We start from the raw sequence: 57671 nt of genomic DNA, 5'->3' as shown, positions 1-57671 counted from the left end.
ATCGATTTACCTGCTCATTCGTCTGGAAACACTGATCAGAGGTCTCAAAGAATCAATCGACACCCTGATTATTCTCAGCAATGTCGAATCAGCTGAATTGAGAAGACTTAAAAAAGAAAAAGAGCTTTAAATTAAGGGGCAGCCCCTGAATAAACAGGGACTGCAGGAGTGATTAGCAAATTTGATCAAATATGATAAAATAAAGTCTCAATTCATTATTAGTAAATTTAGTTTTACAGATCCTTACATCTTTTTTACACCTGTTTTCATCCTGGGGACAGTCAATACAAAAACAGCGATTTTTTCTTCTCAGATCAGTAAACTTTTCTACCAGTTTTTGCAGCCTTTTTGATTTTCTAAAATTACCAAAGCAGTCAGTAAAAACTTCGTAGTCAGGTAGAAAAGGATCACTGTTGATTTCTCTTGCTCCGGGAACTTTTTCTATTTCTTCTGCTTTCTGCCAGAGCAGCTGATATAATTCTTCCTCGCTATATTTTTCTTTGCGCATTTACTCCACTTCCTTTTCTTTTGGGATTAAGAGCAGTTTTTCCTTAAAAGGCCGGGGTAGATAAGCAGTATCCTTTCTTTTAAAATTAACCTCCTGATAAATTTTGATAAACTGATTTTTAACATAACTTGTCTCCTGACTGTGGCAGAGGGCGGTAAAACCACCAAAGTTGCGGACAGCTTCTCTAACTGCAGGCGGCAGAGATTCCATAGCCTCCCCAGGGTTATAGTAGCCAAATTTACGCACAGCTTTTAAAGCCAGATACCATGCTTCTCCGGCTGTGATTTTAGCTGACTCTGGTTGTTTTAGTATTTCTATTGCCTTAACTATTTCGCCGGGAGTGGGGGGCCATTGCGGCTGATTGATAATCAATTTTTTCACCGCTGCCACCACCAGCTGGTACTGATATGATTTCAGGAGATCATACCAGACCTCCACCATCATTGTCGAACTGTCATCATCGGCCTTTGGAAACTTAAAGCGGTTATTATAGCAGTTGTTTAAATAACTCAGGATTTTAATGATTTCACTTTTCTTCATTGCTGTTTTCCTCCTCTTTTGCTGCCAGATACAGTTCCTTTAGGAGATTATTTTTTTGACTGGGAGCATTAAATTTAGAACTTTTAAGTTTGTTTTCCAGTTTAATTACCTGTTTTCTTAATTTTTTAGCACTTAAGATATTGTTTTTCCAGAACTGATCCTGTTGGCTGAAGCAGATAATTGCTTCTATTTCTGCAAAGCTGTAGCCTTTATTTTCCTTAGCCTTTGCTCCTACCGGACCGAGTCGGTGGAGTTTTTCCATTTCTTTTGTCCACTTTAGAAAAAGCCTGTCGGCAGGATCTTTTTTGGGAACAGCAGCCCGGGGATTATTAGCAGCTATCAGCTCAATTAAATAGGAAGCGAGTTCAGCTGCCTTTTTAAAATTATCATCTGAGTTTATCTGTTCTAAAAATTCTGCCTCCTCCTTTTTTCCAGACTCTGTTTTTATTTGAGCTTGAGTTTGAGTTAGAGTTGGAGATAGAGCTGGAGCTTGAGAGTTACTTTTATTTGTCGAAAGCCCATCCAGACTGTTTGTCTGCAGCCCCTTATTTCTATCTGCAGTAAGCCCCTTGCTTTTTCTGGTTGAGAAGCCCTTTTTTAAGAATCTTTTCTTTTTGCTTTCTGCTTTAAGATAGCTGTAAAATTTAGGATTATATAGTTCTGCCTGTTCAATAAAATCCTGCAGCAGCGGGGAGGTCGGCAGAGCCTCCAGTTTGTTTAATGCTGACTTGTAGTGGTTAATATTATTTAGAGGTTGATACTTTAAAGCATTGATGATCAAAATAATGGAGTTGTCTTTATCGTATTTAATAAAGTTCTCAGCACTGAGTTTATTAACCCCCTCCAGAATTTCTTCCTTTTTTAAGCACATATCTTCTGCCATGTAACTTAAAGGCAGGTGATAAAGTCCTTCGGAAATACTGTGCTGATTGCTTAATAAATAGAGGGCGATCATCCGCGTTTTAAAATCCCAGTTTTTAACCTTTTCATCAATCCAAAAATTATCCTGAATCCTGTTATAACCCATTTAAATCATCCTTTCTGTTTATTAAGAATTTTATCACAATTTAAAATAAAAATATGGAGTCCTCCTTTCTGCAAATTTCATATTAGATATTATAGCATTTGCTGGAAAATTTTTTAACAGTATTTTGTAATTATTTATAGATAGTAAATATTATAATGTGTAGGGGAGGCCAGAGATTGCCACATCTTTTCACTATTATTGTCGAATCAATTGAATTAAGAAAGAAATTGCAATATAATATAATTAGTTATAAGCAGGGAGCAATTTAAATCGGGGGTTGAGTTTAAAATGATTGAATATCTTTTAAAATTATATAAAAAGCCGAGGTTAATTATCATTGACCTGGCTTTAGTTAATCTGGCAGTACTATTTTCCTTTATTTTGCGTTTTGATGAAGCCTGGATGCAGTATTTTAGAATTGAATATTTGCTGGCAATTACAGTTATCTCATTTTTTGTCCTCTATTTTTCAGCACTCTATAATAAGATGTGGCAGTATGCCAGCATGTCCGAGCTTTATTCTATTTTTAAAGCCACAATAGTAATCAATATAATATTTGTAATCTATATCTATTTCTTTAGAGTTTCTTTTCCCCGCAGCATAATCGCCATTAATTTAATGTCGGATATCTTTTTGCTCGGAGGAATGAGGTTTGGACTTCGCCTGCTCAAAGATCATTTAAACCGCAATCAGACTCATAAATCTCAGAGCAGAGTTTTAATTATTGGAGCCGGTGATGCTGCAGAAATGATAATTAGAGAAATGCAGAAACATCCGGAAATTGGCAAAAGAATTGTGGGGCTTGTCGATGATGATCCGGCCAAGCAGTCTCTGGAGATTCACGGGAATCGGGTGCTTGGTAAATCTTCAAAAATACCGCAGTTGATCGAGGAATACGATGTTGATGAAGTAATAATCGCTATTCCCTCTGCCGATGGTAAGACAATTAAGCGTTTTTATGAGCTGAGCAATAAAAAAGAGGTCAAGGTGGAAATTGTACCTGGAGTTTATGAAATTCTAAAAGGTGATGTTTCCTTAAATCAGATCCGGGAAGTAAAGGTAGAAGACCTGCTGCGCCGGGATCAGGTGGATTTGATTACTGATGAAATTTCTGATTATCTGCAGGACAAAACTGTGCTGGTCAGTGGTGGTGGGGGCTCAATCGGTTCTGAACTCTGCCGTCAGGTTGCCAAGTTTAATCCGAAAAAAATAATTATTTTTGATATTAATGAAAATACTACCTATTTTTTAGAAAGAGATTTGCGCGATAAATATCCTAATTTAGATTTAGTCTCCATCATCGGAAGCATCAGGGACAAAAATAAGCTGGAGAAAGTTTTTGGCGATCATTCTCCAGATGTGGTCTTCCATGCGGCAGCTCATAAACATGTACCCTTAATGGAGACCAGTCCGGAAGAGGCTATTAAGAACAATATATTGGGAACCAGAAATCTGGCAGAAACAGCAGCTAAATTTAAAATTGATCGTTTTGTTCTAATTTCAACAGATAAGGCAGTTAACCCAACTAATGTGATGGGAGCTTCCAAAAGGGCAGCTGAAATGGTTGTCCAGACTATAAACAAAAAATCTGAGACCAAGTTTATGGCAGTCCGCTTCGGTAATGTTCTGGGCAGTCAGGGAAGTGTAATCCCCTTATTTAAAAAACAGATTGCTGATGGTGGTCCGCTGACAGTGACTCATAAGGATATAACCCGCTACTTTATGACTATTCCTGAGGCCTCTCAGCTTGTGATCCAGGCTGGTGCTTTAGGTAAGGGAGGAGAAGTTTTTGTCCTGGACATGGGAGAGCCGGTCAAGATTATGGAGCTTGCTGAAGATTTAATTTCGCTTTCTGGTTTAACTCCCTATGAAGATATTGATATTGAGGTGATCGGACTGCGCCCGGGAGAAAAACTTTACGAAGAGCTTTTATGTGATACTGAAGATAATCTGCCCACAGAACATGAGCGGATTTTTATCAATAATTTAGAAGCTGTAGACCAGGAGTTTTTAAATAAACATCTGAAGCGCCTGACAAAACTTGCAGAAAAGTCTGCTGGTAGTGAGATAGTTGCAGCTCTGGTTGATTTGGTAGAAACCTATCAGCCGAGGCGAGATAATGTCAAAAAGATTGATTTTAAAAAGGATAAAAAGAGCTCTTAATTCTGTGCCAACTTAGATCAGAAGCCGCATTTTTCCTGCCCAACTGGCCAAATATCATTTGCCAATTACTAAGAAAATCGATATACTATAAGTATCTGGAGAATACGAAGAAAGGCAGGTGGATCAGATGTCAGAAGCTGAAATTTTAGAGACACTTGTGGCCCGTTTTGACCAGCTTGATAAACGTTTTGATCAAGTTGAAAATAAACTAGATAAACACGATCAGCGTTTCGACCAGGTTGATAAAAATTTTGATCAAGTTAAAAACAAATTAAACAAACATGATCAGAGTTTCGATCAGGTTGATAAACGTTTTGATAAGTTGGTTAATATTCTTGAAGAGCAGAATATTGAACTGTATAATATCAAATCAACTCTTAAAAAGCACGATGAGAGATTTGATGAAATGGGACATACTATTAAAAAGATTCATAATCAAACTGCTCGCCTGAGTATTGGCCAGAGTGAACTGAATATGAAAATTGATAAGCTTAAAAATTCAACGGCAGAAAAAAACGAGGAAAATATCAACAGTATGTAACGTTGCTTAAGTATTAAGAAAGAAATAGCAAGAGCAGTTCTCATTTTTTTGCAGAGGCTGCTCTTTTTTTATCTGGTAACAGAGCTAGTAAAAGCAAATATCAAAACTGAAATTGATAGTATAAGTAAAGAAAAGCCCTCTAATGAGGGCTTTGATTTATTAATTAGTTATATTTTACTTTTATCTTTTTTCTGAAAGTGCGGTAATTTGGGGATAGTGTTTATAATAATCCGTTTTTCTTAAGAGCTTTAACTCTTCGTTTTGCCTCCAGATAAATATTTTGCCTGCTGCCGACAATAATCAACAAACATACTTTATTATCTTCTAAAATTTTAAAAATTGCTCTATATTGTCCATTAGATAAAGTGAACTTAAAACTTCTTAATCCTTTGAGATTTCCAGATAAAGATTTACTTTTTTTAATTGGATCATTTTCTAAAGAAATAATTTGTTTAATAGCATTTTCTTTTTGATGTTTAAGTCTTTTTAAGTCATCTTTTATTAAATGAATAATCTCAACAGAATAATTATTCATCTAATTTAATCCCCTCTTCTTCAGCAAAATCTCTCAGATTTTGTGTATTCCCTTTTTCATATTCACTTTCTGCATATGCTGTTAATTCTACAAGTGGATCTTTAATTGCCCTGGTTAATTCTACTCTTCCGGGGCTGAGATTCATAAAAAGTACATCTCCTGATTCAATATCTGCAGCTTTTCTAGCTTCTTTGGGGATTGTTATTCTGCCTCTTGAGTCCACTTTGACAACTAATTTATCACTCATTTTATCACCACCCTGTATTTTATGGGTTTTACCCACATTTATATTATATAATATGAAGAACTTTATAGCAACTCATAATAGAAACTGTTATAATTTTTCTGTAATAGGAGGAATTTTGGTTTGTAGTTTTTTGATTTACAATTTTTATTCTCCAGTCCAAAACACTTTTGTTGGAGAAGACCTGAAGGTTATGCTATAATTAAAATTAATAATGAATAGATCAAAAATTTTAAAATATAAGATCAATTAGCTGCACAGGAGGTTAAAATATGTTACAGCAAAATTTAGGCGATTACTTATCGACTCTACCCAAAAAGGAACTAACTGAAATCAGACAGTACTGGCAGTTTGGCGGAATCAGTCAGTTAAACAAGTCTGAATTAATAGAGGCTCTCGTTGAAAGAATTAAAGCTCAGCTTAAAGACTGGCTTAAGTATCAGCTTCCCAGAAATATTGATTTTTTAGCGAGGGTAATTGAAAAACAGAAGCAGAAGAAGAGAGTGAAAGTAACTTTTAAAGAAGTTTTACCACAGGCTTTAAATAACTTTTATTATCGGGGAATTCTTGACCTGATAGATGATGAAGAGGAAACTACTGTCAGAATCCCGGTTGATTTAGCAGCACAAATTGAAGAAATTACAAATGACTCTGAGTTTAAAAAACGGCTTCAGAAAAATAAAGAAATCATGACTTTTGTCAGTGGTTTGCTGGTTTATTATGGTGCCTTAAGCGCAAGTGAAATTTATGATTTTTATGAAAAATATTATGATAACTCTGGAAAAGATGTAAATTATCTTTATTTGCGAAAGCTAGTAGATGAAATATATCTCTCAACTGATAGAATTGAACGCTACGGTTATTATTATCTTGATCCCGGAGTTATTAGCCCGGAAGAAATAATTGATGAAATCGAGATGAGGCAGAATGTAGATTATTATTTACCTCGAAAAAAGGACATTCTCTATGCCGGCAGCAATGAAGAGGAAAAGTTGAATTTTGTGCAGCGTAAATTCAAAAAAATGTTAATCAAAGATTTTTCAATTCCAGAAGTTGAGGCTGAAGATATGCTCTGGACCATGAAGCTGGATATAAAAAATGATTTTAGTACTATGTCGATGCTGCAGGATTTTGCCATTGATTATGAGTTTGAAAATGAAAAGCAAACCCAGAAGTTTGTGAAGCAGCTGAATGAGCTGCACAATAACACCCGGATGTGGATTCTGAAAGGCCATACTCCAGAGGAGCTGTTTGAAGAAGAGAGAAAGCACCTGCAGCCCCTGCCAAAAAATGAAAGAGATGGTTCCGTCGGTGAACAGACAGTTGTCAAAGGCGAAAAAGTTGGCCGAAATGATCCCTGTCCCTGTGGCAGCGGCAAGAAATATAAGAAGTGCTGCCTGGGTAAGGATAGCTGAGGATTTATGAAGGTTGGAGATTAATGTTTGGTTAGAGGAAGGTGTAGAAATGGAATATGGACCAAACCCAGATAAAATATATCCGAATGATGCTTTAAAAAAATATTTGTTATATTAAAAATGTAATAACTCGCAAAGATATTATTGTTGGAGATTATACCTATTACGATGACAAAAATGAACCAGAAAAATTCGAAGAGCATGTTACTCATCATTATGATTTCTTGGGTGATAAGTTGATTATTGGTAAATTTTGTGCAATTGCAAAAGGTATAGAGTTTATTATGAATGGTGCAAATCATCGAATGAATTCTGTTACAACTTATCCATTTAATATTATGGGTAATGGGTGGGAAAAATCCACTCCTTCACTTGATGACTTGCCATTTAAAGGTGATACAGTTGTTGGAAACGATGTTTGGATTGGACAAAATGTAACTATTATGCCTGGAGTTCAAATAGGTGATGGAGCAATTATTGCAGCAAATTCTGTTGTAACAAAGGATGTTTTGCCATATCATATAGTTGGTGGAAATCCATGCAGAATTATAAGGAAAAGATTTGATGATGAGTTGATTGATTATCTTTTGAACTTAAAATGGTGGGATTGGCCAGCAAAAAAAATATTTTCAAATTTAGAAATACTTTGTAGTTCTGATCTGAAAAAAATTAAATCTATTAAGTAATTTAATTTGTATAGTCATTAATCTTATTTCATAGTTAGAGTGAATAATGTCATTTATGAAGTTTTTAACTAAAGTATGGTACTGCACATAAATAGTGCATTGGCGCTGATTGGGTATGATGTTGGGCTGTAAAATAGCCGTCGCCCGTTGAGACATGGCTTTTGTCACATCTCTTGCAGTTGTTTAAGCTGAAAATGCTGATAAATAGCAAGCGATGTGCCAAACTAAAGAATAAGGACAGCCATGTCGCAAATGTTCGGGACGTTTTATAAAATTTGATTTAACAAATAATTAAAGAGGAGCCTAATTATGATAAAACCAGAAAGTTTAAAAAAAGGAGATAAAATAGCAACGATAAGTTTATCATCAGGGCTGGCAGGAGATAAAGAATTCAGATGTAGATATGAAATAGGGAAAAAAAGACTAGAGAATTTATTTGGACTAAAAGTCGTAGAAATGCCTAATAGTTTAAAAGGGAGTAAATATTTAAGCAATAACCCCAAAGCAAGAGCTGAGGATATGATAAATGCATTTAAAAATAAAGAAATAAAAGCTATATTTTCTAACATAGGTGGTGATGATACCCTTAGATTACTTCCCTACATAGATTTTGACGTTATAAAAAATAATCCTAAAATATTTATGGGTTATTCAGATACAACAGTAAATCATTTTATGTGCTATAAGGCTGGGTTGACAAGTTATTATGGCCCCAGTGTTCTAGCAGAATTTGCTGAGAATGTTGAAATGCATGATTATACAGTCAAATGGATTAAAAAAGTTTTATTTAATAATAAAACTATAGGAGAAATTGAAAGTAGTAACTACTGGACTTCTCAAATGTTACCATGGGAGAATAGAGAAAATAGTAAAATTAAAAGAGAATTGAATAAAGAAAAAAGAGGCTATGAATTACTTCAAGGTGAGGGTGTAGTTAAGGGGGAATTAATAGGTGGTTGTATAGAGGTTTTAGACTGGTTGAGAGGAACAATTTTATGGCCTGATTTAGAAGCATGGGAAAATAAAATACTATTTCTGGAGACTAGTGAAGAAAAGCCTACACCTATAGAAATTAGAAGATATTTGAGATCTTTAGATGCAATTGGTATATTTGAAAGATTAAATGCTTTGATCATAGCCAAGCCGCAAGCTGAGAAATATTATGAAGAATATAAAGAAGAATATTTAAAAGTAATAAGAGATGAAGCAAAGAGAGATGATCTTCCAATAATGTATAATATGAATTTTGGACATACAGCACCAATGTTTATATTACCATATGGAGTAGAGGCAGAAATAGATTGTGATAATAATAAATTTCGAATTAATGAAGCAGGAACATCAGGTTTATAAGCTTTAAAAGTCAGCAAACTTTATAATATGACAGGGGATTAGTGTCATACCTTCTGTTATAAAACTTGCAATTTAATAAAAAAGGAAGATCAAATTGAGAATCAGGAGAAGCAGTAAAGATGATATTAATAAGTTAGTGGATTTATGGTATGAAGTATCATTAGAAGCTCATAATTTTGTTGATAAAAAATATTGGAAATCAGCAAAAGCAGATATGAAGGAAAAATATATTCCAAATTCTGAAACATATGTTATAGAAAATAATAATGAGTTATCTGGATTTATTTCAATGCTGGATAACTATTTAGCTGCAATTTTTGTCGATGCCAGATTTCAAAGCAGAGGTTTTGGTAAAGAGTTATTAAATCATGTAAAAAAGGATAGAGATTATATAGAATTAAAAGTTTTTAAAAAAAATATTAGAGCTTATAATTTTTATTCAAAAAATGGGTTTGAAATAAAAGAAGAATTGGTAGATAAAAAACTAAAAGAAGAAGAATATTTAATGATCTGGAAAAAGTAATAGATTACTGCTAGTTGTCATATAAGATGAGATTGACGTTATGCCTTTTGTCATCTGGATTGCAGCCAAACCAAACCAGATGTAACAAACTAAGCTTCACGCCAGTAAATATACAAGAACAAATCCAGGGATGTTTAATTTTTTAGTTTAGTTCAAAATAATAATATGTAACAATAATAACTGGCTAAATGAGCAAAAGCAAAGGATTGAGGGTTGATTATTATGGATAGTAAATTAAATAAAAGGTTGAGCAGTTTAAAGAAATTCAAAAAAGCACTGAAAGATCACTTTATAAAAAAAGATGCTGAATGGATAGATATTAATGTAACTCCTCTAGGCAGAATAGATTTAACTATTGTTAGTAATAAATTTGAAGATGATGAATCAGAATCTTTAAAATTTATAGAGAGCTCTTTTCAGAAACTTGATGATTTCTACCATAAAGGATTTACTACCTTTTATAGTGTTGAAGATGCTGATTTTTCTGGAATCAAAAAACCCTCAACTAAAAAAGATGGATTTTCTGACTGGGAGAGCATGATAAAATCATTAGAAGCTGATGCCAAAATTAAAGATAAAAAAGTAAAAAATGATTTGCCTCACCTTATATCTTTTTATTCGTATAAAGGTGGAGTTGGGAGAACTCTTGCTTTAGTTCAGACCGCTTATCTTTTAGCTAAAAAAGGCAAAAATGTATTAATGCTCGACTTAGACATTGAAGCTCCAAGTTTATATGATATTTTCTCTAATAAAATTGAACTGGACAAAGGGATTGTTGATTATCTTTATGAACAGGAATTTGCCGGCGAAGAGAAAGATATAAATATTGATGATATTGTTAGTAATATCCAGGTAGATGAAACACTTGCCGGTAATTTGTATACTATCCCTGCTGGAATAATGTCTGCAGAGTATATTTATAAATTAACTCAGTTAAAACCTAAATTTCTTTCCCGGAGAGACTATTTAACTGTTCTATTAGAAAAATTGCAAAAAAGATTAGAGATAGATATTGTACTTATTGATTCTCGAACTGGTATCAATGATTGGGGAGCTTTTTCTATTTTAGATATTGCGGATGAAGTATTCTTTTTTACTTATCCAAATAGGGAAAACATAACTGGAACTCGAACAATAGTTGATTTAATGAAAAATATGCAGTTGAAGAAATTTACAGTTGTTTTTTCTAGAGTTGAAGCTGATGAGGGTCTTGATTATGCAGAAGAATTATTTGAAGAATTAAGGCTTGAGCAGGAATTCATCTCGATCGTGTATAATCCAAGATTAGCTGTAATTAAGGATTTTCCTAATGATAAATTCTTAAGTGAGTATCAGGAGATTGCAGATTTTATTTTAGAAAAAGATCAATTAGAGATTAATAAAACATATATTACAGATTATATTGATAAAAAAGAAGTGTTAAAGCAGCTGTTAGATAATATAAGTAAGGAATTTTATATAACTGAGGCCGAAAAAAAGGTAATGAGTAATAAATACAATTTTATAGCTGCTGACTCTCAAATAATAGAAAAACGATTTTCGAGATTAATAGATAATTTCAATAAAATTACCCCCATGCGAGAGGAAAAGGGGAGCTCTTTATTAGCTTTAGTAGAAAACAAACTCGTTTTTATTGAGGATAATAACTTTCTTGCTGAAAATCAATTTGAAGATTTATTTGATGTATTAAGTTATTTTTATTATGTAACTTTACAGGTATTGAAATCAGATGATTCAAAAATGGTTTTTACAGCTGATAACTTTATTCAGGAGGATTATTCTAGAATAAAAAGTGAGTTTATAGAGCTTGATTTCGATGATCGGATTCAAAAAATTAAAGATTTGACTCTGGTTGCAGAAGATTCAGATGATATTTTTTATTTAAATGAAACTGGAAACAGGATCAATAATGTAAGAAGAGAAATAAATTTGGTTATTAATCTAAATATTTTCGGAAATAATTATTTAACCGCTGAAAAAATTAATATATTAAATTCGGCAGTTGAATTTATTAGAGAACACTTTTCGAAGCTTAATCTGAAAATAATTGTATCTGATAGATATTATAAAAACAATCTGGAATTATTTACAGATTTACTTGGAGTTTATCAGCTTGAATGGAAAAAAGATGATCTAAAAAGGCTGATATTAGATTACTTACTTTCGGTTTCCAGTAATCTGGAAGATTACTTATATGCTATTAATCGGACCAATAAAGTTTCTACTTTTGAAGAAAAACTGGCTGAATTTAAAAGAAAAGAAAATGAAGAAAATAAGAATCAAGTTAGTGAAAAGTTCAATCTGAACAATTATTTTGCCAACAGTGTAGAAATCAGAACAGACTATCTGTTAAATTTATTCTGGGGAATTAGAATTAATCCTGAAATTTATTCTAAAAAGGTTATAGATTATTTTTATGATTTACTAGAATCAAAAAATATGATGAACCCTATCTCAGTAGCAGAAATTTTAAGTGAAACAATAAAATTAGAAATTGAGAATAACTTAAAGAGCAAAAAGTCACTTATTAGTAGAGATAGTTTAGGCTGTGTTTTTGAAAGATATTAGATGAAACTTAATAAATATTTTTTTGAAAATAAGGATTGAAGGAAATTAGATTACGGTCCTAAAATGATTAAGTAAAATAAAATTGAGTGAGATAATACTCCTGGAGTTATTTATTAGCTGCCAGGAGTATTTTTTTGTTTTGGAAATTAGTATTCCAAAAGAGTAAAATCGTATACAAATAAAGCTATAAAATTAAGTTTACATCATTAATCGTACATGATATAATCAAATTGTATACAATTTGGAGGTGATAAAATTTGGAACACACTTTAGAAATTTTGAAAATTATTGAAGGCGCTTTGAAGTCAGATCAAGATAAGGTTGTTAACTATACGAAATTGCTCAGTAATAAACTTGAAAAAGAAGGAGAAAATAAAGTTGCTGATAAATTAAAAAAAGCTCTTTCTTCTAACAATACTAAAAAACATATGACGGCGCAAAATTTAGATTCAATTATGAATGTTCCGGTTGATCAGGAGTCAAGATTATCTATGGCTGATGTAATAATGCCAGAAGAAATTTCTGGGGACATAGTTTTAAATAAATTAGAAAAAGAAAAAATAGAAGAATTCATTTTAGCTTATGAAAAAAGTGATTTACTTGCTGCTTCTGGTTTAGAGTTTCCAAATACATTATTATTTTATGGCCCACCTGGATGTGGAAAAACAAAATTAGCTCACTATCTTTCATTAAAAACAGGGCTTCCATTATTAGTTGCCCGACTGGATAGTCTTATTTCTTCTTATTTAGGTAATACAGCTAAAAATATTAGATATTTATTTGAATATGTAGAGACAACTCCCTGTATATTATTTTTAGATGAATTTGATGCACTGGCCAAACTGCGAGATGATAAAAATGAGCTGGGTGAATTAAAAAGGGTTGTTAACAGTCTGCTGCAGAATATTGATTTTCTTAATGAAGGTCACATCTTAATTGCTGCCACTAATCATGAACAATTACTAGATCCTGCTGTCTGGAGACGATTTGACTACACTTTAAATATCAAAAAACCTTCTTTTGAATCTAGAAAAGAACTAATAAGACTTTTTTTAGGAACAGACAAGTTAAATAAAATGGATTATGAGCTCTTAGCTCATATTTTTAAAGATTTAACTGGAGCCCAGATTGAGGATATCTGTAATAGTTCTTTAAGGGATAGTATTATTAGGGATAATAAATTTAATGTTAAAATTTTAGTTAAAAGATTTTTTTCTTATATAGATTTTTTTGATTCAGAGACTGATCTTTCTGATAGAGAGAGGGCAAAAAAAATATCTATTTATTTAAGGAATATTGATGATAAAATTTTTAGTTATTCTAAAATTGCTAAATTGCTTGGATATTCAAAGGCATATATTGGTCAGTTAATCCGGGAAGGTAGTGAGAATAGTGAGTGATAAGAATGAAAGATTGCCGATTAAAGTAGTTTTTTCTAGAAAACAGGATAAAACAAAAAATACCGGGGGAGGTCAGACTAAGTTTTTTGGGGAAGTGACACCAGAGCTTAGAAAAAGCCTGTCGGATAAATTTGTTAGTCTTAATAAATATTATTCAAAAAATTTCAAAGAATTTCCTGAAGTACCCTGTGTCGGTAAAATAAAAATAAAGAATAAAGCAATTGCTAAATCTCATAAACCCAATAAAATATTTAACCCTGATACTTGTCCTATTATTGGCAGTAATACATTTGATGAAATTTTTATTAAGTTAACTAAGACTGGAATTGATACGGTTATTAGTGAAATGAAGAATAATAGTACTGAAAAATTTAAGTCTAACTTAACGGTTATTGATAATATATTACCTTATACTTCTGAAGACATTTTTTCTGAGTTTTCTAAAGAAGAAATGTATAAACAAATAAACTCAGGAAGACCAGTAAAATTAAAATTATTTAATTTTGATAATCAACAGGATAATAAAAATTCACACCAAAATTTTTATAGGCTTTTAGAAAAATATAACCTTATTGATAATTTGGAAGAAATAAGTTTCAGTGATTTATTTAAAACCTTCAAAGTAAATAATTGCGACAAAAATAGTCTGGATAATATAGCTGGATTTAGTGCGCTTAAAACTATTTCTCCTATTAGAACTATCAATACTGCGCCAATCAAAAGTTATTCAGTCAAAAGTATTGATCCTTCAGAATATAAGAAGCCTGGTAAAAGTGAATACCCCGTTATCGGTGTTGTTGATAGTGGGATAAAGGCAGACCATCCTTTATTAGAGCCCTGGATATATGCAAGAGAAAGTTTTGTGCCGGAAGAATATCAAAATAATCAACATGGTACTTTTGTAGCGGGGTTAATTCAGTATGGAGATATTTTTAATAATTTTAAAAATAGAAGTAATCAAAAGTTTAAATTTTTGGATGTTGTTGTTATTCCAAATGATGATCCTCAATATGGTAAAGTAGATCATTTAACAGAAGACCAATTTATAGAGATTATGAATGAAGTTGTCCCTAAGTATTCAAATGAAGTTAAGATCTGGAATTTATCATTAGGTTCCAGTATTATGTGCAAGAATGATGAAATTAGTGATTTAGCTGTTTTTTTAGATGAATTATCGGATAAATATGAGGTTAAATTTATTTTATCAAGCGGCAATTATAATACTCCTCCATTTAGAAGTTGGCCCCCTGTTAAAGATCTGGGTGAAAATGATAGAATTACTTCTCCAGCTGATTCAATAAGATCTCTCACAGTTGGTTCTATTGCTCACAAAGATTCCGATAATTCAATTGTAAAAAAACATGAACCTTCTCCATTTAGTCGACGTGGACCTGGAGCAAACTATGTAATTAAGCCTGAGGTAGTAGATTATGGAGGTAACTTAGATAGTGAATGGAGCTGTAATAATTTAGGTGTTTTTTCTCTTGGCGAAGATTGTTCTATCTTTGAAAATATTGGTACCAGTTTTTCTACCCCTTTAGTTACTAATACTTATGCTGCTATAAATAATAGTTTGGACAACCAGGATTTATTGACTTCAAAAGCTTTATTAATACATTCTGCTAGACTTTCCAATTCGGTTAAGATTAATAAAGATGAAGAAAATAAATACTATGGTTTCGGACACCCTAATATATTACCAGCTGATATTTTAAGCTGCAGAAATGATAAGGTTACCTTAATTTTTAATGAGCTTATCAAAAAGGGAGAGCATCTTGAACTTTATGATTTTCCATATCCCGAGTCATTATTGAGAAATAATAAGTGGTATGGTGAAATATATATGACTTTAGCGTATGATCCTCCCTTAGATCCGAATTTTGGTCAGGAATATTGTAGGGTTAATATCAATGCTTCTTTAGGAACTTATAAAGAAATTAATGAAAATGGTGAGTTGAAATTTGATTATTCCGGTGAAGTACCATTAGAAAAAAATTGGGACAGCAAATATGAAAAAGAGAGAATTCAAAATGGTTTTAAATGGTCGCCTATAAAATCATATTATAGAAAAATTCCCAGGGGTATAAAAAATCAGGACTGGAAATTAAGAGTAGATTTTCTGAACAGGAATGAAAATAATACTGCAAAACAAAGATTTGTTCTTGTCATAACAATTATTGATCCTGAGGGAGCAGACATATATACTGATGTAGTTAATCAACTAAGACAGAATGCATTTACTTTTAATAATTTAAAATTGAAACAGCAGGTAAGACAGCGATATTAATCAGGGAGTTTGATAAATATTATTTGCATTGGCTTAAAAATAAAGATATAATAAATACAGGTAATTACCAATCTGGAAACCATTAATTTGTTAGATAGAGGAGAATACCAATGGCAAATAAATCTGGAGTTTATTATAAAGAAGTAATAGAAGATATAATGGATAAGATAAATTCAAAAGAATTAAAAGTAGGCGATAAACTGCCATCTGAAAGGGAATTGTGCGATTTATATTCTGTCAGCAGGACTACAATTAGAAAAGCAATTGATGTACTTGTAACAGAAGGTTATCTTAATAAAGAAGCGGGAAAAGGAACCTTTGTTAAAAATAATAAAGGCTCGCTTAGTAATAATGAACAGTTAACTGGTAATGTCTTGTTTGTTCGCTGTGTACACAGTGATAATAAGGATAATTTCTCTAATGGAAATGACATTTTTTATCCGGCCTTATTAATGGGGATCGAGCAATCTGCAGCAGATAATGGTTACCACTGTATCTATAAAACAATAGACGAAAAAAGTATTGACCAGGAAGAAATTGATCAGCTTTTAGCAAAAGTAGAAGGTATTATCTGGGGTGGGGAGCTGCATAACAAAGAATTCTTAAATCATCTACTGGATATTAACATTCCCCTGCTTTTAGTAAGTCCCTCGATAACAGTGGACAATGTAGATACTGTAAATATTGAGGATAAAAAAGGGGCAACAAAAGCTGTAGAATATCTTATCGAAAAAGGACATCAAAATATAGCCTTTATTGCTGGAGATGCAAATAGTTTTCCCTCACAGCAGAGAAAAGAAGGTTATTTAAATGCAATGCAGAAAGCGGGATTAGAAAGCAATCAACTGGTAATTACTGCAGAAGGTTGGGATTTTGATGCTGGCTATCAGGCTATGAAAAAAGTTGTGAAGAGTAATAAGGAAATAACAGCCATTTTTGCAGCTTCTGATCTCCTGGCAATGGGCGCTATAAGTCAGGCTAAAGAAGAAAATATTAAGATTCCTGAAGATCTATCAATCATTGGTTTTGATGATGTAGATTTGGCCAGACAGTTAAAACCTAAATTAACTACTTTAAAAGTTATGAAAGAGGAAATGGGAAGAGTTGCTGGAAAGCTGCTTTTTGAATCAATACTTGAAGGACGAAATTATTCCTTAAATGTTACTTTACCGGTAGAACTAATAGAAAGAGAATCAGTAAAAGAAATACTATAAAATAAAAATTCTAAAATATAATATCATATAAACTTTAACCTGCATATTTTTATGCAGGTCTTTTTTTTGAAAAAATATTTGCAATAATTAAAAAGAGGTTATATAATATAAATACAGGTAATTACCAATTGTATAATTATTGACTTATAACCTATATAACAAATATAGGTAATTACCAGTAGTGAAAATAATAATTAAGGGGGGATATTTAAACTTTTGTTTAATAATCAGGTTATCAACAACTTTAGAGAGGGGACTAAAATGAAAAAAATTATTTTTTTTACATTAATATTACTTCTTTTAAGTATTAGTGTTTCTGCTCAAACAGTAGAATTAACTTTTTGGAATGGATTTACCGGGCCGGATAGAGAATATGTAGAAGGAATTGTCAATAAATTTAACGAAGAACATCAGGATATTGAAGTTAAGATGGAAATTATGCCCTGGGACAGCTTTTTTCAGAAACTTTTGCCATCACTGGCTGTAGGTCAGGGACCAGATATTGCTGGAATGGGACGCGAACATTTATCCAGGTTTGCTGATGCTGGAGTAATTGCCCACATAGATGATTTTTATAATGATTACTTAGCTAAAGAAAATTTACCACCTTCCTTATATGAAGCTATGCGGTGGGAAGATAAAGTTTATGCTGCACCTATGACTCTGGCAACAGCTGGGTTTTATTATAATAAAGAGCTTTTTGCAGAAGCAGGTCTGGGAGAAGAACCACCTGAAAATTGGGATCAGCTTTTTGAATATGCACGCAAATTAACCAAAGATACTACTGGAGATGGAAAGATAGATCAGTATGGTTTTATCTTTCCGATAAAAGGTTATCTTGAAGCCTGGTCAATAGTTATCTGGGGTAATAATGGTCGAGTCTTAGAAGATGGAGAAATCAAAATCAACGAAGCGAAAGCAGTTGAGACAATTAAAAGACTTACAGATGCTATGAAAGAAGACAAAATATCTCCCTTTGTAATTAATGGAGTCGAAGGAGACCAGCTGTTTGCTTCCGGTAAAGCAGCAATGTATTTTAATGGACCCTGGGCTTATCCTCAGTTTGAAAATGCAGGTATAGATTTTGGTGTGGCAGCTGCTCCTGAAAACCCAGCCGGAGAAAGTGTTAATTGGGCTGGCGGTACCGCAATGGTTTTAAACAAAAACAGTCTAGATAAAAAAGAAGCGGCCTACAAGTTTTTTGAGTACTGGAATTCAAAAGAATCTCAAATATATTTTTCTATAAATACTGGTTCACCTCCCACCAGAACCGATATTCCAGAAGCTGAGTTTTCTCAAAAAGCTGTAATTAATACTTTTTCTGAGATTTCAGAGAAGTCCAGATTCCCTCTTAATAAAGAACCCGAATTTTCTACAATAATCAGTGATGTTATACATCCAGCTTTAGAAAGAATATTATATGATGAAGCTACAGCACAGGAATCTTTAGATCAAGCGGCAGAAGAATTAGAAAAATTTATAGAATAAATGTTAAAAAGAGAAGGGGGAGATCTCCCCCTTCTGTTTTAAAAGTTAGGAGGATGAGGAATGCAGCTATTAAAAAAGATTAAAAATAGCTATAAACTGAGAAGAAAGCTGATGGCATATCTTTTTATATTACCAAGTTTAACAATTTTTATTCTATTTATCTTATATCCGATAGTTTATTCGTTTATTATGAGTTTCTATGACTGGAATATACTTTCCACAGAGGCTTCCTATATTGGTCTGGATAATTATAATAACATGTTAAATGACAGCCGTTTCTGGAATGCTTTAAAAAACACTTTTTATTTTTCTTTTGGTTTTGTCCCGATTGGAATTATCATTTCTTTAATTTTAGCCTTATTTGTTAATAGAAAAATTAAAGGGAAAAATATATTTCGGACCATCTATTTTCTACCTGTAATTGCTCCAATGTCAATCATAGCAATAATCTGGACCTTTCTTTTAAATCCTGATATCGGGATGATATCTTACTATTTTTCATTAATCGGATTAGAGAATACTGCCTGGCTGAGGGATCCAGATCTGGCAATGCCGGCGGTTATTATGGTCAGCATCTGGAAAGAAATGGGCTTTAACATGGTTGTTTTTCTTGCCGGTTTGCAGAGTATTGACGAAAGTTATTATGAAGCTGCAAGAATTGATGGCGCTACTAAGTTGGAACAGTTTTTTTATGTTACTTTACCACTTTTAAAATCTACTACCGCTTTTGTAGTTATTATGACGGTAATAAAATCACTGCAGGTCTTTGATCAGGTTTATGTAATGACAGGTGGTGGACCACTATTCTCGACAGAAACTCTGGTCCAGTATATTTATAAATTGGGTTTTGTGAACTTTAATATGGGTTATGGATCGACAGTTGCTTATGCTCTTTTTATCTTATTATTGTTTGTAACCATTATCCAGCTTAGATATTTTAAAGGTGAGGAATAAATATTAAAAAGTAGGTGTTAAAAAGTTGAAGCTAACTAATTCATTAATTTATATATTTTTATTTATAATTGCTGTAGTAACTTTATTTCCATTTATCTGGATGTTTTTTACTTCATTTAAGGTGGAAGCAGATATCTTAGCCTATCCTCCTTCCTTAATACCGAGAACATTTTCTTTAAGATCTTATTTAGAAATCTGGAATAGCATACCCTTTTTCAGACTTTTTGTCAATACGGTTATTTTTTCTGTAGGAGTTACTTTTATTTCTGTTATATTGGATTCGATGGCAGCCTATGCTTTTGCCAGAATAGATTTTCCCTTTAAAAATATATTATTTATAATTGTTCTGGTTACTCTGATGATTCCGTTTCAGGTCATTTTAATTCCATTATTTAAATTACTTTATGAGTTAAACTGGCTGAATACATATCTGGGATTGATTGTTCCCCGTGCCAGCAGTGCTTTTGGGATCTTTCTGCTGCGACAATTTTTCGTAAAAATACCATATGCTCTCGAAGATGCTGCCAGGATTGATGGCTGTTCGGAATTCACGATATTTAGAAAAATTATTATGCCTCTATCAAAACCAGCCCTGGCAACAATTGCAATTTTTCACTTTATGTATAACTGGAATGATTTTTTGTGGCCGATGGTTATTACAAATAGCATGAGTATGAGAACACTGCCTGTAGGTCTGGCCTTATTTAGAGGAGAGCATGTAATAGAATATGGAATGTTAACTGCTGGAGCAGTACTTGCCCTATTACCAATAATTTTAGTTTATCTTTATGCTCAAAAATATTTTGTGCAGGGAATTGCTTTAACAGGATTAAAAGGATAAAAAGAGAGGGAGAGTGAAAATGGAAAAAAATAAATATATCGATATTTTTCAAGATGATGGTGATTTTAAGTGGATAACCGGGGTGGAAGATACCTTTGTTGGGCAGAGTAAAATGGGGAAAAGGAAATTAGATGAATATGAGCTGACTCAGCATTATATTTTCTGGCAGCAGGATCTTGATTTAGTAAAAGAAACTGGCTTTGAGATGCTGAGATATGGAATCCCCTGGTATAAAGTCAACCCAGCTCCAGGAGAATTTGACTGGTCCTGGACCGATAAAGTATTGGATTATATGACAAAAAAAGATATTGAGCCCATAATAGATTTAATGCATTATGGGACTCCTTTCTGGCTGGAAAATCAATTTTTAAATGAAGATTATCCCAAATATGTTGCAGAATATGCAGCAGAATTTGCAGCAAGATATGATAATATTAAATATTATACCCCTCTTAATGAACCCTTTATAAATGCTGAATACTGTGGAAAGAGGGCTTTCTGGCCTCCATATTTAGAAGGGGATTCTGGGTTTGTAAAGCTTACAAATCAGATTGCAAAAGGAATTATTTTAACAGTAAACAGGATCAGGGAAGTTAATCCTGATTCGGTAATGGTCCATGTTGATGCTATGGAAAAGTTTTTTGTGGATCCTGATAACTACAGTAAAAAAGCGGAAGAATATGTAAACTGGCAGAATGAGATTCGCTTTGTAAATTATGATTTAATATCCGGTCGGGTTAATGGAGACAGCAAAATATATAAATTTTTAGCAGAGCATGGTTTTAAAGATACTGATTTTGATTACTTTCTAAATAATAGGATAGACATTGATTTAATGGGTTTGAATTATTATCCACTGGTTTCAGTTCAGAAAGTCGGAGATATAAATGGAGAAATCGAATCAAAACAGGTCTGGGGTGGAACGGAGCGCTATAAAGAGTTGATAAAAGATTATTACAGCAGATATCAGCTTCCGATAATGCTGACCGAAACAAGTGTAGATAATGGTATAGAAAATAAAATTAAATGGTTAGATGATTCAGTAACGATGATCAAAGAGTTAAGAGCAGAAGATGTTCCAGTACTGGCCTATACCTGGTGGCCGATAATAGATATGGTTCACTGGGACTATATGGAAGCATTTGATGATGTAGAAAATTATCTGTTGAGAAATGGAATCTGGAAATTAGAAATGCAGTTTGACAGGACTTTAAAACGAGAACATACCCCTCTGGTTGAACATTTCAAAAAAGTCATAAATAAAGGTATTTAATTGCTGATTTTAAATAAAGAGTTCTGACAGGCTGCATCTGAGATGATCCCCTGCTGGTAGACAGGTATATTTTATAAATCTGTTTATTAGGCAGGGGATTGTTTGTTAATTTTAAAAAAATAAAAAAACATTTTTAAAAAAAGAAGGAATTTAACCACTGGTATGCAATATAATATATAGAGACACCACTGGTAAGCACCACTGGTTGAAGAGGAGAGATATTAATAATGACTCAAAACAAAATTAATCGAAATGATTCTAAATTTATTTATCAACAAATTTGCGATATTTTACTTAATAAAATAAAAAATAGAGAGTATAAAAAAGGGAATTTGATTCCGTCAGAAAGAGAATTAAGCAACGAATTGGAGGTTAGTCGGTATACTATTAGAAAAGCAATAGAGGAATTAGTACATCAAGGATATTTATATAGAGTCCAGGGTACAGGTACTTTTGTTTATGATACTCAGGGTGAAAAAAATAATCAGGATAATAAAAGCAAGCAAATTGGAGTTATTATGCCTTACACTGACGGTGTAAATATAGAAATTCTTAATGGGATTGAAAATGCTTTAGACGGCAGTGATTATACATTTATTTTGAAAGACCATTTTAATAATTATAAAAAAGAGGCTGAAATTATTCAATTTATGAAACGTCAAAAGGTTGATGGATTAATTATTAATGCTGCTGAAGATCAAAAAGATAGCACAGCTATTTATGATCTTAAGTCTGAAAACTTCCCCTTTGTTTTAGTTGATAGAAAGCTGCAGTTTTGCCATACCAGTTGTGTAATGGCAGACAATATAAATGGTAGTTATCAGGCAACAGAATATTTAATTCAATTAGGACATGAAAATATAATGTTTTTAAAAGGCCATTATTCTAATACAAGTACTATTGAAGACAGGATTACTGGATATCAAAGAGCTTTAAAAGAATATGGAATTGAAGAAAATGATGTTTTTACATATGACGATCAACAATCCAGAGATAAAATAAATGAACAAATTTTTAATCATATAGAAAAGCATAATATTACAGGAGTAGTGTGTGTAAATGACATTATTGTAATAGACCTAATTAAAATGTCTAGAGAATATAAAATTGAAATACCAGAGGAATTATCAGTAGTAAGTTTTGATTATACTGATAAAATCGAACATTTAGAAATCCAATTAACTACTGTAAATCAGCATTCAGATATTATTGGGCGAAAAGCATTAAACTTACTGTTGGAATACATAGAGGAAAATAATCAAGAAAAAGAAATACAACAAATTTATCAATCATGTAATCTTGAGATAAGAGATTCTTGTAAGTCTCTAGATTAGACTTTTTATATTTAAAATTTTCTGAAGACTTGTAATTTTTGCACAAAAATTATTATAAGTCTAATAACTTGCTTGAAAGGGGGCCCGGGAAGTTACTTACTATAGTAAAGGCGATTATTTCTAATTCAAAGAATAATAATAAAGGGGAGATTAACAATTATGAAGAAGAATATCTTATTTATTTTTTTAATGGTGATATTTTTAATGACGTCTGTTTCTTTTGCTCAAGACTATGAATTAGTTACACCTGAGAGAATTGGTAATCCCGATGCTGAGATAGTTTTAACTGCCAATATCCAGAGGTCCGATACATTATTTGCTGCAACAGAGAGCAGAAAAGAATATATCAGAGAAGCTGCTGCAGAGTGGGCAAGAGCTCATCCAAATGCTAGAATTGATGTTCAGGTGGCACCAACAGGTCAAATTTCGATGACAATGGCTACCCTGATGACTCAGGCAGAATCTGGTAATGCTCCTGACTTTGCTCATATTGATTCTTTCTGGGTAGGTAGATTTATTGATAGTGGCTATACTCGTTCTTTAAATGATTATATTAGTCAGGAGACCATAGATGATTTTTATGGTTTTACTAAAGATGTAGTTATGAAAGACGGAGAAATGCATGCTATCTGGGGTGAAACTGACGCTAGATTCCTTTATTACAGAAAAGATTGGGTAGAAGAACCACCTAGAACCTGGGATGAAGCAATCGATGTAGCTTTAAGAATGAAAGAAGAGAGAGGGGTTCATGGTTATCTTGCCTGGCTTGGCAGCTGGGAAGGAGCAGTTAATGGTAATGTCTGGCCTTCCTTCTGGGCTCAGGGTGGAGAAATGTTTGATGAAAATGGACGTCCTGTAATCGGTGAAGGAGAAAATAAGGAAGCTTTAGTAAATAGTTTAGGTTTTCTAAAAAGATTAATTGACACAGGAGCTGCTTCTGTAATGGCAGCTTCAATTACAGGCAGTGATCCATTATTAGCAGAGATCCGATCTGATAATGTAGCTATGGTTGCAAATGGAAGCTGGTTATATGGTCAAATTAATGACATTATTGATAATGCTGATGAAAAATGGGATTTTGTGCCTCTACCACAAATGGAAGCAGATCAACGAGCAAATAGTAATGGAGGCTGGACCTGGGCAGTTCTAAGTGATGATCCAGTTAAGCAAGAACTGGCTGCAGATTATATTATGAGAGTAGTAGGTAGTACAGAAGCAATGGCAGAAAGAACTAAAGTTTATAATTATCTACCTACCCGTGAATCTGTATATGTAACTGACCCTTATTTTTCTGAAAACGAACGGATGCAGAAGTTAAGAGAGTCTCTGGAATATGGTAACGCCAGACCTGCTAATCCACTTTATAATACAGTTTCTGATCTTACTCAAAGTGCATTAGGACGCTTATTGACAGGTCAAACAGATGATATTGAAGCTGAAGTTGATCAAATTCAGGCAGAAGCTTTAAATGCATGGGAAGAAAATAATTAATCAAAAAATACGGGGGCTTATTTTTTATAAGCCCTCGTTAAAACATTGCTGTTTAGGAAAGGATGAAAAATATGCATGATAATATAATGGAAAAATGGTGGGTCTGGATAATTCCATTAGCATTAGTTTTAGGTATTTTCTTTTTATATCCTTTATTGAATGTTATAAGGTTAAGTTTTAGTAATGCAACAATAAGTACTATAGAAGAAGGATTTACTCTTAGCAATTATATTTATATAGTCACTGGAAGTGACTTCTGGCAGGTAATGAAAGTTACCTTAATCTTTGTTTTTGCTTCGGTTTTTTTTCAATTAACAATTGGTTTGATTACAGCTTTATTAATGAATCAAGATTTATTTGGAAGTTCTCTGGTGAAATTGTCTATGATCACTGCCTGGGTAGTTCCGGGAATTATAACCGGAGTTATCTGGAGTATAATGTACAGCAGCAGTTCCTGGGGTATCTTAAATTACTTTCTTAGAATATTAGGTTTTAATCAAGTTCCATTTTTATATACTCCTTCCTGGGCTTTGTTTTCAGTAACTCTGGCCAATGTCTGGCGGGGTACCGGGTTTAGCGGAATTATGCAGTATGCTGCCTTAAGAGGAATTCCTGAGCAGTTATATGAAGCAGCAGCGATAGATGGAGCTTCAACCTGGCAGCAGTTTTGGAATATCACTATCCCACAGCTAAAACCGATGTTAATGATAAATACAATTTTAATTACTATCTATACTTTTAATACATATGACTCGATTTTTGCTCTGACTCAGGGTGGGCCGGGGAATAGTACAACTGTGCTCTCACTTGGTGCCTATAAACAGGTTTTTAGATATTTAAATCTCGGCCGTGGATCTGCCTATGCTGTGATTATGTTAATTCTTTCTGGTGCCTTTACCATATTATATGTAAATTTTATGGGGGATGATCAATAAGTGATTAAAAAAATCTCAATTTATATTTTATATGCGTTAGTTTCGATGTTTTTTTTGCTGCCAATTTTATGGACTATTTCTTTAGCTTTAAAAACAGCTTCAGAAATATTTGTTTTTCCGCCAACCTTTATCCCGGACGATATTACTTTTGATAATTTTTTATATGTCTTAAATAATACAGCAATGATTACTTACCTCTGGAACTCTTTTACACTAGTTATATATACAGTAGTTGGAACCCTGTTAGTTGCTATTCCAGCTGCCTATTCTTTTTCCAGATTTGATTTTAAAAATAAATCATTATTATTATTTGTGATTCTGTCATTCCAGATGATTTCTCCTATAGTTATTGGAATTCCAATTTATAGATATTATTCAAACTTAGGATTATTAAATAATTATTTTGGGCTGGCTATGGTCTATATAGCTATTCAAATTCCATTTGCAACCTTTTTAATCAAAGGAGGTTTTGATGCTATACCCAGAGAATTAGATGAAGCAGCTAAAATTGATGGAGCCTCAAGAATTCAATTGCTGCATAAAGTAATTTTACCAGTGGCTTTACCTCCGCTGGCCAGTGCTACTATATTTATTTCGATCAATGCCTGGTCTCAATTTTTACTGCCCTATTTACTGCTGAATACAACCAGCCAGTATCCGGTATCCGTAGGTATTTTAATGACCCAGGGGAACTTTCAGCAGATAAGTACTCACTATCTGGCAGCTGCCAGTATAATAGCATTATTACCAGCAATAATAATGGTTTTTGTTTTACAGAAATTTATACTTAGAGCTCTAACAGCTGGAGCAGTAAAGGGCTAAAAATATGCCTTTTAAATTTTGTGAAATTTAGATATGAGATATTTTCAAATTGTAAAAGCTGATTTTATTACTAAAAAATATAAAAATGGAGTGATTTATATGTTTATGAAAGAAGGAAAAATAGAACGATATTTAAAAGATTTAAAAGAAAATTTGGTTCAGGCTAGTAGTTTAATAGAAAAATTTGAAGTATATCCAGCAGAATTAAATAATAAAACCTTACCAGATTTTTCAAAAATGGAAGCAGAAATTCTTCAGGTTGGAGAAAGATGGGGAGGGGAAAATGTCTGCCGCTGGTTTAATGCTGAAATCTCCGTCCCTGAAGAATGGGATTTAAAAAAAGGAAAAGTTTATTTAGAAATTATCCCCGGGGAAGGTCATTATGGGAATTTAAGTGGTTCAGAATCATTATTGTATCTTAATGGAATGCCCTTGCAGGGCCTGGATAGAAGTCATTCTTTAGTTTTTTTAAATGAAAAAGAATTGAGTTCAAGTCCGGAGTTAAACATATCTCTTAAATCATTTAGTGGTTTAGAGGCCAAAAAGCATATTTTTAAAAAGGCTGCTTTAATTTATCGAGATAAAAATTTAGAAGACTTTTATCAGAGAGCCAAAGTTGTCTTTGAATCATTAAAAACTATGGAAGAAGGAGAAGATTTAAGGAAAAAATTATTAAGAACTCTCGATGCTTCTATAAATATCTTAGATTTTAGAAAAGTAAATTCTGAGGAATTTTTATTAAGTGCAGAAAAAGCTAATATTTATCTAAAAAAAGAGCTAGAAAAATTAAATGCATCTACAAAAGATAATTTACCAGCTATTACAGCAGTTGGACATTCTCATATTGATGTGGCCTGGCTCTGGCAGCTGCTTCATACACGCGAAAAATGTTCTCGTACATTTTCCACTGTTTTAAAATTAATGGACGAATATCCGGAGTATACTTTTGTCCAGACAATGCCTCAATTATATAAATTTATCAAAGAAGATTATCCTGATATTTATGCTAAAATTAAAGAAAAAATAAAAGAGGGTAAATGGGAAATCACAGGTGGAATGTGGGTTGAAGCTGACTGCAATGTTACTTCAGGAGAATCACTTGTCAGGCAGTTTATACATGGAAAGAAATTTATTAAAGAAGAGTTTGATGTGGAGTGGAATATTTTATGGCTGCCTGATGTTTTTGGTTATTCATGGGCATTACCACAAATAATTAAAAAAAGTGGTATGAAATACTTTATGACTACAAAAATTAGCTGGAGTCAATTTAACCGGCCTGAGTACGACACATTCACCTGGCGAGGTATAGATGGCACAGAAGTTCTGACTCATTTTATTACGACTCCAGAAATTCATAATGATTCACCTTTCTATACTTATAACGGAATTTTGAATCCTGAATCTGCTAAAGGGATCTGGGATAATTATCAACAAAAAGATATAAATGATGATCTGCTGCTTGCCTATGGCTGGGGTGATGGCGGTGGTGGACCTACCAGAAAAATGATAGAGTCAGGTAAAAAAATGCAGGAAGTTCCCGGAATGCCAAAAGTAAATTTTGGGAAATCTGAAGATTATTTTAAAAACTTAGCCCAAAAAATGGATGCAGAAAAAGAGCTGCCTGTCTGGGATGGCGAGCTATATCTGGAGTACCATCGTGGAACATATACCTCTCAGGCTGAAGTGAAAAAGAATAATCGTAAAGCTGAAATAAGGCTTCATGACCTAGAATTGTTTAATAATTTCAGTTCAATAAATAGTCAATTAGAATATCCTGCAGAAAGAATTAATCAAAATTGGGAGGTAGTACTGAAGAATCAATTCCATGATATTCTACCCGGGTCTTCAATTAAAGAAGTTTACGAAGATTCTAGTGCAGAATTCAAAGAATTATTTCAGGAAACTGAAACTTTATTAAATAGAAGTTTAGAAGAAATTGCCATTCAGATTGAAGGAACTGCTGAAAAAGTTGTTGTCTATAATTCTCTTCCCTGGTCAAGAGACGGATACCTGCAATTAAATGATAAAGAATATGAGATTAAGGATATCCCTGCCAGTGGTTATTATGCTGTTGAAATTGATGAAAACACTTTAGAGCCTGTTATTACAGATGATAAAAGAATAAAGAAAAGCTCAGCCAAAACAGCAGTCAGTGAATTAAAAGTTGGCGCTAATTCAATCGAAAATCAATTTTATAAAATAGAACTAAATAATAAAGGCCAGATTGTTTCCATCTATGATAAGGAATTTGAGCGGGAAATAATTACTGAAAATGGGACAGCTAATTTACTGCAGGCTTTTGAAGATCGTCCTATGAGGTTTAATGCCTGGGATATAGATATCTATTACCAGGATAAAGAATATGTAATAGATGACTTAAAAGAAATGGAAATAAATAAGGTAAATGATAAAGTAATAATTAATTTAGAATGGAGATTTTTAGATTCAACTATAAAACAGGATCTGATTATTTATGCTGATAAACGTCGAATTGATTTTGAAACAGAGGTTGACTGGCAGGAAGAACAAATTCTCTTAAAGACAGCTTTTCCTGTTGATTTAAGAACTACAAAAGCTAATTATGAAATTCAGTTTGGGAATGTTGAAAGAAATACACACTGGAATACAAGCTGGGATTATGCTAAATTTGAGGTTGTTGGACATAAGTGGGCAGATCTGTCAGAGGGAGATTATGGAGTAAGTCTTTTAAATGACTGTAAATATGGATATGACATAAAAGATCAAACAATGCGTTTAACATTAATTAAATCTGGTATTTATCCTGATCCTGAAGCAGATCAGGGGCACCACTCATTTACTTATAGTCTTTATCCTCATGGCGGGAGCTGGTTTGAAGCTGAAACTACAAAAGAAGCTTATGAGCTAAATTATCCTGTTCAACAGGTTAAAATCAAAGGTGAAGATGGAACTGAAGCAAAAGCAAAATCGTATATAGAGGTAGAGGAACAGAGTACAATATTAGAAACTGTTAAAAAAGCTGAGTATAGTGATGATTTAGTTTTAAGGTTTTATGAATATGGAAATAGAAGAGATACTGTAAAAGTAAAGCTAGATAATAAAATTAAATCTGTTGCTGAATGCAATCTGGTTGAAGAAAATATAGAAGAAGTTGAAAATAATGACTCTGAATTTACTTTTAAAATAAAACCATATGAGATTAAAACTTTCAGGGTTGAATTGGAATAGTGGTTAGCTGATTATTAACAACTAAATAAATAAAGGAAAAAGATATAAATGTAGAAATTATTTTGAGACAAATTTATTCAGATGTTTTAAAAAAGATAAAAGTTAGAGCCTGAAGATTAGTTGAAAGTCGTTATAATGAATTGAATATTAAATCTGGCTCTTAAGCAATAATATACTTTAAGGGCCAGATTTTTTAATATTATTTAAAAGATGTGTGAAAATTGATGTGATATCTTATTATTTAATTTGTTGTAATATATAACAAAAACTATCTCTCTGCCTCAATAAATTGAATTAACCTTACTATAAAAATTAATATTATTTGAGTCCATTCCCTTTAATTCATTAAAAAGAGATTTAAGTTCTTTGTTATTTAAAATTTCTTTGGAAATCTGAGTTTCACTAATTAAGTAATTATCATAATCATGAGCAAGTAAAGAGTCAATACTAGCCCCCAAAGCATCAGCAATTTTTTTTAATATCTTATATGAAGGTTCCCGCTCTTCACTTTCATACCCTGCAATAGTTGAACGTTTAACAACCAACAAGTTCTGCCAATTCATTTTGGGTAAAGTTTTTATTTTTTCTAGCTTTTTTTAAAATTTTCACCAAAAGTCATCGAGAAACACCTCCATTTTATCAGATAATCAAAATAAATAAAAAAATAACCAAAAAAACCTTGACAAAGTTCCAAATCATAACTATAATAAAATAGAAATGTGATAAATAGAAACTGTAATCCGAAATAAAAATAGACAGAGCTATCCCTGGGTTCTTCTAAAAAGGAGGGATTAGACTAATTAAATCAGGGTAACAGATTTCAGTGGGCACTGATCTGTTAAAATAATTACTTAATAATTATACCACAGTAGTACCATGTAAATTTGTGGAATTGACTTGTAGTGTTAAAAAGTCAGAATCTTGATAATAATTTATTTAGGCTTTAAAGTTCCCGGGAGTGATACTTGTGAATAAAAATTCTAGAGTAGAACAGAAAAATCTGGCAGAATAGCAACCTAGCGATAAAGTATATAAGTTTTTTAAACATAAGCAGGTAAGTGTAAAAGGACAGACAGAACAATTCCTGATTAAAATTGAAAAAATTAAATAATGAGTCTAACCTGGGGCCGTGGGCCGGGAAATTTATTTTCCTGGCCCTATTTTTTTATCTTCAAAGCATAAAATAAGCATTAATTTTAGTCAAAAACAATAAGGAGGGTCTTAAATGGCCAAAAAATTAACTTCAATCATATTTTTTGTTCTAGTCTTCTTTTTCCTATCTACCAGTGTAATGGCTCAAACTACAATCGAAATCTGGCATAGAGGAGATATGGCATATAATGAAGCTTATACTCAAATTGGAGAAAGATTTAATGAAAAAAATCCAGAAATAGAGGTGAATTTTGTTTTATATCCTCAGTTAGAAGACAAGTTAATAACAGCTGGAATGAGTGACAGTTTACCCGATGCCTGGATATTAGATAATGTCACCACAGGTAAATGGGTTACTAATGATTTTGTTAGATCAGTTAACAGAGATCAATTTTCGGATCAGATAATGGATGTTGCCTGGAAAACAGCTCAGGCAGGAGATGGAAAATATTATGCAATTCCCTGGTCGGTACAGGGGATGGCGATGTATTACAGAAAAGACTGGCTTGACAATTTGGGATTAGAATTTCCTGAAAACTGGGAACAGCTAATTAATGTTACTCAAAAGTTTACTAATGCTGATCCAGATCAGGATGGAGAAGACAATACTTATGGAATTGGCTTATATGGGGCCAGCACCAGGGGTTATGGTTACTGGACATTACAGAACTTTTTGTGGCAGGCTGGTGGAAGTCTGATAAAAAATACTGGTAATGGAAAGTTTATTTCCAATCTGGATACTGATGCAACAGTTAGGGCACTGGAGTTTTTACATGATTTAGTTTATAAATATGAAGTAGTACCGCCCGGGGTGAGTGCTGCTCAGTCTACAGAAGTATATTCTTCCTTTCAGAATGGACTGGTAGGGATGGTTTTCCATGCTAATTATAAAAATAGTGCTTATACAAATGCTCTGGGTAGAGAAAATGTGGGGGCAGCCATCATGCCTGCTGGATCCGCCGGGAGTTTTGGTCTGGGTGAAGGAGAAAACATATATATCAACAGCAACACGGAAAAATATGATGAGATAATAAAGCTAGCACAGTTCATGACTACAACTGATATTCAGAAATTTGGTATGCAGATTACTCCTTCCAACCCGGTCCGGCTTTCTGTAAGAAAAGATATCGATATCGCTAAAGTAACTAATAATCCTTTAGACAAACCTTTCCAGGAAGCATTTTTAAATAATAAGATAAAGTATCCGGAGAATATACCTGATTATTATCCAATTAAGATTATTGCTGCAGAATTAATGCAGGAGGTATTTCTGGCAGAAGAAGCTCCCAATTATGAGCAGTTAATAGAGGAATATGATCAAAAAATAAATGAAGAATTGGAAAACCAGGGAGTACTGGCTGAATAGTTAGTTCTAACAATAAGTATATACAAAGCGGGATATTTCAATCCGCTTTGTATATAACTTAAAAAGGTGGTATTAATGAAGAATATTAAAAAGAAAATGTTGAAATACAGAACCCCGATCCTATTTGTTTTACCGGCAGTGATCTTTTTTACTGTATTTAAAATTTTCCCGATTTTAAATTTATTCTGGTTAAGTGTGCATCAGGTTGGCAGAGATGTAGGCGAATTTGTAGGAATGCAAAATTATATCCGCTTATTTAGTGATGAAGTATTCTGGTTAGCATTAAAAAACACAACTATAATAGTAATTTTAGTGGTGATTTTTGGTACAGTATTTGGCTATTTTGCTGCCTTATTATTAACCGAAGATTTTAAAGGGCAGAAGCTCTTTCGAACTTTGTTTTTTATTCCCGTAGTTACAACAGTATCTATAATTGCCGTTGTCTGGAAGATGATGTATTACCCAGGGGAATCCGGAATGCTCAATTCTCTGCTTTCCTATTTAAATATACCAGCCCAACAGTGGCTGGCAGATCCTGACATAGCATTATATGCTCTAATTGTTCCCTTGATCTGGCGAATAATTGGTTATAATATGATGATTTTTATTGCAGCTCTTAAAGGTCTGGATCAGAATCAGTTAGAAGCAGCAAGAGTAGAGGGAGCAAACTGGTGGCAGAAACTTATTTATATAATAATTCCTTCTACTAAATATGCGATAAATATGGTATTAATTTTAGCAGTTTTAAGAACTTATAAGGTTTTTGTTCCTGCCTATGTAATGACTTCGGGAGATCCTCAGCATCGAACGGAGACTATAGCAACCTGGATCTACAAGCAGTCATTTAGATACTGGGATATGAGTTATGGAGCAGCGCTGGCAGTGGTATTATTTTTAATCATTATGTTCATAACTGTGATGCAGAAGAAGTTTCAGAGTCAATAAATTCAGGAGGGATTAAATTGATATTTCTCGAAGCTAAAGAAGAAACGTCTATTGTTAAATTTGTAAAATATTTTATTTTGATACTGATTTCTATTTTTATGATTTTACCTTTTTTATGGATGCTCAGTGCATCATTTAAATCTCCCGGAGAAATAAGTCTTTTACACTACACCTTAATTCCGGAAGATTTTACTCTGAGTAATTATTTTTATGCACTGACAGAACTTAATATCTGGCGCTATTTTTTGAATAGTGTTATTGTAGCTTTCTTTGGAGTTATCATGCAGACAGTAGTTTGTTCTCTGGCGGCATATTCTCTGGCCAGATTTAATTATCCAGGTTCAGTATTTTTGCTAACTGTTTTTATTGGCACAATGATGCTGCCTGATGCAGCCTTAATGGTACCTTTATTTAGAATATTAAGGACTTTTTCTTTAATTAATAGTTATGCAGGAATGATCTTACCTGTTATTCCCTGGGGTTTTAGTGTTTTTATGTTAAGTGAATTCTTTAAAGAAATCCCACCGGAATTAGAGGAATCAGCCAGGATAGATGGTGCTTCTTCACTGCAGATTTTTATTAAAATAATTCTTCCTTTATCCAAGCCAGTTTTTGGGGCAGTGTTCATATTTTCCTTTATCATGGTCTGGGATCAATTTATTATTCCCCTACTTGTTGCAAACTCGCAATCAATTATGACCCTTCCTTTATGGCTGGCTAATCTATCCAGTGAAACATCAAGTAATAGGACAATAGTGGCTGCTGCAACAACTCTGGCTACCATACCTTCGATTATAATTTTTATGTTATTTCAACGCAACTTTATTCAGGGACTTACTTCCGGAGCTGTTAAGGGATAGATATATTTTATAAATACCAGAGCTTAGATTTTGAGGAGGGATTTTATTGGACAAAATATGGCAGGGTAAGTGGATTACAGAGTCTAAATTTTATGGCTTAAGTCCGATTAACTTATTTCACCGAGAAATAGAGGAAGGTGAAAAAAGAAAACACCTGGAAAAGTTAAAAAATCGGCATATGCTGGTTAGAAAAACATTCACTATCACTGAGGATATAAAGACAGCCTATCTTGATATAACTGCTGATGACTATTATAAGTTGAAAATCAATGGAAAGACTGTGGGAGAAGGACCTGCACCTGCTTACTTTTTTCACTATTTTTATAATCGTTATCAGGTAGAGAACTACTTAAAGGAAGGAGAAAATTTAATCTCAGTGCATCTCTATTATCAGGGTTTAGTTAATAGGGTCTGGAATAGTGGCGATTATCGTCAGGGAATGATTGCTGAACTATTTATTAATGATAAATTGAAACTAAAGTCAGACAAAAGCTGGAAATACAAAATAACTGAGGCCTATCAAAATGGAGGAATTACGGGTTACCAGACTCAATTTTTAGAGAATATTGATTTTAACTTAATTGATAAAAACTGGCAGCAGCTTGATTATGATGACAGTAACTGGAGTAATGTTTGTGTAAATAATAGTGATGATCATAAATTTTATAAACAGCCAATTTCTGGTCTGGATTTCTATTATATCAAGCCAGTTAAAATCAATAAAATTAAGGATAATCATTATTTGATTGACTTTGGTCAGATAATTGTCGGTTATTTTCAGATGACAGCAAAGGGCTTTAAAAATGAAAGAATTGAAATCAGACAGGGTGAAGAATTGAGAGAAGATGAAGATAGAGTTCGCTATAATCTGAGATCTAATTGCAAATATCAGGAGTTTATTACTCTCTCAGGCGGAAAAGATAAACTTAACTTCTATGATTATAAAGTGTTTCGTTATGTAGAAGTTATAGCTCATAATCCAGATTCTAAAGCTCTTTATCCAGAAACTTTTAAGGCTTTAGTTCGACACTATAAATTTGAAGATGAGAACACTACTTTTTATTCTTCCAATTCAAAGCTAAATAGGATCTGGCAGATTTGCAAAAATAGTGTTAAATATGGGACTCAATACCAATATTTAGACTGTCCTGGTAGAGAAAAAGGTCAGTATCTTGGTGATGCTTTAATAACAGGGCTGGCCCACCATTATTTAACAGGAGATTTAAAATTATATAAAAAAGCAGTTCAAGATTTTGCTTTATCATCTTATATTTCACCAGGTCTAATGGCAGTTGCTCCGGGTGGATTAATGCAGGAGATAGCAGATTATTCGCTTCAATGGCCAGCTCTTTTATTAAAATATTATAGGTTAAGTGGAGACAAAAAATTTTTAAGAAAAATGTATCCTACAGCAGAAAAATTACTTGCTTATTTTAAACAATTTCAGCGAGGAGATGGATTACTGACTGAGGTTAACGAAAAATGGAATCTTGTTGACTGGCCAAAAAATATGCGAGATAACTATCAGGTAAAGCTGGAACAGTTAAATAAAAAACCAGAATATGGATGTCACAATGTGATTAATGCTTTTTTTGTTGGAATGGTGAAAACCATAAATGAAATTAGAGATATTTTATCTATAGAATATAAAAATCAATTTTCTAAGTTAAAACAGGCCTTTAGAGAAGCATTTTATAATCAAAACAAAAAATTGTTTGTTGATACCGAAACTACAGATCATTCTGCTGTTCATTCTAATATTTTGCCTCTGCTTTATGGATTGGCACCAGCTGAAGCAGAAAAAGAAATAGTAGATTTAATTAAGGAAAAAGGACTAAAATGTGGTGTTTATATGGCCTATTATCTCTTAAAGGCTCTTGCTAGAGTAGGTGAATACTCATTAATTTATAATTTAATTGTAAACGAAAACAAAAACTCCTGGAATACGATGATAAAGGAGGGGGCAACAACCTGTTTTGAAGTCTGGTCCAAAGAACAAAAGAAAAATACGAGTCTGCTCCATCCCTGGGCAAGTGCCCCGATAATAATAATCATTGAAGATCTGCTGGGAATTGAGTTATCAAATAGTGGCAAAAGAAATCAAATTAAAATGACTCCTCATCTGCCAGCCGAACTTGATAGGATTAAATTTACCATGCAGAATAAAGATCTAAAAATTGAAATAAAAAAAGATAGTTCTCAAACTGGTTTTTTTATTAGTCCTGTTTTATAAATAAAATAAATTTTGGAAGGAAGTGTTTAGTATGACTATTGAAATTGCTGTGGGACAATTAGAGAAAGTGGAAAAAGAGGCAGTGAAGTTTGCAAAACAGCTGGGAGTAAATAATATTCATTTTAATACTCCCCAGATCCCAGGAGATGAATATTGGAGTTATCAAGATTTAATTAAGTTTAAAGAAAAATGTAAAAAGCATGAGCTAAAGTTAAAGGCGATAGAAAATGTGCCTTTGAGATTTTATCATAAAATTATGCTGGATTTACCGGGCAAAGAACAGCAGATCAAAAATTTAAAGAAAACCATTACTAATTTAGGCCGAGCAGGAATCCCAATCTTAGGTTATCATTTTGAGCCAACATTTGTCTGGCGAACATCTTATCAAAAAACAAGAGGTGGAGCTAAAGTTACTGCTTTTAATAAAAAAGAAGCAGTCAAGGGTGAAAATATTATCACGGGTGGGATTATGGATGCTGAAGAAATAAGTGAAGAAAAAATGTGGGAAAACTACAGCTATTTAATTGATAATATTATTGGAACTGCCGAAAATGCAGGTGTCACCTTAGCGCTGCATCCCTCTGATCCACCGATTGAGAAACTTGGAGGCATCCCTAGATTATTTAGAAGTGTTGAAAGTTTTAAGAGAGCAGAAGAAATAGCAGATAGTGATGCCTGGGGAATTGACCTTTGTCTGGGTACTTTTTCGGAAATGACAGGTGGTGCTAAAAATATCTTTGAAGCAATAAACTACTTTATTCCCCGGGATAAAGTGATTTATATCCATTTTAGAGATGTAGAGGGCACTGTTCCTGACTTTAAAGAAGCTTTTATTGGGGCTGGGAATTATAACCCAGCTGAGGTAATAGCGTTACTTAAAAAACTCAATTTTGATGGGTTCATAATTTCTGATCATGTTCCAATCATGGATAATGATTCAGGTTTGAGTTATTGTGCTAGAGCTCATGCTATAGGTTATATGCAGGGACTGCTTAAATTTGTAGAGTAATAGCTGATTGAATAATTTTGTTAATAACAATTCAGAATAACATAATAGGAGGCCTTAATAATGAAAGCTCTTGCATTAACAAAAGCTGGAGATCCATTTGAGATTATTGACGTTGAAGAACCGGAAATAAGAAAAGATGATCAGGTGAAAATTAAAATCCATGGAACTGGTGTCTGTGGAGGAGATCTAAGTGACTACTTAAATCCTCCTGTATTAAAGAAAGAGAGTATAATTTTGGGCCATGAATATTCAGGTGAAATTGTTGCTGTAGGCTCAAAAGTTAATAATTTAAATGTGGGTGACAGAGTGATCGCTGAGAGCTCTGCCGGGTGTGAAAAATGTATTTACTGCAGAGATGGCTATACTAATCTCTGTCTGGATAGAAAAGGAATTAGCGGCAGTTATACAGATTATATTGTTGTTCCAGCCCGTTATGTATATAAACTGCCTGAGCAAATTAGTTTAGATCTGGCTACTTTATCAGAGCCTTTAGCCTGTGTAATAAATGCTTTAGAAAAAACAAAAATTAGGCCTGGAGATCTGGTAGTTGTAATCGGACCTGGACCCCTTGGGATATTCACATCCTATCTGGCAAGACTTAAAGGAGCGAGAGTATTCTTAGTTGGCAGATCAAGTAGTAAAAAAAGACTTGAAATTGCTAAAGATAAACTAAATTTGAATATAATTAATTCTGATAAGATAAATGTTAAAAAATATATTAGCGATTTGAGTAAGTATGGGGCAGAGACTGTATTTGGTTGTGCTGGCAGTGAACAGGTAGTTAATTTAGCTTTTGATTTAGTCAAAAAAGGTGGTTCATATATTGAACTGGGACTTTTTAATGCCAGCAGCCAGAATATTAATTTCGAAAAAATAGTAACTAAAGAAATTAAAGTAACAGGTGCAGTCAGTCATCGTCCTGATTCCTGGGATCGTTTATTAAAATTATACCAAAGTGGAGTCCTTAAAGACTTAGAAAAGATTATTACTAATAAATATCCAATAAAAGACTGGAAAACTGCTTTTGAAAATCTTAAAGCTCGAGAAGATTTAAAGGCTGTTTTGTATTGAATATAAAGAGATAACTAATTGAAATTTAAAAAAACAATTAGATTTTACGTAACGACAATAGAAAGAGAGGCGAAAAAATGGGATTTTTAGATAGTAATTATTTATTTGAAAATGATTCAGCCAGATACCTGTACAATTCTATTAAAGATCTACCAATTGTTGATGCTCATAATCATGCTGATTTAAAGGAAATACTAAACAATGAAAACTGGCATGATATCTGGGAACTTGAAGCAGCCAGTGATCATTATGTCTGGGAATTAATGAGAAAAAGAGGGGTTCCAGAAGAAAAAATAACTGGTAAGGCCTCCAATAAGGAAAAATGGATGGCTTTAGCTAAAATATTTCCAGAGATTGCAGGAAATCCAACCTATGAGTGGATTCACCTGGATTTAAAAAGAGTGCTGGGGATAGAAGAAAATATATCAGAAAACACAGCAGAAAAAATCTGGGCAAAAAGTAAGAGGATACTTGCTGAACCAGAGTTTAAACCCCAAAAGTTATTACAACAAATGAATGTGGAAATAATGTGTACAACTGATAATGTTTTTTCCTTACTGAAGGAACATCAGCAGATAAGAAAACAATTAGAGAGGCCATTAATCTTACCTACCTGGAGAACTGATACGGTGATGAATCTGGAAGAACCAGAATGGCTTGAAAGTGTTGAGCAACTAGGAGAAAATTATGAAGAGGATATATCAAACTTAAAAGGGTTTATGAGAGCACTACAGAAATCACATGATCATTTTGAAAAATTGGGCTGTGTAGCAGGTGATCACGGTTTTTTTGAACCGATTTCCTATCCTGTTGAATTCAATCAGGCCGAAGAAATTTACGTTTCTGCTCTTAGTGGGGTTTCATTAAGTAAAGACGAAATTAAAGATTTTAAGGCTTTTCTATTAATGGAAATCGGAAAAATGAATCAGAAAAGTGACTGGGTAACTCAATTCCATATTGGTACAGTCAGGGGATACAGGGAATACCTGAATCAAAATGAGACTCAGGGAGATGGAGGCGATATTTCAACTTATAAGCTTGAGATTGCTAAAAATATCAAATATTTTTTGAATCACTTTGATAGTCAATTGGATATAGTTTTATATTCAATGGAGCCAACTCACTGGTTTACACTTTCAACTATCTCGCGAGCTTTTCCCAATGTTTATCTGGGTGCCGCATGGTGGTTTTCAGATAGTCCCCATGGGATGGAAAAACAGCTGCAGCAGATATCGACTGTGGATTTGTATTATAATTTTGCCGGAATGGTAACTGACTCCAGGAAAATATCATCTTATTCTTCCAGAACTGAGATGTTTAGAAGATCTCTGGCTAATGTTATTGGACGTGCTTTAGAAAGAGGTCAAATACCGCGGATTACTGCTTTTAATTTGGTGGGGTGGGTCAGTTACTATGGGCCGAAAGAATTATTTTTTGAAAAAATAAGTAAGATCTAAAACTATTTAATACTTGCTACTCACCATAATTTTAAGATATAATATTGATATATGGAGAATACGAAGATAGGAGGGTAGAAAAAATGCCCGAATCTGAAATTTTAGATAGGATCTTAAATCGTATTGATCAACTGGATGGTAAGTTTAGCGATAAGTTTAATAATCTTGATCATAGAATTGACAAATTGGATGTCCGATTTGACAAGGTTGATGAAAAATTTGAAAAATTCGATGACCGATTTAACAAGGTTGATGACAGACTTGACAGGGTAGACGAAAGATTCAACGATGTGGATAATCGACTTGATAAGATAGATGATAGACTTAATATGATTTATGATCAAACTGTTCGTTTAACTCTGGGCCAGACCGCTTTGAAAATGGATATTAATGAGATAAAAAGTGTCTGCAATTATCTTAATAATGAGGTGACCAGAAATACTAAGGATATTTATGTTATAAAAAATGAAAGAAATTAAATATAAAAATTTAATAATGTAAAATGAAGACTCTCACCAGATATATTCAAATTTTCTGGTGGGAGTTTTTTGTACATTAAATAAATTAATCTGACCTGACACTTTGAAACTTAAACTGTCAGGTATTTTTTATGACTAAATTTAAGCTGTCACCTGTTTTAGTTGTAGCTGTTACAATAGATAATTGTTTCACAATCTCTGGGAGGTATTTTAAAATAGTAAGTGAACTGAGAAAGTGAAATAAAAAACTTTTAGGGGGAATATTATGTATAACAATCTATTTTCCAGTGGTAAAATTGGAACAATGAAAAGTAAAAATCGAATTGTGATGACCGCAATGGGAAACTATTTAGCAAATACAGATGGAACTGTCTCTGAGGAAGACATAGCCTTTTATACTGCAAGAGCTAAAGGAGGAGTTGGAATAATAGTTACCGAAGCTACCTGTGTCGATGACAAAAGGGGTAGAGGAAACACCCATCAGATTTCTGTAGCAGATGATAAGTTTATTCCTGGTTTAAAAAAATTAGCAGAGTCTGTCCAGCAGTATGATAGTAAATTGATAGCACAGATTTATCATCCAGGACGCCAGGGAGTAAGTGTTATTAATCAGAATCAGGGTATGTTAGCTCCCAGTGATGTAGAATGTGAGGTTGTGCATCAGCCAATAGAAGTAATGTCTCTGCAGCAGATAGAAGAGATGGTAGAAAAATTTATTGATGCTGCAGAACGTGTAAAAAAAGCTGGCCTGGATGGAGTAGAAGTTCACGGGGCTCACGGTTATTTAATCAACGAATTTTTAAGCCCTTACACCAATCGGCGAAATGACGAATATGGTGGTAGTTTTGAGAATAGAATGAGATTTTTGGAAGAAATTGTGATGGGGATCAGAGAACGCTGTGGCGAAGATTTCCCTCTAATTGTCCGTCTTTCAGTCGACGAATTTTTGGAGACAGTCGGCAAAGCAGATTCCGGTTTAAAATTAGCTGAAGGTATAAAAATAGCACAGAGAATGGAAGAATTAGGAGTTGACGCTATTGATGTTAGTTCTGGAATCTATGAAACAATGAACACTGCCTGGGAACCAACTTCTTTTGAGGAGGGCTGGAAAATAAATCTGGCTGAGTCAGTAAAAAAGAAGATTGAGATTCCTGTAATTGGCGTTTCTGTGATCAGAAACCCCGAATATGCTGATCAGCTGCTTAAAGACGAAAAAGTTAATTTTATTGGGTCTGCCAGACAGCATCTTGCAGATCCAGAATGGTCAAATAAGGCTCAGTCTAATCGGGAAAATGAAATAAGAAAATGTATTTCCTGTCTGCGCTGTATGGAAACTTTAATTTCTGCTGATCAGAGACCAGGTGGGTTTGAATGTGCCGTCAATATTAAAGCTGCTGCTGAAGTTGAATATGCTGGGTTAAGTGAAGATGGAAAAGATGAAAATGTAGTAATTATCGGTGCCGGTCCATCAGGTTTAGAAGCTGCCAGAGTTTTAGCAGAAAATAATTATAAGCCGATTATTTTCGAAAAAGAAGACAGGATTGGAGGCCAATTACAATTAGCAAAAAGGCCGCCTAAAAAAGATAAGATAGCCTGGTTAATAGATTATTATCAGGAGCAGCTCAAAACATTAGATATAGATTTACGGTTAAATACTAAAGTAAGTATAGCCAGCATAAAAGAAATTAATCCAGCTGCAGTATTTGTGGCCCAGGGATCAAAGCCAATTATCCCTGATATTGAAGGCCTTAATTCCGGAAATGTATTAAGCTCAGAAGATATTTTAAAAGATAAAGTTGAGTTAAGAAATAAAAAAATTGCTGTTATTGGTTCTGGAATGACCGGAATCGAGATTTCTCATCTACTGGCAGAAAAAGATAATAACTTAAGTTTATTCGAAATGGAATCTGAGATTGGTCCTGATCTTTATTTTCAAAATCTAATTGATCATATGAAATTTATAGGAGAACTGGGAGTTGACTTGTATCCAGAGCATAAATTAATTGAAGTTAGAGATGGAAAAGCAGTTTTTGAATTAATGGATAGTGATCAAATTAAAGAATATGATTTTGATTATTTAATTTTAGCTCTGGGCAGAAGAGAAAATGATGAGCTGACAGCTAAAATCAAATCAGAATTTTCAAATGTCAAAACTTTGGGTGATGCAAATAAAGTTGGCAGGATTAGAAATGCAGTTGAAAGTGGATTTAAGGCAGCTCGTTCTATATAGTTAATTTAATAATATTGCAGGGAGGTTTATTCTAATGAAAGAAAAAGAACTGGACATGATTGAAAAAAAGGCCAGAGAAACAGAAATCAGGGATGATGTTTGTTCACGCAGTACACTTTGTGGATTAAGCAGTTATTTTGATTTTATATCCGAAGATATAGTAAATGCGTCTTTAAATCTTGCTGGAGGGGGCGGTGCTGCTAGTGGAAGTTGTGGAGCCTATATAGCTGCTCAATTGGCAGTTGGTTTAAAGTTTAATCCCTCAATTAAAGAAGTAGGAACTGCTGAATTTAAAGAAAAGGAAGAATTGGCCCAGCTTAAAATGATGAAGTTTAGAGATTTATTTATAGAAGAATTTGGAACAACTCTCTGTCCCAACATCCAGAAAAATTTATTTGGAAAGGAATTTGATTTTACTAATCTAGAGGATACAGAAGAGTTTTTTAAAATAGAAGATCATGCAGAAAAATGTGGAGAAGTGGTTGGCAAAACATCACGACTTGCAGCTGAATTTATTGAAGAAAATAATTAAAGAACTGAGTTGTGATTTAATATCCTAAAAAAATGGAGTGATAATTATGTCAAAATATGCACAGACATGTCCTATTATTTATGGAAATGGCAGTACAGAACAATTGGGTGCAGAAGCTAAAAATTTGGGCTGCAGTAAAGTCCTGTTGGTTACTGATCAGGGAGTAAAGAAAACAGCTGCTTTTAAAAATAGTGTTAAGAGTTTGAAAGAATCTCAAATAGAAGTAGTAATTTTTGACAAAGTAATTCCGGATCCACCAGATTATTTAATTAATGAAGGTGGAGAACTTGCTAAAAAAGAAGAAGTTGATGGGATTGTGGCAGTTGGAGGCGGAAGTCCTATGGATGCTGCTAAAGGGATTAATATTCTAATAAATAATCCACTCCCGATCAATCAATATTTTGGAGACCCTACTTATCAACCTGGAGTACCTGTTATTATGGTCCCTACTACAGCCGGGACAGGAAGTGAAAGTACTTCAATAGCTGTGGTAACAGATACTACCAATGATGCTAAAAATTCTGTGATCGGTAATGCGGCCCTTGGAATTCTGGATCCCGAAAACACAACTTCTCTTTCTGCTGAGATAACAGCACAGACTGCGATTGATACTCTGTCCCATGCAGCAGAATCGATTACTGCTAAAGTTCCCAATCCCCGTTCCGAATTAATGGCAGTAGATGCAATAGAGAAAGTAGTTAATAATTTAGAAACTGTTTTAAATGACAGTGAAAATCTGGAAGCCAGAGGGGATTTGCTGTTGGCCAGTAATTTTGCCGGAATTGCTTTTAATGATGCCTTAGTTCATTTAGGGCATGCCCTGGCACATTCTATTGGAGCTAAGTTTCACCTGACCCATGGAGTGATTTGTGGATTAGCCCTACCGGAAGTTATGATTTATGCCGCTGAAATTAAGCCGGATAAGGTAAAAACTGTGGGAGAAGCCTTTGGCATCAACTTTAGTGGAGAAGAATCAGACTCCCAAATTGCTGAAAAAACTGCTGCAGAAATTAGAAAATTTGTAAAGAAAGCAGGAATTAAATCTTTTGCAGAACTGGAAATTAGAAAAGAAGAATTGGTAGATACAGCAGATATGGTGATGGCTGATGCCTGTTATAATTTTGTGCCCAGAGAATTAACTGCAGCAGAAATCAAAAATATTCTTGCAGATATGTACGATAATTATAAATAATAAATATTGTTATAAATAATATTTTCACTTAAAAAACTTGTATGTTATAATTAAAGCATACAAGTTTTTTTATTAAGGGTGGTTTTATGAATATCGATGATTTAAAATACTTTATTAAAGTTTTTGAGAATGAAAATCTAACCAAATCTGCAAAAGAATTATTTATAACTCAGCAGGCACTAAGCCAAAAAATTAGTAAACTGGAAGAAGAAATTGGGGTTAAACTATTCGAGAGAAATTCCAGAGGGGTCAGTCCGACAGAGTTTGCCGAATATTTTTACCCAAAAGCTAAAGGGCTGAAAAAACATTTTGATGATTTTAAAAGTGAGGTATATAGTAAGGCAGAGAAAGAAAAAAAGAAGCTAAAAATTGGTTTTTCACCTGGAACTCTGCAGGTTTTGAATGCTCAGGATATTATTGAAAACAGCCGCAAAGAGCTTGGAATTGAGATCGAAATATCTGAATTTGCTGATATTGACTGCGAAAAAAATGTGTTAAACAATAATCTTGATCTTGCAATCACAGTTAACCCACAAAATAGTGAGGATTTTAATTTTAAAAGTTTATATCAAGATAATTTTGCAGTAGTAGTTAATAAAGAGGATCCGCTGATTAAAAATGATGAGTTGAAATTTGTAGATATCAAAAATAGAAAACTAATCCTATTAGATGAGACATTTAGGATGCAGACTGTCCTGGAGCGAGAGTTTGCAAAAGCTAATTTTAAGCCAGATGTATATAGCCGCTGTAATCATGATTTAAATGTTGCCTATGAATTTGTAAGTTTAAATAAGGGAATATTTGTTTTTGTTGATTCATTAATTTATTTAGATCGCTATCATGATTTGACCAAGATTCCGCTAAAAGTTTCGGAGGCAAATTGGGAAATTGGAATTATAACCAAAAAAGAGGAGAATATAGGCCCAAATGTCAGAAAATTTATAAGTTTTTATGAGGCTGAAAATAACTTATAATAGAACTTTATTAGTAATCTATCTTTATTTTTTTAGAGTCGGTTTTCTATTCAGCATCCCAGGACTACTATAATTATACTGAATCAGACCGAAATAAACAAATATTTATTTATATCTTCTCTCACCAGATATATTCAAATTTTCTGGTGGGAGTTTTTTGTACATTAATGTCGAAAAGCTTGCAGATTAAAATTTTATGAAATATAATTTGATCTAACTATAACTATTAATTTATCAAGGAATGAGCCAAAAATAGATGCTAAAAAAATATAATCAGGTGATTGCAGCTGCAGGAACCGGCAAAACTACAGTTCCGTTTTAATACGATAAAATATCGAGTATACATGTATTCTTTTTAATCATAAAAAGAATAACTTGACTCTTTGTTAAATTAATCTTAAAATACAAGCAATAATAAGCTATTTTTAAAAACTAGATAACGGGAGGAGGAGAAGAATTAGATTTTTTAGTTATAAAAAGTTTAGATTAAGTAATGCCTGGTTTTTTATTTTTTAAGTATTAAAAATATGAGAAGTTTAAAAGTTGAGGAGTGTTTTTAAAATGGTAACTAATAAAGAAAATCAAAGAGATATAGTAAAGAAAAATGATTTTAATTCTTTACTTAAACTATTTCTTTCAGTATTGCTTATTGTAGTAGCTACTGAAATTTTTGGTACAAAAACCTTTAGAATTGGACCAGGTCAGGTTGTTTTATTACCAATGTTATTTGCTGTGATTATTGGGATGCTGATTACACCAAATCTTTTGGGTAGTAAAATTAAAGTTCTTAAAAAAATTATTTCTATGAAAGAAGTTGAGACAGCAGGCACTTATGTAATGATTGCTCTACTGCCTCTGGGAGTTAAATATGGAACTCTGGTTGGACCTAATATAGTTGAAGTAGTAAAAGCTGGACCTGCATTCTTGCTGCAGGAAATAGGAAACTTAGGTACAATATTTATTGCTCTACCGCTGGCTCTGATTTTAGGTATGAAAAGAGAAGCAGTTGGTGCAACAGCCAGTATTTCTCGTGAACCAACCCTGGGAGTAATTGGGGAAAAATATGGGATTTCATCACCAGAGGGTACAGGGGTACTTGGGACATATTTAATGGGTACGGTCTTTGGTACAATATTTTTTGGGCTTCTAGGTGGTTTTTCAGCGGCAACAGGTCTTCATCCTTTAGCTCTTGCAATGGCCAGCGGAATGGGAAGCGGATCAATGATGGCAGCTGCATCTGGTGCACTTGCAGAATCAGTACCAGCAATGAAAGATGAAATTTTAGCTTATGCAGCTACAAGTAATATGCTGACTGGAGTCACTGGTTTATATTCTGTGATCTTTTTAGGTCTGCCTCTGGTTAATTTTCTTTATGATAAGCTAAGTCCAATTTTATCCAGAAAAGATAGAGGTGATGAATAATGAGCCTGAACTTGGATAGAAGTTTAGATTATTTAAAGATGTTAATTATTGTTGGCATTTTAATTTTAGTTGGTCAGAGATTTGGCTATGGGATATCTATTTTTAGCGCCTTACCTGGAATGATAATAGTTATTTTAATTTCATTTTTGGCTCTGACGATTAAAGACAGTTTTCCTAATCTTCATTTTCCAGCATTTGCCTGGGCTTCACTAACTGCTTTGATTTTAAGCATGCCTTTTATGCCGACAGCTGAACTATTTTTAAAATATACAAATGAAGTTAATTTTTTAGGTACAACAACTCCAATTCTTGCTTATGCAGGGATTTCTGTAGGAAATAAGATTGAGGAGTTAAGAAAATTAAGCTGGAAGGTATTTATCGTTGCTGTTGCAGTATTTATCGGTACATATTTTGGTTCTGCAATTGTTGCTCATCTTGTACTTAAAATGCAGGGAATCATTTAATAATTCTTTGAAAAGTTAGAAAGGGAAGTGTTATATTTGCAAAAAGATGAGATTAAGAAAAAGATAATTGAAGTTATTAATGATAACCGCAGTAAAATTATTGAGATTATTGAAGAAATTTATAAAACTCCTGAGCTTGGCTATAAAGAAGAGAAAACTACCAGCATAATTGCTAAAGCATTTTCTGATTTAGAAATTAATTTCAAAGAACATGAAAATTTAACTGGAATTAATGCATTATTGAAAATGGAAAATCCAGGCCCAACTATAGCAGTTCTTGGAGAATTAGATGCTGTCATCTGTACGGAACATCCTGATGCGGACCCAGAGACTAAGGCTGTACATGCCTGTGGTCATAATATTCAACTGGGAGTGATGTATGGTGTTGCAGCAGCTTTTAAAAAAGCAGGGGTGGAATCCGAATTAGCTGGAACTCTCAATTTTATTGCTACACCAGCTGAAGAATTTATTGAACTAGAATTTAGAGATGAATTAAGAGAATCAGGCAAAATAAATTATTTTGGCGGCAAACAGGAATTGATAAAAAGAGGTAGTTTTGATGATGTTGATATTTCAATAATGATGCATTCCCTCGATTTGGGTCAAAAGAAAGCTCTAATTGCACCAGAGGGTAATGGGTTTGTTGGTAAAAAAATTAAATTTATAGGTAAAGAGTCTCATGCTGGCTCAGCACCAGAAAAAGGAATAAATGCTTTAAATGCAGCTGTTTTAGCAATGAATAATATTAATGCGCAGCGAGAAACCTTTGCTGAAAAAGATAGAGTTAGAGTTCATCCGATAATTACTAAGGGGGGAGATATAGTTAACATTGTTCCTGCAGACGTAAGGATGGAAAGTTATGTTAGAGCCAGAAATATTGAAGCAATAAAAAGTGCTAATAAAAAAGTAGATCGTTCACTTAAAGCTGCTGCAATGGCAGTAGGAGCAGATGTTAAAATTACCGATATTCCTGGTTATCTACCTCTTTTAAATAATGAAGGCCTGGATTTAATTTTAAAATCTAATCTTTTAAATTTAGTAGAAAAAGAAGAAATAACTGTCGGTGGAGATTTTACGGGTTCTTTTGATTTTGGAGATGTGTCTCATTTAATGCCTGCTTTACATCCATTTTTTGGTGGAGTTTCAGGGGATTTACATACAAGAGATTTTAAAACTAAGGCTGATGAAGATGCATATATTTTACCAATCAAAGCTTTAGCAATGACAATTGTTGATCTTCTTTATAATAATGCTGCTGAAGCGAAAAAGGTAATTAATGATTTTCAGCCTTTATTAAAAAAGAAAGAATATCTAAGTTTAATGGATGAATTTGCTAAGTAAATATATAATAATATCAGTATGCTTTAATTAATGATTTGAAAACCTGTGTGAAATTGAATTTGATATTTATATCGATTAAATGTGAAATTGTATCTACAATAAAATATTTTATTAAATATAGGATATATAGCTGATATTACAGTCAGGACTTGATAAATTGACGCAGATTATATGTATATGTGTGTTAGTTTTTCAGGTCCTTTTTTTTAAAAATAAGAAAGATAATTGAAATGAATTTAAAAAGATTTAACATCAATAATTTTAAAGTTAGTTGGAAGTGGATTGGTTTTTGAGATAAAGAATCAAAAATATCTGTGCTTTTATTAATAGATGAAGAGTTTTTATGTTGATGTTACAGTTGGAGGAATTTAAAATGAAGAACTTAATTAAACTTAAAAATATTATGATAATTAGTCTTGTTATAATTTGTGCATTAACAATAACTATTTTTATAACAGAGGCTGCAGGTGATTCGGCAGAGATTGATTTGAGGATAGAGTTGGAGAAAGCAGATCCTGAACGTGCACTTCTGGCTGATTTAAGAGTGATGTTGATTGAACCAGGGGCTCCTATTGGAAAGAGAATAATTAAGAGCAAAAAGAAAAAAACTCGTAGTATTTGGAATGTTGTAGAGCTCGAATTTTCAGAATTAGAATTAGCAAAAATTGATGATTATCAATTGATAGTTTTCCAGGAGCGAGATGACTTATTTTGGCATATTTCAGGCCCTCTCAATTATAATCTAATTAAAGATTATGATTCTCTGGAAATGACTTTAAATTATCTCCCTTCGCGAACTCTTAGTTTTAAAGGTGAGCAAGAAATTAAGTTTAGAGATCTAGATCAAATAGTACATCTAACTGTTGCTGGAAATGAATATATTCTGTTTAAAGAAAAAACTGAGGCTGGAATTGAATATCTGAATCCCCAAGTTAAGGCCCAAATTAAAGGTAGGGAAATTATAGTAGAAAAAGGAGATCAAACTTTTAAGTCTAAATTAATAGGCTTAAATGAAGTTGATTTTTCTAAGCATAAAGTTATTGGAGGTTATAAAATGTTCGACTGGGGTGGATGGAGATTGGATATTACAGATAAGAATTTAAAACTTAAATTTGGAAAAGTGACGCCCTATACAATATATAGTCCAACTCTACTTGCTCCTATTTCAGATTTTAAGGAAGTTATAAATGATGATTATATATTATATGAATATGATGACAGTGGGTATGATGCGGATTTAAAGGTCAAAATAGTAGAAAAAATTTATCGCAAACCAGATAGCTTTAAGACTTATCCTTTTACAATGTATATGGATTATAATAATTCAAAATATGAGGGTGGAGCATATTTAGATAAAAACTAAGCGACTAAAGATCTTTAGGAATGAAGTCTTTAGTCACTTAGTTATTTTTGAACTGTTTTAAAATCTACTTATTTCCACAAGTGGTTTTCTATAAAAGCAGCATATAATAACTGCCAGGTTTCCCAGTCATGTGCACCAGGCACCACAAGAATAGAGTGATTGATTCCTTTTTTAGTAAGTTCTGAAGCTAAATTTGCTACAGGAGAAAGTCCAAAATCCCAAATACCTGCTCCCAACATTATCGAAGGAGAGTTCAATTCTTTATAGTTATCTATATTCTCTATTTCTTCTCCCTCACTTGCATAACTCCAGATACCAAAATAAGAAAATTCATCAGCATGGTAAAAATACATCCGATTAGTGGTTATTCCCCCCATCGATAAACCAGCATAAGCTCGTCCTTCAGGTGTAGAGTAAACATTATAATTATCATTAATATAAGGTATAATATAATCAAACTGATCTTCTTCTATTTTCTCATATTCCCAATCAAAGTCCTGATTATTCATACTTACTACAATAAAAGGCTCAATGACTCCGTCTGCAATCAAATTATCTGTAATATTTGCCACTGCACCTTCGTTCATCCAGCGGAGTTCATTACCGTGTTTATCTCCAGACATACCATGAGATAAGTAAAGTACTTTATAGGGTTTTTTTCGATCTGGATTGTATCCATAGGGCAAATAAATAGCAAGTCCGCGAGTTTGACCAGCAGCACCCTTATAAGATACAGTTTCTACTGTTCCAATTTTATTATCTTTTCTTGGAATTTCTACTGAGCGATCTAGCCATGGTCCACTCCCCATCAGATCAGAATTGTATGGAATATAGACCATGCTGGATAAACTTGAAATACCTGTAGCAGTATTGGTTAAGGTTGGGTTATTGGGATCATCCAATCTTTCAGTTGTACTACCATCTGGATTGGTAATGCGAAAGTTGTAAACAAACGCACCACTTGAAAGGGGTATTTTAGCCTTCCATAGATTGTTGTCTAACTTTTTCATATTAATGTAATACTTGGTATCACCACTTCCTCCACCTGGAAACATTCCTGCTTGATAATCTTCAGGTTTATAGGGGATTAAAAACCCGTCTTTAATTTTGAAATGATAAAAACAATCACTATATATTTCAACGTTGGTTGCTGTTGCAGTTTCATCCTCATAAATAAATGTTGCGTAATAACCTGTCGGAGAAGTGGGATCTGGTTCTACAGTTACTCCAGGTTTCAAATTAGATGTGTTGTTTTTTGCAAAAAGAAATGGACTGCTGCTTAAGATTAATAAAACTACTAATATTAAAATCATAAAAATCTTACTCATTGCATGCATCTTAATTTACCTCCTAATATTTTAGTAATATAAAATTTACAATCCGCACCTCCTTTTTAGAAAATTCATTATATTATTAATTATACGGTAAAATAATAATTAGTGCTTTGAAAAACATGCTTTATATATTGCATATTAGTAGATCTTAAATAATTATAAAAAAAATATTTATTTCCTCTCACCAGAGTATTACAGGTGAGATTTTTTTAATTACTACATTTTTGCCACTACTTTTTCGGAAAAGATTTGTGGTAATCAGCTGTTGAACCTGGATAATTATAGGGGTACAATATAACTAGAAAACGCTGATAGATAAAATTATTATTTTTTTATTAGGGGAGCTTACAATGTTAAAAAATAGGGAATGTAAAATAATAAAAAAACTGATTAGCAATGACGGCCCTCTTGTTGTTAAAAAATTAGCTGCCGACTTATCGGTTAGTACTCGAACGATAAGATATGATCTAGATAAAATTGAAGATTGGCTTAAAGAAAAAGGATTAAAAATGTATCGTAAACAGGGAGTAGGTATCTATCTTGAAAGTAATGATAAAGATAAAATAACTGATATTTTAGATTTCAAAGTAGATTACCAGCTGCTTCATACTCCAGAAGAAAGACAGCAAATTATTTTAAAAGAACTACTGGTTAGAGAAGAGCCAATAATCATCAAAGAATTTGAAATAAACTTAGATGTCAGCGAAGGAACGATAATTAGAGATTTAGACCAGATAGAAAACTGGTTGAAAAAAAGAAATCTGGAATTAGTCCGCAGACCCAATTATGGGATAGAAATTAGAGGTAATGAAAATAACTGGCGCAAAGCGGTTTTTGATTACCTGGAAGAAAGCAGCAGCGAAGATGAACTGATAGATATTCTTAATCAATTTGAAAATAATAAAAGTCTACCGTCTTTTATTGACTCTTATAGTGACTTATTAAATTCTATTAATTCTGCTCAGGTTAAGTTTGTAAAAAACATTATTAGAGAAACTGAAAAAAGTTTAGATTATTCTTTTACTGATGCTGCATTTTCTGCCTTAATCCTTCATATAGTAATTGCTCTGCAGAGAATTATTAAAAATAAAGATATTAATATGAATTCTAAACAGTTATTAATTCTTAAGAATAAAGAGGAATTTAAAACCGCAGAAGAGATAGTAAAAAAGCTGAGGAAGAAATTTGAAATAGAAATCCCGGAATCAGAAATTGGTTATATTACTCTTCATCTTCTGGGAGCAAAGTTCCGCCAACGGGGTGACTTTGATTTTAAAGCTGATAAATTATTTGATGATAAATTATTAGATTTAACCTATCAGCTGGTCGAAATTGCTGCTAAAATCTTAAATTTAGAATTAACTAATGATCTGGAGTTAATTTATGGACTTGCCCTTCATTTAAAACCTACTTTAAATAGAATAAAATATGATCTTAATATTGAAAATCAATTAGTCGCAGATATTAAAGAAAAATATCCTCAGATTTACCGAGCTTCTAAGATAGCTGCTGGAGTAATCCAGACAGAAATTTTTGGAGAAATAAGTGAAGAAGAAATCGGGTTTATTGCGATGCATATTGGAGCTGCATTAGAAAGAAGAAATGTTAAATCAAAACTTAATAATAAATTAAGAGTAGCTCTAGTCTGCAGTACTGGAATTGGTACAACTAAAATTCTGGCAGAGAGATTAAAAAATGAGTTTGCTAATTTTAAAATAATTAATACTTATTCTTACCATGATATAGAAATTGAGAGTTTCGAAAAAAATCTAGATCTTATAATTTCTACTATTAAATTACCAGAGATAGGAATTGATAATCTTCAGGTTAATCCACTTTTAAAAGAAGCAGATATAAAAAATATAGAAAATTATATTATAAATATTTTTAATAAGAATATTTACCCAAAAAATAAAAACATTATAAAACCTGAAAACCTGAAAGGAAATGTAAAACTAGATATAAGTGAGCTAACTAATGAGATAGTAGAATTATTGAAATACAATCACAAACTTCAGATAGAAAAAGATTTAAAAAATGATTTAAGAAAATTATTTAAAGAGCACTTAAAAGAAGAAGTAACTGCTGATAAACAGGAATGCAGAGACCTGGAGTTAACTGATATTTTAAATCCTGATTTAATAAGAGCTAAAGTTAAGTGTAAAGACTGGAGAGGAGCAGTTAAAAAAAGTGGTAAACTGCTTTCAGATTTAGGGGTAGTGTCTGAGAATTATATAAAAAGTATGATCGAGAACATTGAGCAAAGAGGGCCTTATGTAGTAATAACTCCAGGTGTTGCACTTGTTCACGCGGCTCCAGAGATGGGGGTCAGAAAAGTTGGTATCTCTCTAATCACTTTAAAAAGCCCGGTCAAATTTAATCATTCTCAGAACGATCCTGTAGAAATTGTAGTTGCCTTTGCCTCTCCGGATAAAGAACAGCATGTTAAGGCTTTAAGTAGCCTGATAGATAAATTATATAATAGCAGAATAAGGAGTGCGATAAGTTCTACTGATGATAATCAGAAAGTGTTAGACATCTTAAAATATAAAAAGGAGGATTCATTTTATGTCAAAAATTAATACTTTAACTGGAGAAATTGATGTTGATGAGCTGGGCTTTGTCAGAATGCATGAGCATTTACTTACTGACCCACCTGATTTAAGAGTTAAAAAAGATCCGGATTATGTTCTTGACAGTCCCCGTAAGGCAGTGGAAGAGCTGAAGAGATTAGAGAAAACAGAAGTTAATACTTTTGTGGATGGAACCACAATAGATTATGGAAGAAACATTGATCAGATGGCTAAAATAGCAAATAGAACAAACATTAAGATCCTTGCTACTTCAGGTTTTAATCGGGGTCTTTTTTTCGAAGACTGGGTCCATAATTATTCTGTTGATGAACTAACAGCACTTCTGATTCGAGAAGTAACAGTAGGTATAGATGGAACAGACCTGAAAGCAGCTATTTTGAAAGCAGGTAGTGATTACAATCGAATAACTAAGTCAGAAGAAAAAACTTTTGTAGCTGTTGCAAATGCTCATTTAGAAACAGGAGCTCCAATAAAGACTCATACTGAAATGGGAACTATGGGACTGGAACAGTTAGACATTTTTGAAAGAGAAGGTGTTGATCTTTCGCGAGTACTTTTAATTCACATGGATAGAAATTTAGATTATGGATACCACAGGCAGGCTCTGGAAAGAGGCGCTAATATTATGTATGATGGTCCTTCTAAAATTAAATATTATGCAGATCAAAATCGAATAGATACCTTGAAAAAATTAGTAGATGATGGTTTTATAAAACAGCTGTTTATTTCTAATGATATGGGAAGAAAGTCTTATCTAAAATCCTATGGAGGCGGACCGGGCTGGGAATATATCCAGCATAAATTTATTCCCCGGCTGCTTAGAGAGGGTTTTACCCAGGAACAGATAGATAACATATTTATTGATAATCCAAAAAGTTTTTTGCCGTTTAAGCAGGCTTAGGAGGGTAAATGATGATCTCAGAATATTTAACTAAAGATAATATAAATTTAGGTTTTAAAGCTGAAAACTGGGAAGCAGCTATAAAAAAGTCTGGAAGTATTTTAGAAGCTAATGATTTAATAGAACCAGAATATATTGATGCTATGATAGAAATGGTAAAAGATAAAGGAGCATATATTGTAATTACTCCAGGACTTGCTCTACCCCATGCCCGGCCGGAAAAAGGAGCAAAGAAAAATGGTTTAAGTCTTTTAACGTTAAAAGAACCTGTTGAATTCGGTCATTCTAAAAATGATCCGGTAAAGGTAGTGATTAGTTTTTGTGCTGCTGATGACAGTACTCACACCCAGATGTTAAGTGAACTGGCTGAGTTTTTAAAAGATAAAAAAAATGTCAATTATATAAAGGAAGTTGGTTCTAAAAAAGAACTGCTTTCCTATTTTGAAAACTATGATAGGGGAGGTGAGAGTAATGAAGATCTTGACAGTATGCGGAGCAGGACAGGGCAGCAGTCTTATTCTTAAAATGAATGTCCAGGATGTTGTAGATGAACTTGGTCTTGATGCTGATGTAGATAACGATAATATAAGTACAGCCAGAAATTCTGGAGCCGATTTGATTTTGGCAGGAGAATTCCATGAAGATGCTTTAGAAGGTTTTGAAGTACCTGTGATTACTGTTTCTGATTTTATGGATAATCAAGAAATAAAATCAAAGATACAAAATTTTTTAGAAAAAAAGGGGGAGTAATATTATGGATGGTTTAGTTGCTGTAGCGAGATGGATTGCTAATAATATTTTTAGAGAACCGGCAACTTTGATTGGGTTAGTTGCCCTGATAGGTCTTTTACTGCAGAAAAAAAGAGCAAGCGAGGTTATTACTGGAACTGTAAAGACTATTCTGGGATTTATGATTATCCAAGGAGGATCAACCTTAATCAGCAATTCTCTGGGAGCTTTTGGTCCGATCTGGCAAAAAGTATTTGGAATGACCCAGAGCGCTCAAGTTGGTGGAATGTCAACAAATGAATTTTTAAGCAGCTATGGTGGAGCAGTCACTCTAATTATGACTTTTGGATTTTTAGTCAATGTTTTATTAGCTAGAATTACAAAACATAAGTATATTTATTTGACAGGTCATATGATGTTCTGGGTTAGTTTTGTTTATGCAGGAATAGTTGTTCAGGTTTTTGGTCAGGGAGTTTCGCAGATGTGGATGATCATTAGTGGGGCTATTCTGCTTGGGGCTTACTGGACTTTACAACCAGCTTACTTACAGAAGTATGTAAAAAGTTTTACGGGTAAAGATAATTTTGCTGTAGGACACACTTTCTCAACTGGTGCCTGGCTGGGGGCAGTTCTGGGAAAATACTTTGGCAATAAAGAAAACGATACTGAAGATTTAAAAATGCCGGAAGGCTTTGGATTTTTAAAAGATAGTAATGTTGTTATTGTTTTAGTTATGGGAGTTATGTATGGTTTAGGTGCTCTTCTGGCAGGTTCTGAGTTCGTAGGAACATATGCTGGCAATAGGAATCATATTGTTTTTGGCATTTTAAGAGGATTTCGTTTTGGAGCTGGAATTGCTGTAGTGCTGCATGGAGTTAAACTCTTAATCGGGGAAATTGTTCCTGCTTTCAGGGGGATATCTAGAAAAATAGTTCCTAATTCAAAACCGGCTCTTGATGTTCCTGTAACCTATGCTTATGCTCCGGCTGCTACAATTATTGGTTTCGCAGCAGCTTTTGTAACCATGGCTGTGATTATGTTAATTATGGGAGCAACTGGCTTTTATGTATTTGTTCCGCCAATGATCGCTATTTTCTTTCACGCCGCAGGGGCTGGAGTTTTTGGTAATGAAACTGGTGGAGTAAAAGGCGCTGTTATTGCAGGTGTTGTTGTAGGAGCGATTATCACTTTTGGTCAGGCAGTATTTATCAAATATATTATTCCTGATACAGTAACTGAATTCATACTCTGGGGTGGAGATACAGATATGTTCGTCTTTGGTTCTATTTTAAAATGGATTATGAGTATTTTTACTTAAACATAGTACGAGAGGGCTTTAAAGCCCTCTTTTCTTCCGGGGTAATAAGATTTCGAATTTTTATAAAGTAATGTGTTTTGGTTTTGAGCAGACTAACGATTTGTTTAATTAGGGATGTGATTTAATGAATAGATTATCAGCAATGAGCTGGAAAGATGCAGAAAAAGAATTAAAGAATAAAAAAGTTATACTGCCTTTAGGAGCGGTTGAAGCTCATGGATACCACCTCCCATTAGGTACAGATAATTATATCGCTCAGGAAATTGCTAAAATAGCTGCCCAAAGATTAGATGCTTTACTATTGCCGATCATCCCATATGGCCAGGTCTGGTCTTTACGTAATTTTCCAGGATCTATTTCTTTGAGTAATCAAACCATTATTTCTATGATTGATGATCTGTCTGAAAGTTTAGATCATCATGGAGTGGAGATGTTAATAATTATTAATGCTCATTTTGGTAATATGTCAGCACTGAAAACTGCGGAAAGATTAGTTAATGACAAATACGACCTCAAAGTTTTACGTTTTACTCATCCTGGGCTTAAATCTTTAGAAAAAAAGTACATTAAAAGCAAAAGGGTTCATCCTGACTATCTTCATGCTGAAGAGATTGAAACTTCAATGATGCTTCAGATAAATAGTAACTTAGTAGACATGAGCAGGGCAGAAGCAGATACCCCAGAAATTCCTGAATATTTTGGCAGTTATTCTGTACCCTGGGATAAGATTACTGCTAAAGCTGTTCTGGGTGATCCGACACTGGCAACTAAAGAAAAAGGCGAAAAATTAATCACTGGTATAGCAGCTAAAATAGTGAAGATAGTTAATAATTTTGAAAAGGAGGCTGAATAATGTCTTTTGCAAGATATAGTGAAAAAATATCTGAGATTATAAAAGCAATCGATAAAAATGAAAGAGATAAAGTAAAGAAAATAGCAGAAAAGTTTGTAGAAACAATTAATAATGAGGGTATAATCCATGTTTTTGGTTCAGGTCATTCTCATATGTTGGCAGAAGAAGTTTTTTACAGAGCTGGAGGACTGGCAGTTATGAGCCCAATTTTTGACTCGGGAGTTATGCTGGATCAAGGTGCTATTAAAAGCACTAAGATGGAGCGTTTAGAAGCTTATGGAGAGATTATTCTAGATAATTATGAGCTGCAGGAAAAAGATTTAATGGTGGTGGTTTCCAATTCTGGCCGTAATTCTGTCCCTATAGATGCAGCTCTTAAAGCCCAGAAAGAAGGTTTAGAAGTAATTGCTCTTACTTCTCTAGAATATTCTAAAGCTAATGACTCCAGACATCAGAGTGGGAAAAGATTATTTGAAGTGGCAGATTATGTGCTTGATAACCAT

49 protein-coding genes and 1 pseudogene (2 of these 50 cut by a window edge) are annotated in these 57671 nt (G+C 33.2%); 43 read left to right on the top strand and 7 right to left on the bottom strand.

The window, feature by feature from the left end:
- Window positions 1–130, top strand: the 3' portion of a protein-coding gene (locus C7958_RS00515; RefSeq protein WP_111570707.1) for a YvrJ family protein. 50 nt of this gene lie to the left of the window's left edge; 130 of the gene's 180 nt are visible here — the last part of the coding sequence; the start codon falls outside the window, past its left edge; the stop codon is at window positions 128–130.
- Between the two features lie 42 nt (window positions 131–172).
- Here C7958_RS00515 and C7958_RS00510 read toward each other — a convergent pair whose 3' ends face one another.
- Genes C7958_RS00510 through C7958_RS00500 form a run of 3 tightly spaced genes read right to left on the bottom strand, consistent with a single transcriptional unit; the run spans window position 173 to window position 2075 of the window.
- Complete coding sequence (locus C7958_RS00510) at window positions 173–508, bottom strand: hypothetical protein (RefSeq protein WP_111570706.1); 336 nt, start codon at window positions 506–508, stop codon at window positions 173–175.
- On the bottom strand, window positions 509–1048 hold the full coding sequence (locus C7958_RS00505) for a replicative helicase loader/inhibitor (RefSeq protein WP_111570705.1): 540 nt from the start codon (window positions 1046–1048) through the stop codon (window positions 509–511).
- Window positions 1035–2075, bottom strand: a complete 1041-nt coding sequence (locus C7958_RS00500) for a hypothetical protein (RefSeq protein WP_111570704.1) — start codon at window positions 2073–2075, stop codon at window positions 1035–1037. The genes C7958_RS00505 and C7958_RS00500 overlap by 14 nt, the downstream gene beginning before the upstream one ends.
- Window positions 2076–2363: 288 nt before the next feature.
- Here C7958_RS00500 and C7958_RS00495 point away from each other — a divergent pair, with 288 nt between their 5' ends.
- Window positions 2364–4238, top strand: a complete 1875-nt coding sequence (locus C7958_RS00495; protein WP_111570703.1) for a polysaccharide biosynthesis protein — start codon at window positions 2364–2366, stop codon at window positions 4236–4238.
- A gap of 127 nt (window positions 4239–4365) precedes the next feature.
- Window positions 4366–4779 (top strand): hypothetical protein, encoded by a 414-nt coding sequence (locus C7958_RS00490; RefSeq protein ID WP_111570702.1) that lies wholly within the window; start codon window positions 4366–4368, stop codon window positions 4777–4779.
- Window positions 4780–4999: 220 nt separating this feature from the next.
- On the opposite strand, the gene C7958_RS00485 is transcribed toward C7958_RS00490, so the two are convergent.
- Both C7958_RS00485 and C7958_RS00480 read right to left on the bottom strand, forming a co-directional pair.
- Window positions 5000–5314, bottom strand: coding sequence for a type II toxin-antitoxin system RelE family toxin (locus C7958_RS00485; protein ID WP_111570701.1), 315 nt, complete (start codon window positions 5312–5314; stop codon window positions 5000–5002).
- A complete protein-coding gene (locus tag C7958_RS00480; protein ID WP_111570700.1) occupies window positions 5307–5561 on the bottom strand; it encodes an AbrB/MazE/SpoVT family DNA-binding domain-containing protein in 255 nt (84 codons plus the stop codon). The genes C7958_RS00485 and C7958_RS00480 overlap by 8 nt, the downstream gene beginning before the upstream one ends.
- Before the next feature lie 269 nt (window positions 5562–5830).
- Here C7958_RS00480 and C7958_RS15810 point away from each other — a divergent pair, with 269 nt between their 5' ends.
- The 17 genes and pseudogenes from C7958_RS15810 to C7958_RS00395 all read left to right on the top strand — a co-directional run bounded on the left by C7958_RS15810 (window position 5831) and on the right by C7958_RS00395 (window position 29349).
- Entirely contained in the window at window positions 5831–6973 is a 1143-nt protein-coding gene (locus C7958_RS15810; RefSeq protein WP_111570699.1) for a YecA family protein, read from the top strand.
- A gap of 49 nt (window positions 6974–7022) precedes the next feature.
- Window positions 7023–7659 (top strand): annotated as a pseudogene (locus C7958_RS00470) (Vat family streptogramin A O-acetyltransferase).
- A gap of 306 nt (window positions 7660–7965) precedes the next feature.
- Window positions 7966–9012, top strand: a complete 1047-nt coding sequence (locus tag C7958_RS00465; protein ID WP_181453797.1) for an LD-carboxypeptidase — start codon at window positions 7966–7968, stop codon at window positions 9010–9012.
- Window positions 9013–9106: 94 nt separating this feature from the next.
- Window positions 9107–9535 (top strand): N-acetyltransferase, encoded by a 429-nt coding sequence (locus tag C7958_RS00460; RefSeq protein WP_111570697.1) that lies wholly within the window; start codon window positions 9107–9109, stop codon window positions 9533–9535.
- Between the two features lie 222 nt (window positions 9536–9757).
- Window positions 9758–12103: a tyrosine-protein kinase family protein gene (locus C7958_RS00455; protein ID WP_111570696.1), complete on the top strand. Its 2346-nt coding sequence runs from the start codon at window positions 9758–9760 to the stop codon at window positions 12101–12103.
- A gap of 257 nt (window positions 12104–12360) precedes the next feature.
- Window positions 12361–13503, top strand: a complete 1143-nt coding sequence (locus C7958_RS00450; protein WP_111570695.1) for an AAA family ATPase — start codon at window positions 12361–12363, stop codon at window positions 13501–13503.
- Window positions 13496–15790 (top strand): S8 family peptidase, encoded by a 2295-nt coding sequence (locus tag C7958_RS00445; protein ID WP_111570694.1) that lies wholly within the window; start codon window positions 13496–13498, stop codon window positions 15788–15790. Before C7958_RS00450 ends, C7958_RS00445 begins: the two co-directional genes overlap by 8 nt.
- 110 nt (window positions 15791–15900) lie before the next feature.
- Complete coding sequence (locus tag C7958_RS00440) at window positions 15901–17004, top strand: GntR family transcriptional regulator (protein ID WP_111570693.1); 1104 nt, start codon at window positions 15901–15903, stop codon at window positions 17002–17004.
- A gap of 261 nt (window positions 17005–17265) precedes the next feature.
- Window positions 17266–18492, top strand: coding sequence for an ABC transporter substrate-binding protein (locus C7958_RS00435; protein WP_111570924.1), 1227 nt, complete (start codon window positions 17266–17268; stop codon window positions 18490–18492).
- Window positions 18493–18552: 60 nt separating this feature from the next.
- Entirely contained in the window at window positions 18553–19446 is an 894-nt protein-coding gene (locus C7958_RS00430; RefSeq protein ID WP_111570692.1) for a carbohydrate ABC transporter permease, read from the top strand.
- A 25-nt stretch (window positions 19447–19471) separates the two neighbouring features.
- Window positions 19472–20287: a carbohydrate ABC transporter permease gene (locus tag C7958_RS00425; protein ID WP_243834266.1), complete on the top strand. Its 816-nt coding sequence runs from the start codon at window positions 19472–19474 to the stop codon at window positions 20285–20287.
- A 19-nt stretch (window positions 20288–20306) separates the two neighbouring features.
- A complete protein-coding gene (locus tag C7958_RS00420; protein ID WP_111570691.1) occupies window positions 20307–21560 on the top strand; it encodes a family 1 glycosylhydrolase in 1254 nt (417 codons plus the stop codon).
- Window positions 21561–21787: 227 nt separating this feature from the next.
- Complete coding sequence (locus tag C7958_RS00415) at window positions 21788–22894, top strand: GntR family transcriptional regulator (RefSeq protein WP_111570690.1); 1107 nt, start codon at window positions 21788–21790, stop codon at window positions 22892–22894.
- 159 nt (window positions 22895–23053) lie between these two features.
- Complete coding sequence (locus tag C7958_RS00410) at window positions 23054–24385, top strand: extracellular solute-binding protein (RefSeq protein ID WP_111570689.1); 1332 nt, start codon at window positions 23054–23056, stop codon at window positions 24383–24385.
- Between the two features lie 71 nt (window positions 24386–24456).
- Window positions 24457–25320 (top strand): carbohydrate ABC transporter permease, encoded by an 864-nt coding sequence (locus C7958_RS00405; protein WP_166668465.1) that lies wholly within the window; start codon window positions 24457–24459, stop codon window positions 25318–25320.
- Window positions 25321–26142 (top strand): carbohydrate ABC transporter permease, encoded by an 822-nt coding sequence (locus tag C7958_RS00400; protein ID WP_243834265.1) that lies wholly within the window; start codon window positions 25321–25323, stop codon window positions 26140–26142.
- Between the two features lie 99 nt (window positions 26143–26241).
- Window positions 26242–29349: an alpha-mannosidase gene (locus tag C7958_RS00395; RefSeq protein WP_166668464.1), complete on the top strand. Its 3108-nt coding sequence runs from the start codon at window positions 26242–26244 to the stop codon at window positions 29347–29349.
- Window positions 29350–29630: 281 nt separating this feature from the next.
- On the opposite strand, the gene C7958_RS00390 is transcribed toward C7958_RS00395, so the two are convergent.
- Window positions 29631–29894, bottom strand: a complete 264-nt coding sequence (locus C7958_RS00390) for a helix-turn-helix domain-containing protein (RefSeq protein ID WP_166668713.1) — start codon at window positions 29892–29894, stop codon at window positions 29631–29633.
- Between the two features lie 680 nt (window positions 29895–30574).
- Between C7958_RS00390 and C7958_RS00385 the strand changes: the two genes are divergently transcribed.
- From C7958_RS00385 to C7958_RS00310, 16 genes are all read left to right on the top strand, one after another.
- The gene (locus C7958_RS00385; RefSeq protein ID WP_111570685.1) at window positions 30575–31867 is read left to right on the top strand and encodes an ABC transporter substrate-binding protein; all 1293 of its coding nucleotides are present in this window, start codon (window positions 30575–30577) and stop codon (window positions 31865–31867) included.
- A gap of 75 nt (window positions 31868–31942) precedes the next feature.
- Window positions 31943–32812, top strand: coding sequence for a carbohydrate ABC transporter permease (locus tag C7958_RS00380; RefSeq protein ID WP_111570684.1), 870 nt, complete (start codon window positions 31943–31945; stop codon window positions 32810–32812).
- 17 nt (window positions 32813–32829) lie between these two features.
- Window positions 32830–33672 carry a carbohydrate ABC transporter permease gene (locus tag C7958_RS00375; RefSeq protein WP_111570683.1) on the top strand — a complete coding sequence of 281 codons (843 nt, stop codon included), beginning with the start codon at window positions 32830–32832 and terminating at the stop codon, window positions 33670–33672.
- 46 nt (window positions 33673–33718) lie between these two features.
- Window positions 33719–35905, top strand: coding sequence for a family 78 glycoside hydrolase catalytic domain (locus C7958_RS00370; RefSeq protein WP_111570682.1), 2187 nt, complete (start codon window positions 33719–33721; stop codon window positions 35903–35905).
- A 31-nt stretch (window positions 35906–35936) separates the two neighbouring features.
- The gene (locus C7958_RS00365; RefSeq protein ID WP_111570681.1) at window positions 35937–36914 is read left to right on the top strand and encodes a mannonate dehydratase; all 978 of its coding nucleotides are present in this window, start codon (window positions 35937–35939) and stop codon (window positions 36912–36914) included.
- Window positions 36915–36974: 60 nt separating this feature from the next.
- Window positions 36975–37985, top strand: coding sequence for a zinc-dependent alcohol dehydrogenase (locus C7958_RS00360; RefSeq protein ID WP_111570680.1), 1011 nt, complete (start codon window positions 36975–36977; stop codon window positions 37983–37985).
- Window positions 37986–38062: 77 nt separating this feature from the next.
- Window positions 38063–39442 carry a glucuronate isomerase gene (uxaC, locus tag C7958_RS00355; RefSeq protein ID WP_111570679.1) on the top strand — a complete coding sequence of 460 codons (1380 nt, stop codon included), beginning with the start codon at window positions 38063–38065 and terminating at the stop codon, window positions 39440–39442.
- An 83-nt stretch (window positions 39443–39525) separates the two neighbouring features.
- Window positions 39526–39921, top strand: a complete 396-nt coding sequence (locus C7958_RS00350) for a hypothetical protein (RefSeq protein ID WP_111570678.1) — start codon at window positions 39526–39528, stop codon at window positions 39919–39921.
- Between the two features lie 265 nt (window positions 39922–40186).
- Window positions 40187–42151 (top strand): oxidoreductase, encoded by a 1965-nt coding sequence (locus C7958_RS00345; RefSeq protein ID WP_111570677.1) that lies wholly within the window; start codon window positions 40187–40189, stop codon window positions 42149–42151.
- Window positions 42152–42185: 34 nt separating this feature from the next.
- Entirely contained in the window at window positions 42186–42683 is a 498-nt protein-coding gene (locus C7958_RS00340; RefSeq protein ID WP_111570676.1) for a C-GCAxxG-C-C family (seleno)protein, read from the top strand.
- Window positions 42684–42729: 46 nt separating this feature from the next.
- Window positions 42730–43875, top strand: coding sequence for an iron-containing alcohol dehydrogenase (locus C7958_RS00335; RefSeq protein ID WP_111570675.1), 1146 nt, complete (start codon window positions 42730–42732; stop codon window positions 43873–43875).
- Window positions 43876–43961: 86 nt separating this feature from the next.
- Window positions 43962–44849, top strand: coding sequence for a LysR family transcriptional regulator (locus tag C7958_RS00330; protein WP_111570674.1), 888 nt, complete (start codon window positions 43962–43964; stop codon window positions 44847–44849).
- A 561-nt stretch (window positions 44850–45410) separates the two neighbouring features.
- Window positions 45411–46271, top strand: a complete 861-nt coding sequence (locus C7958_RS00325) for a DUF3100 domain-containing protein (RefSeq protein ID WP_111570673.1) — start codon at window positions 45411–45413, stop codon at window positions 46269–46271.
- Window positions 46271–46735 (top strand): hypothetical protein, encoded by a 465-nt coding sequence (locus C7958_RS00320; protein WP_111570672.1) that lies wholly within the window; start codon window positions 46271–46273, stop codon window positions 46733–46735. The genes C7958_RS00325 and C7958_RS00320 overlap by 1 nt, the downstream gene beginning before the upstream one ends.
- 36 nt (window positions 46736–46771) lie before the next feature.
- Entirely contained in the window at window positions 46772–48076 is a 1305-nt protein-coding gene (locus tag C7958_RS00315) for an amidohydrolase (RefSeq protein WP_111570671.1), read from the top strand.
- Window positions 48077–48449: 373 nt separating this feature from the next.
- On the top strand, window positions 48450–49439 hold the full coding sequence (locus tag C7958_RS00310) for a hypothetical protein (protein ID WP_111570670.1): 990 nt from the start codon (window positions 48450–48452) through the stop codon (window positions 49437–49439).
- Window positions 49440–49507: 68 nt separating this feature from the next.
- Here the strand turns inward: C7958_RS00310 and C7958_RS00305 are convergent, their stop codons facing one another.
- Window positions 49508–50776, bottom strand: coding sequence for an alpha/beta hydrolase-fold protein (locus tag C7958_RS00305; protein ID WP_111570669.1), 1269 nt, complete (start codon window positions 50774–50776; stop codon window positions 49508–49510).
- A 347-nt stretch (window positions 50777–51123) separates the two neighbouring features.
- Here C7958_RS00305 and C7958_RS00300 point away from each other — a divergent pair, with 347 nt between their 5' ends.
- From C7958_RS00300 to C7958_RS00270, 7 genes are all read left to right on the top strand, one after another.
- Window positions 51124–53355 carry a BglG family transcription antiterminator gene (locus C7958_RS00300; protein WP_111570668.1) on the top strand — a complete coding sequence of 744 codons (2232 nt, stop codon included), beginning with the start codon at window positions 51124–51126 and terminating at the stop codon, window positions 53353–53355.
- Window positions 53342–54268 carry a phosphotriesterase family protein gene (locus tag C7958_RS00295; protein ID WP_111570667.1) on the top strand — a complete coding sequence of 309 codons (927 nt, stop codon included), beginning with the start codon at window positions 53342–53344 and terminating at the stop codon, window positions 54266–54268. The genes C7958_RS00300 and C7958_RS00295 overlap by 14 nt, the downstream gene beginning before the upstream one ends.
- A gap of 11 nt (window positions 54269–54279) precedes the next feature.
- The gene (locus C7958_RS00290) at window positions 54280–54792 is read left to right on the top strand and encodes a PTS sugar transporter subunit IIA (protein ID WP_111570666.1); all 513 of its coding nucleotides are present in this window, start codon (window positions 54280–54282) and stop codon (window positions 54790–54792) included.
- Window positions 54740–55018: a PTS sugar transporter subunit IIB gene (locus tag C7958_RS00285; RefSeq protein WP_111570665.1), complete on the top strand. Its 279-nt coding sequence runs from the start codon at window positions 54740–54742 to the stop codon at window positions 55016–55018. Before C7958_RS00290 ends, C7958_RS00285 begins: the two co-directional genes overlap by 53 nt.
- A gap of 4 nt (window positions 55019–55022) precedes the next feature.
- On the top strand, window positions 55023–56315 hold the full coding sequence (locus C7958_RS00280; protein ID WP_111570664.1) for a PTS ascorbate transporter subunit IIC: 1293 nt from the start codon (window positions 55023–55025) through the stop codon (window positions 56313–56315).
- Between the two features lie 124 nt (window positions 56316–56439).
- Window positions 56440–57168 carry a creatininase family protein gene (locus C7958_RS00275; RefSeq protein WP_111570663.1) on the top strand — a complete coding sequence of 243 codons (729 nt, stop codon included), beginning with the start codon at window positions 56440–56442 and terminating at the stop codon, window positions 57166–57168.
- On the top strand, window positions 57168–57671 hold the 5' portion of the coding sequence (locus C7958_RS00270) for a sugar isomerase domain-containing protein (protein ID WP_111570662.1). 225 nt of this gene lie beyond the right edge of the window; the window shows 504 of its 729 coding nt (coding positions 1–504); the start codon lies at window positions 57168–57170; its stop codon lies beyond the right edge, outside the window. The genes C7958_RS00275 and C7958_RS00270 overlap by 1 nt, the downstream gene beginning before the upstream one ends.

The organism is Halanaerobium saccharolyticum (genome assembly GCF_003259895.1).
GTDB classification, from domain to species: domain Bacteria; phylum Bacillota; class Halanaerobiia; order Halanaerobiales; family Halanaerobiaceae; genus Halanaerobium; species Halanaerobium saccharolyticum_A.
This window is presented reverse-complemented; position numbering and strand designations above follow the sequence as displayed.

Coding starts and splice junctions, on each gene's coding strand:
- C7958_RS00320 (WP_111570672.1), top strand. CDS start 46,271: ATGAGCCTGAACTTGGATAGAAGTTTAGATTATTTAAAGATGTTAATT.
- C7958_RS00505 (WP_111570705.1), bottom strand. CDS start 1,048: ATGAAGAAAAGTGAAATCATTAAAATCCTGAGTTATTTAAACAACTGC.
- C7958_RS00405 (WP_166668465.1), top strand. CDS start 24,457: ATGCATGATAATATAATGGAAAAATGGTGGGTCTGGATAATTCCATTA.
- uxaC (WP_111570679.1), top strand. CDS start 38,063: ATGGGATTTTTAGATAGTAATTATTTATTTGAAAATGATTCAGCCAGA.
- C7958_RS00410 (WP_111570689.1), top strand. CDS start 23,054: ATGAAGAAGAATATCTTATTTATTTTTTTAATGGTGATATTTTTAATG.
- C7958_RS00335 (WP_111570675.1), top strand. CDS start 42,730: ATGTCAAAATATGCACAGACATGTCCTATTATTTATGGAAATGGCAGT.
- C7958_RS00480 (WP_111570700.1), bottom strand. CDS start 5,561: ATGAGTGATAAATTAGTTGTCAAAGTGGACTCAAGAGGCAGAATAACA.
- C7958_RS00455 (WP_111570696.1), top strand. CDS start 9,758: ATGGATAGTAAATTAAATAAAAGGTTGAGCAGTTTAAAGAAATTCAAA.
- C7958_RS00325 (WP_111570673.1), top strand. CDS start 45,411: ATGGTAACTAATAAAGAAAATCAAAGAGATATAGTAAAGAAAAATGAT.
- C7958_RS00430 (WP_111570692.1), top strand. CDS start 18,553: ATGCAGCTATTAAAAAAGATTAAAAATAGCTATAAACTGAGAAGAAAG.
- C7958_RS00310 (WP_111570670.1), top strand. CDS start 48,450: ATGAAGAACTTAATTAAACTTAAAAATATTATGATAATTAGTCTTGTT.
- C7958_RS00500 (WP_111570704.1), bottom strand. CDS start 2,075: ATGGGTTATAACAGGATTCAGGATAATTTTTGGATTGATGAAAAGGTT.
- C7958_RS00495 (WP_111570703.1), top strand. CDS start 2,364: ATGATTGAATATCTTTTAAAATTATATAAAAAGCCGAGGTTAATTATC.
- C7958_RS00345 (WP_111570677.1), top strand. CDS start 40,187: ATGTATAACAATCTATTTTCCAGTGGTAAAATTGGAACAATGAAAAGT.
- C7958_RS00510 (WP_111570706.1), bottom strand. CDS start 508: ATGCGCAAAGAAAAATATAGCGAGGAAGAATTATATCAGCTGCTCTGG.
- C7958_RS00485 (WP_111570701.1), bottom strand. CDS start 5,314: ATGAATAATTATTCTGTTGAGATTATTCATTTAATAAAAGATGACTTA.
- C7958_RS00415 (WP_111570690.1), top strand. CDS start 21,788: ATGACTCAAAACAAAATTAATCGAAATGATTCTAAATTTATTTATCAA.
- C7958_RS00295 (WP_111570667.1), top strand. CDS start 53,342: ATGTCAAAAATTAATACTTTAACTGGAGAAATTGATGTTGATGAGCTG.
- C7958_RS00350 (WP_111570678.1), top strand. CDS start 39,526: ATGCCCGAATCTGAAATTTTAGATAGGATCTTAAATCGTATTGATCAA.
- C7958_RS00365 (WP_111570681.1), top strand. CDS start 35,937: ATGACTATTGAAATTGCTGTGGGACAATTAGAGAAAGTGGAAAAAGAG.
- C7958_RS00280 (WP_111570664.1), top strand. CDS start 55,023: ATGGATGGTTTAGTTGCTGTAGCGAGATGGATTGCTAATAATATTTTT.
- C7958_RS00380 (WP_111570684.1), top strand. CDS start 31,943: ATGAAGAATATTAAAAAGAAAATGTTGAAATACAGAACCCCGATCCTA.
- C7958_RS00275 (WP_111570663.1), top strand. CDS start 56,440: ATGAATAGATTATCAGCAATGAGCTGGAAAGATGCAGAAAAAGAATTA.
- C7958_RS00395 (WP_166668464.1), top strand. CDS start 26,242: ATGTTTATGAAAGAAGGAAAAATAGAACGATATTTAAAAGATTTAAAA.
- C7958_RS00420 (WP_111570691.1), top strand. CDS start 20,307: ATGGAAAAAAATAAATATATCGATATTTTTCAAGATGATGGTGATTTT.
- C7958_RS00300 (WP_111570668.1), top strand. CDS start 51,124: ATGTTAAAAAATAGGGAATGTAAAATAATAAAAAAACTGATTAGCAAT.
- C7958_RS00490 (WP_111570702.1), top strand. CDS start 4,366: ATGTCAGAAGCTGAAATTTTAGAGACACTTGTGGCCCGTTTTGACCAG.
- C7958_RS00285 (WP_111570665.1), top strand. CDS start 54,740: ATGAAGATCTTGACAGTATGCGGAGCAGGACAGGGCAGCAGTCTTATT.
- C7958_RS00385 (WP_111570685.1), top strand. CDS start 30,575: ATGGCCAAAAAATTAACTTCAATCATATTTTTTGTTCTAGTCTTCTTT.
- C7958_RS00305 (WP_111570669.1), bottom strand. CDS start 50,776: ATGCATGCAATGAGTAAGATTTTTATGATTTTAATATTAGTAGTTTTA.
- C7958_RS00290 (WP_111570666.1), top strand. CDS start 54,280: ATGATCTCAGAATATTTAACTAAAGATAATATAAATTTAGGTTTTAAA.
- C7958_RS00340 (WP_111570676.1), top strand. CDS start 42,186: ATGAAAGAAAAAGAACTGGACATGATTGAAAAAAAGGCCAGAGAAACA.
- C7958_RS00435 (WP_111570924.1), top strand. CDS start 17,266: ATGAAAAAAATTATTTTTTTTACATTAATATTACTTCTTTTAAGTATT.
- C7958_RS00360 (WP_111570680.1), top strand. CDS start 36,975: ATGAAAGCTCTTGCATTAACAAAAGCTGGAGATCCATTTGAGATTATT.
- C7958_RS00440 (WP_111570693.1), top strand. CDS start 15,901: ATGGCAAATAAATCTGGAGTTTATTATAAAGAAGTAATAGAAGATATA.
- C7958_RS15810 (WP_111570699.1), top strand. CDS start 5,831: ATGTTACAGCAAAATTTAGGCGATTACTTATCGACTCTACCCAAAAAG.
- C7958_RS00330 (WP_111570674.1), top strand. CDS start 43,962: ATGAATATCGATGATTTAAAATACTTTATTAAAGTTTTTGAGAATGAA.